The sequence below is a fragment of the Streptomyces sp. S07_1.15 genome (assembly GCF_020739505.1).
Classification (GTDB): Bacteria; Actinomycetota; Actinomycetes; order Streptomycetales; family Streptomycetaceae; genus Streptomyces; species Streptomyces xinghaiensis.
In genome coordinates, this window is sequence record NZ_JAJBZK010000001.1 from 4,423,112 (window position 1) to 4,479,726 (window position 56,615).

Genomic DNA, 56,615 nt, shown 5'->3' on the forward strand with positions numbered 1-56,615 from the left:
AGGCCCAGCTCGCGCGCCTTGGTGTCGGACATGATCACCAGGGCGGCGGCGCCGTCGTTCAGCGGGCAGCAGTTGCCGGCCGTCACCAGTCCGTCGGGGCGGAAGACGGGCTTGAGGCCCGAGACGCCCTCCAGGGTGACGCCCGCGCGGGGGCCGTCGTCCTTGGCCACGACGGTGCCGTCCGGGGTGGTGACCGGAGTGATCTCCCGCTCCCAGAAGCCGTTCTTGATGGCCTCCTCGGCGAGGTTCTGCGAGCGCACGCCGAACTCGTCCATCTCCTGGCGGGTGACGCCCTTGAGGCGCGCCAGGTTCTCGGCGGTCTGGCCCATCGAGATGTACGCGTCGGGGATCAGGCCGTCCTCGCGCGGGTCGTGCCAGTCGGTGCCCTCCTGCTCGGCGCGCGCGGCGGTGCGGGCCTGCGCCTCGTCGAACAGCGGGTTCTGGGTGCCGGGCATCCCGTCCGAGGTGCCGTTGACCTGGCGCGAGACCGTCTCGACGCCCGCCGAGATGAAGACGTCGCCCTCGCCGGCCTTGATGGCGTGCAGGGCCATCCGGGAGGTCTGGAGGGAGGAGGAGCAGTAGCGGGTGACGGTGCAGCCCGGCAGGTGGTCCATGCCCATCTGCACGGCGACGATCCGGCCCAGGTTGTGGCCCTGCTCGCCGCCGGGGAGGCCGCAGCCGAGCATCAGGTCGTCGATGTCGTGCGGGTCGAGCTCCGGGACCTTGGCGAGCGCGGCCTGAATGATCGTGGCGGTCAGGTCGTCCGGGCGGACGTCCTTGAGCGAGCCCTTGAAGGCCCGGCCGATCGGGGAGCGGGCGGCTGAGACGATCACGGCTTCGGGCATCACGGCTCCAAGAGGGGGCGAGAAGGCAGGACTGAGTGGGAAGTTACCTCCACGTACAGCCCGGGTCACGGTCTGAGGTGTGTGACACCGGCCTCTTTTCTAAGCGCTTGCTCAGCTCTTGCGGAAGGCCCGGACCAGCGCTTGTGCGGCTGCCCCGCCCGGCCCGCGATCCCTTGGTACGGGGGCACAGGCGGCCCGTTCGGGGCAGGGCCCCGCCGTCCCCGCGGCTCCCCGGGACCCCGCCGGCTCGGTGCCCGCACCGGGCGCGCGGGGCGCTCGTCCGCCCCGCCGGGCGGCCGGCCGCCGCTCCCGGCATCGCTCGGACGAGCGACCCGGCGACCGCCGGGCGGCGGTCAGCCGGCCACCCGTCCGGTCGCCCGGCCGGACGACCGCTCCGGCCCGCGCCCCGGCTTCCGGTCCGGCGCCCGCCCGGGCCCGTGCTCCGGCGTGCGTTCCGTCCCGTGCTCCGGCTCTCGCTCCGGTTCCCGCTCCGTCCCCGGGCCGGGCTGCCGTCCCCCGTCCGCCGCAGGGGTGTCGTCCTTCGGGAGCTGGCGCCGCCTCCGGTGCTTGAGCAGCGCCCACGGGCCGCGCGCCGGCCCCGCGCCCGCCGCCGCGGTGCCCCCGGCCGCGGCCACCTCCGTACCGCCCTCGGAAGCCGCCTGCGCCGCCGCCTGGGCGACCGGCAGGATGCCCTCGGCCCGCGAGACGTCCAGCCGCTCCTCCGGCCACAGCCCCAGCGCCGCGCACAGGGTCGGCAGCACGGCCATCGCGGCCGTGGCGTACCCCTCCGCCGAGGGGTGGTAGTTGTCCGGTCCGAACAGCTCGCGCGGGTTGGCCTCGAACTCCGGGCCCAGCAGGGAGCCGAGGGAGACCGTGCGGCCGCCCTGTTCGACCACGCCGATCGTCTGCGCCGCCGCCAGCTGCCGGCTGAGCCGGCGCGCCACCCAGCGCAGCGGCTGGTACACGGGTTCGATCGTGCCCAGGTCCGGGCAGGTGCCCACCACCACCTGGCAGCCTGCCTCCCGCAGCCGGCGCACGGCGTCCGAGAGCAGCCGTACGGACTGGGCGGCCGGCACCCGGTTGGTGACGTCGTTCGCGCCGATCATGATCACGCAGGTGTGCGGGACCTGCCGCCGGTCCGCCAGCAGCAGCGACACCTGCCGGTCCAGATCCCCGGACATCGCCCCCGACAGCGCCACATTGCGCAGCAGCACCGGCCGCTCGGCCACCGCCGCCAGCCCCGACGCGAGCAGCGCGCCCGGCGTCTCGCGCGCCCGGTGCACGCCCTGCCCGGCCGCCGTGGAGTCGCCGAGGAAGCCCAGCCGCAGCGGTTCCAGGTCCGACAGCAGGGCGAACGAGGCTCCGTAGCAGCCGTCCGCCCGCGGCGGCTCACCGTCCGGGACGCCCACCAGGCGCCGCGCCCACCGCATCTCCGCCAGCAGCAGCCCGACGGCGGCGCCGCCCAGGAGCCCCGCGCCACCACCGCCGTAGGCCGCCGCGGCGGCGATGCGCCGCGCCACCCTCGCCCTGGACACCGACATCTCCGCCCCGCTTCCCGGCCGCCAGCCGCTGGCACGCCTACCGGTTCCTTGCCCCGCCGCGCCCCCTTCGCAACGCCCGCGCACGGCGGGCACACCACCCGGAGCGCGCAATAGGCTGGTGGGACGGGCACCCGAACAGCGACCGCCCCCGATTGCGGAGACCCCGCCGAACCTGGAGACGTCGTGCAGTATCACGATTCGATGATCGAGCTTGTCGGCAACACCCCGCTGGTGAAGCTCAACCACGTGACCGAAGGGCTGTCGGCGACGGTCCTGGCCAAGGTCGAGTACTTCAATCCCGGCGGGTCGGTGAAGGACCGGATCGCCCTGCGGATGATCGAGGCGGCCGAGGAGTCCGGCGAACTCCGCCCCGGCGGCACGATCGTCGAGCCGACCTCCGGCAACACCGGGGTGGGGCTGGCCATCGTGGCCCAGCAGAAGGGCTACAAGTGCGTCTTCGTCTGCCCGGACAAGGTCTCCACCGACAAGATCAACGTGCTGCGGGCGTACGGCGCCGAGGTCGTGGTCTGCCCCACCGCCGTGGACCCCGCGCACCCGGACTCGTACTACAACGTCTCCGACCGGCTCGTCCGTGAGATCCCGGACGCCTGGAAGCCCGACCAGTACAGCAACCCCCACAATCCGCTCTCGCACTACCACTCGACCGGCCCGGAGCTCTGGGAGCAGACGGAGGGGAGGATCACCCACTTCGTCACGGGCGTCGGCACCGGCGGCACCATCAGCGGCACCGGCCGCTATCTGAAGGAGGTCTCCGGCGGGAAGGTCCGGGTCATCGGCGCGGACCCGGAGGGCTCGGTCTACTCCGGCGGCTCCGGCCGGCCGTATCTCGTCGAGGGTGTGGGCGAGGACTTCTGGCCGGACGCCTACGACCGCGGGGTGGCCGACGAGATCGTCGCCGTCTCGGACAAGGACTCCTTCCGGATGACCCGGCGGCTCGCCCGCGAGGAGGGCCTGCTGGTCGGCGGTTCCTGCGGGATGGCCGTGGTGGGCGCACTGGAGGTGGCCAAGCGGCTCGGGCCGGACGACGTGGTCGTCGTCCTGCTGCCGGACAGCGGCCGCGGCTACCTCAGCAAGATCTTCAACGACGAGTGGATGGCCGACTACGGCTTCCTGGAGGAGGGCGGCGGCGCCGCGCGCGTCGGCGACGTCCTGCGCGACAAGGACGGCGGGCTGCCCTCGCTGGTGCACATGCACCCGGAGGAGACGGTCGGCGAGGCCATCGAGGTGCTGCGCGAGTACGGCGTCTCGCAGATGCCGATCGTGAAGCCGGGCGCCGGCCACCCGGACGTGATGGCGGCCGAAGTCATCGGCTCCGTCGTCGAACGGGACCTGCTCGACGCGCTGTTCACCCGGAGCGCCGACCTCAAGGACCCGCTGGAGAAGCACATGAGCGCGCCGCTGCCCCAGGTCGGGTCGGGCGAGCCGGTGGCGGACCTGATGGCGGTGCTGGAGAGCGCCGACGCGGCGGTGGTGCTGGTGGACGGCAAGCCGACCGGTGTCGTCAGCCGCCAGGACCTGCTGGCGTATCTGGCGAAGAGCGCCAAGTAGCCTTCCCCATAAGGGAATTCGGGTGTTCCGGCAGACGGTACGCGGACGACACGCACCCGCATCACGGCCTTAACAGTCGCGGGGCACAGTGGTGGATGTCGGCAGGTACACCGCACAGGTGAACGAGCCGGCACCCGAACGGCGCCAGGACATCCGGAGCGGCTCCCGGACCTCCATGGTCGCCCGGACGCGGCCTCCCGGTCAGGCTTCGGTCGCGTCCCACGCGGGGACCGCCGTCGTCCCGCCCCTGGCGCTCGCGCCGGGGTGCGGCGGTCCCCGCCTATCGCTTTCCGCGCGCTGTGCGCCCGGCCGCCCGGCACCGCCGCGGCGCCGGGCGGCCGCCGACGGTTCCGAGGCCGCGCCGGCCGGGGGTTCCGTCCCGGGCTCGTGGTCCCGCGCCCCGCTCCTCATTCCCCAAGGGGCGGGGCGTGCCGGGCCGCTGCGCCGTCGCGGTGGTCCGGCCGCGGAGCGGTGACCGGTCCGGGCGTCAGTCCCACTCGGAGGTCTGCCGGGGCTTCTCGCGTCGCTGGGAGCTGGACCAGGGGGCACGGCCGCTGCCGTGGACGGCGTTCACGCCGACGATGCCGATCCAGGAGACGATCAGGCCGGGCAGCCCCGCCACCCCGGCACCGATCGCCGACAGCGGTACGGCCAGCACCAGCGAGATGATGCCGAAGCCGTACCGGTCGCCGAAGCTGTCACCGCAGCCCTCGCGGGCCCCCGGCGGACGGGAGCCGCGGGCGACGACCATCTGGCTCTCGGCGAGCTGCCGCCGCACCCGGCGGTCGACGGCGCCGTCCAGCTTCTCCAGAAACGAGTCGACGAGCTCCGACTCGTACTCCGGTCCCAGTTCCCCGCGCGCGTGCAGGGTGGCGTTGAGATCCTTCTTGAGCTCAGGGTCACGGGCTTCCATGGTGGCCACGCTAGAGACGACGGGCCCCCGGCACAGTGGGGACAACCCCCCAATCCGGGGCGGTGCCACCACCGGGCACCATGCTGGGGTGCGGTGGCCGTCGTCACCGCCGTCGTCGCTGCCGTCGTCGGCCGGCGATGCCCGGCCCGCCGCCGTCCCGCGGAAAGGAACCCTCCCGTGCCCGAACCCGTCGCCGACCGCCCCGCGGCTTCCCTCCCGAGCGGACCGGAGGCCGGTGCCGGGCCCGGTCCCGCCGCCGGTCCGCTGCTGCCCGCCCTGTCGCCGTCCGGCGGCCCGTCCGGCGAGGACGGTCCGGACGCGCTGGCCGTCGCCGGACGGTCCTGCTCGCGGGAGCGGCTGCTGGCCGCGGCGGGCGCGGTGGCCTCGCGGATCGCCGGGGCCCGGGCCGTCGCCGTGCACGCGGACGCGTCCCTGGAGACGGTCGCCGCGGTGGCCGGCGGGCTGCTGGCCGGGGTGCCCGTGGTCCCCGTGCCGCCGGACGCCGGCCCCGCCGAACGCGGGCACATCCTGCGGGACTCGGGTGCCGAACTGATGCTCGGGCGGCAGGGAACGGAAGAGGCCGCGGGCGCGGCGGCGTACAGCGGGCCGCAGGGCCCGGAACGGGGCCCCGGAGCGGGCAGCGGGCCGTCCGGGCCGGCGGTGGCAGCCCCGCCGTCCGTGCCGTTCCTGCCCGTCGGTCTCGCCGAGCGCTCGGACTGGAACGCTCCCGAACCCGGCGCGGACACCACCGGGATGATCCTCTACACCTCCGGCACCACCGGCGCCCCCAAGGGCGCGCTCATCCCGCGCCGCGCCATGGCGGCCGGTCTGGACGGGCTCGCCGAGGCCTGGCAGTGGACGGCGGACGACACCCTGGTGCACGGGCTGCCGCTGTTCCATGTGCACGGCCTGGTGCTCGGCGTGCTGGGGGCGCTGCGCACCGGCTGCCGGCTGGTGCACACGGGACGGCCGCTTCCGGCGGCGTACGCGGCGGCGGGCGGCAGCCTGTACTTCGGGGTGCCCACCGTCTGGTCCCGGATCGCCGCCGACCCGGACGCGGCCAGCGCGCTGAGCGGCGCCCGGCTGCTGGTGTCGGGCAGCGCACCACTGCCCACCCCGGTCTTCCGGGACCTCGAACGGCTCACCGGGCAGCGGCCGGTGGAGCGCTACGGGATGACGGAGACGCTGATCACCGTGTCCACCCGCGCCGGCGGCGAACGGCGCCCCGGTTCGGTCGGGCTGCCGCTGCCCGGTGTGCGCACCCGGCTGGCCGCGGAGCCCGGGGCGGAGATCGGCGAACTGCAGCTGACCGGGCCGACGCTTTTCTCCGGCTATCTGAACCGCCCGGAGGCGACGGCCGCCTCGTACACCGCCGACGGCTGGTTCCGCACCGGTGACATCGCCGCCATCGGCGAGGACGGCCACCACCGCATCGTCGGCCGGGCCTCCACCGACCTCATCAAGTCCGGGGGGTACCGGATCGGTGCCGGGGAGGTGGAGAGCGCCCTGCTGGACCACCCCGCGGTGCGGGAGGCGGCCGTCGTCGGGGCGCCGCACCCGGACCTCGGGCAGCAGGTCGTCGCCTATGTCGTGGCCGGGGGCCCGGTCACCGAGCGGGAGCTCACCGACTTCGTGGCCGGCCATCTCTCCGTCCACAAGCGCCCTCGCGCGGTCCGCTTCCTGGACGCGCTGCCGCGCAACGCCATGGGCAAGCCGCAGAAGCGGCTGCTGCCGCCGCTTTGAGGCGGACGGCGGGGCGGGGGACGGCAGGGCGGGCAGGGCGGCCGGAGGCCTGCATAGACTCATACAGATTCGTGATGGGTGAATGGCTCACGCAGAGGCGCGGGCCCGACGGCGGGAGGCCGGATGTCCGGGACCGGCACGGGGAGGACGGCCGGCGGCGGGAACGCGGCCGGCGCCGCGGCCCGGCTGCAGAAGCTGTTCGAAGGACACCGGCTGACGCCCACGCAGCGCCGGATCGCGCACTGCATGGTGCGGCGGGCGGCCGACGCGCCGTTCCTGTCCAGCGTGGAGCTGGCCGAGCTCGCCGGGGTGAGCCAGCCGTCCGTGACGCGCTTCGCGGTCGCCCTGGGCTTCGACGGCTATCCGGCGCTCCGCCGGCACCTGCGGGACGTACCGGCCGCCGAGCGCGGTCCCGCCTCGGGCGCGTACAACGCCTACCAGCAGGCCGTGTACGCGGAGATGGAGAATCTGCGCCATCTGGCGTCGCTGCTCGCCGACCCGAAGCCGGTGGAGCACGCGGGGCGGCTGCTGGCCGCGTCGTGCCCGCTGCCGGTGCTCGGGCTGCGCGCGGCCTCCGCGCAGGCGCGCGGTTTCGCCTACTTCGCGGCCAAGGTGCACCCCGACGTCCGGCTGTTCGACGAGGGCGGCACGATGCTCGCCGACCGCGTCGACGCGGCCCGGCGCGCGGGCGCGAGCGCGTTGCTCTGCTTCGCGCTGCCGCGCCATCCGCGCGAGGTGACCGAGGCGCTCGACCACGCGCGCTCGGCCGGACTGACCGTCGTGACCGTCGCCGACAGCGCCTTCGCGCCCGTCGCCCGCCACTCGGACCTGCTGCTGCCCGCGGCCGTCGGCACCGGGCTGGCGTTCGACACCGCCTGCGCGCCGATGATGCTCGGCCGCGTGCTGCTGGAGGCGATGTGCGACGGGCTGCCGGACGCGCAGGCCCGGCTGGAGGAGTTCGACGCCCGGGCCGCCGCCCGCGGGCTCTTCGTCGACTAGCGCTGTTCTGTCCGGCGGGCACGCGCCGGGCGCCCGTCCGCCACGGGAGGACGGGTGCCGGGGCCGGAGAGGACGCGGCTTTCCTTATCCGTTTCTCATATGTCCTTACTACAATGCGCCCCTACCGAGACCGCATTCGAGGTGACATCGAGCGACAAGGAGGCCCGCTGTGGGGCGCGAGGCGGCGACGACGCTGGCACGGGTGGCGGTGATGGTGCGTGTGCCCGCGGTGTGGATGGGGTGGACCGGACTGGTGACCGCGGCGCTGGGCGCCGCCGTTCCCGTGAGCCTGCTGGGACGGCGGACCGGGCTGGCCGCGGGGGCCGCGCTGCTGCTGCTCGCGGCGGTGGCCGCGTTCGCCGCGCGGCGCGGACGGTACCGGGAGCTGGCGGACGGCGCCGCGCGGGCCGGGAGACGGGACTTCCTGCAGGACCGCGCGGTGACCGCCCGGGTCTGGCGGCGCGGGCACCGCTGGTGGCTGTGGGCGGCGGCCGCGGCGGCCCTCGGCTCCTCCTTCGCGGTGCCGGCGGCGGGCGGGATGCTGCTCGCCGGGGCCGGTGCCGGACTGTGGGCCAAGGCCCTGTGGCTCGGCCGCTGGGAGCGGAGGCACGAGGCGCTGCTGTGGGTCCGTCCGGAGTGGGCCCGGCGCGGCCCGGCGGGCAAGGACACCCGGGGCTACCGGACGACGGGGATCGCCGCGGGCGACGCCGCGCCGGGCGGCGGGAAGCGCAAGGCGCTCCCGGCAGCGGAGCGTCCGGCGCCGGGAGCCGGCACCCGGAAGCGCACCGCGGCGGCGGTCTGACGGCGGTCCGCCGCCGGCCGCCCTGCGGTGGCCGGGAAGCCTGTGGGCGCCGGGAGCGCGCGGGCCCGGGGCAGCCCCTCCGCGTATCGCCCGTACGGCGGTTCGGTCCGTACGGGCGTTCGCGTACGCCGCCCGGCCCGCACGGATGCCTCGCATGGACGACTGGCGTTGATGCCTCGCGGGGTCGTCCGCGCGGACGGCACGGCGCGGTGGCGCCCGTGCCGTCCGCCGTCATTCCGAACGAGCCCGCAGTGCCAGCCTGTTGACGGCCCACAGCGCGACCCCGATCAGCAGCAGCACGCCGGCGCGGATGTAGACGTCGGCGGCCCGGTCGGCCAGCGGACTGGCCAGCAGCAGCGCGGTGACGGCGCCCAGGAGCGGCAGCGCCGTCGGCGTACGGAAGTGCCGGTGCTCCACCCGGTCCCGGCGGAGCACCAGCACCGAGACGTTGACCAGGGCGAAGACGCACAGCAGCAGGAACGCGGTGGTGTCGCCCAGCCCTTCGATCTCGCCCGTGGACACCAGTCCGAGCGTGAGCAGGGTGGTGAAGGCGATCCCCGTGACGGGAGTCCGGCGGATCGGCAGCACCCGCCCCATGGCCCGCGGCAGGATGCGTTCGTTGGCCATGCCGTAGACCAGCCGGGAGGCCATCATCATGTTGATGAGCGCCGAGTTGGTGACGGCGAACAGGGCGATCAGCGCGAAGAGTTCCGGAGGGAAGTCGACGCCGCCCGCCTTCACGACCTCCAGCAGCGGCCCCGAGGAACCCTCCAGGACGCGGTAGTCGACGAGGAGCGAGGAGATCAGGGCCACGAGCACGTAGATGGTGCCGGTGACGGCGACGCCGACGAAGAGCGCCCGGGGGAAGGTGCGGACCGGGTTCCTGGTCTCCTCGGCCATGTTCACCGAATCCTCGAATCCGACGAAGGCGAAGAAGCCGAGCGCGGTCGCCCCCAGCACGCTGGTCATCAGCGCGAACCCGGTGCCCCCGGCCTCGAACTCGCCCAGCCGGGACGGCTCCCCGCCGCCCGACAGCACGGCGTACGCCCCGATCCCGATGATCACCAGCAGGCCGCTCAGCTCCACCAGCGTCAGGACGACGTTGGCCTTCACCGACTCCGAGACGCCGCGCAGGTTCAGCGCCGCGAGCGCCAGGACGAAGGCCACCGCGACCAGCGGCGGCGGCACGTCGGCGAACTCGGCCATGTAGTCGCCGCTGAAGGCCCGGGCCGCCGCACTCGCCGAGGAGAGGCCCGAGGACATCACCATGAAGGCGACGATGAAGGTCAGGAACGGGACCTTGAACGCCTTCTGGGTGTAGAGCGCGGCCCCGGCCGCCTTCGGGTACTTGCCGACCAGTTCGGCGTAGGAGGCCGCCGTCAGCAGGGCGAGCACGAAGCCGATGACGAACGGCAGCCACAGCGCGCCGCCGATCTTGCCCGCCACCTTGCCGGTGGTGGCGTAGATGCCGGTGCCCAGGATGTCGCCGACCACGAACAGGATCAGCAGCTTGGGTCCGAGCACCCGTTTGAGCGGTGCGGTGTCGTCCGCCGGCGCGGGCGGAGGCGGGGCGGGCTGTCCTGCGGGCGGGCCGGGGTTCTGCATGGGAGAGGGACTACCCGGCCGGCGGCCGTTCGCATCCGTCAGATCGACCTCAGTGCGCCGGGCCGGTCGCCGCCGCTCTCGGCCACAATCTCGTCGAGCGTCTGTGCGGGCCGTACGAGGGCGAAGCGCATGCCCCGGGAGGTGCGGACGAAGCCGTGGACGGCGGGCCGGGGCAGGCTGTTGTACGCGAAGTGGTTGGAGAAGTAGTACGCGCCGGTGTCGAGCAGCGCGGCCAGATCCCCGCTCTCCAGCCGCGGGAGCGGACGCCCGCGCGCCACCAGGTCGCCCGCGAAGCAGCACGGGCCCGCGATGTCCTGTTCGACCACCGGCCCGGTCTTCGGCCGCCCCTCCGCGTCGAACGCCGCCACCCGCAGGGGCCAGGAGTCGGGTGCGAAGACCGTGCGGGTGGCGAGCTGGGCGCCCGCGTGGGTGACGGCGATCGGCCGGCTCCCCGCCGTCTTGGCGTACTCCACCCGGGCCAGGACGGTGCCGTGCCTGGCGAGCAGGGACCGGCCGAACTCGGTGACCAGCCCGTACCGCCCGTCGAACAAGCCGGGTACGGCGTGCCGCAGCGTCCTCGCGTACTCCCGGTGGGTCGGGCGCTCGCTGTCGGAGGCGAAGTTGACGGAGAGGCCGCCGCCGATGTCCAGGGTGGTGATCCGCCGCTGCCCGGCGGCGTCGTTGATCTCCTCCGCCAGCTCGTAGGTCTCCCGCACCCCCCGGGCCATCAGCTCCGGCGGGATGCCCTGGGAGCCGACGTGGGCGTGCAGCCGGGTGAGCCACGGCCGGTCGAGGAACGCGCGGACGAGCCAGGCACGCGCCCCTTCGTCACGGAGCGGGACCCCGAACTTGGAGGTCTCCGTGGCGGTGGACAGCGCGTCGATGGTGCCGCCGCCGACCTGCGGGTTCACCCGCAGCCCGAGCGGTGAGGCGACCGGGGCCGCGTGGACGAGGGCGTCGATGCGGGCCAGTTCCTCCGCGTTGTCGGCGTTGACGGCGACCCCGAGCGCCAGCGCCTCGCGCAGCTCCGCGACCGACTTGGCGGGCGAGTCCAGGACGATCCGGGAGGGCGGCACCCCGGCGGCGCGGGCCAGCGCCAGCTCACCGGGGCTCGCCACCTCGCAGCCCAGGCCCTCGTCGGCGAGCAGCGCCAGCACGGGCACCAGGGAGGCGGCCTTGACCGCGAAGGCGTGCAGTACGGGGGTGCCCGGCGCGGTGACCTCCTCGAAGGCGGCGCGCAGCCCGGCGGCGGAGGCCCGGATGCCGGCCACGTCCAGCAGCCCGATCACGGGGTCGGCCGGCCCGACCAGCCCTTGCCGTACGGCGGCGCGCACGGCCTGCTCCCGGCGGGCGGCGGTCTCCGCGGGCCCGTGCGGCTCCCTGTCCGCCGCCCCGGTGGTGTCGCTGGAGGTCATGGCACCACTCCACCACTCGCGGCGGCTCCGTGCCCAGTACCGGCCGGGCCCGGAGGCGGGACGCGCCGGGGCGTGCGCGGGAGCGCGTGTCCGGTCACCGGCCCGGTGCCTGCTCCGTCCGTGGCCGGCGGTCGCCCGTCGGCACCGCCGCCGGCCGCACGCCGCTGTTGACTACTTATATTCATGCCGTGAGTATGTGAATGAATCAATCCAGTCGGGGCGGAAGCCCAGCAGGGAGGCAGGCCCATGGCGGGACCGCGACCCGTGCGCGCACCGCGCGGTACGGAGCTGAGCGCCCGGGGATGGCCGCAGGAGGCCGCCCTGCGGATGCTGCAGAACAACCTCGACCCGGAGGTCGCCGAGCATCCGGACCGGCTCGTGGTCTACGGCGGCACGGGCAAGGCGGCCCGCGACTGGGGTTCGTTCGACGCCATGATCCGCACGCTGCGCACCCTGGCACCGGACGAGACGATGCTCGTCCAGTCCGGCCGCCCCGTCGGGGTGATGCGCACCCACGAGTGGGCCCCGCGGGTGCTGATCGCCAACAGCAACCTCGTCGGCGACTGGGCCACCTGGGAGGAGTTCCGCCGCCTGGAGGCCCTCGGCCTCACCATGTACGGCCAGATGACGGCCGGTTCCTGGATCTACATCGGCACCCAGGGCATCCTCCAGGGCACCTACGAGACCTTCGCCGCCGTCGCCGCGAAGCTGGCCGCCCGGGGCCGGGGCGACGGCAGCCTCGCCGGCACCATCACCCTGACCGCCGGGCTCGGCGGGATGGGCGGCGCCCAGCCCCTCGCCGTCACCATGAACGGCGGTGTCGCGATCTGCGTCGACTGCGACCCCCGCGCCATCGAACGCCGGATCGAGCACCGCTATCTCGACGTCCGGGCCGACAGTCTCGAACACGCCCTCCGGCTCGCCGTCGACGCCCGCGACCGGCGCGAACCGCTCTCCGTCGGACTGCTCGGCAACGCCGCCGAGGTGCTGCCGCGGATGCTCGCCGAGAGCGCGCCCGTCGACATCGTCACCGACCAGACCAGCGCCCACGACCCGCTCAGCTACCTCCCGCTCGGGGTCGACTTCGACGGCATGGCCGCGTATGCCGCCGAGAAGCCGGCCGACTTCACCCTCCGCGCCCGCGAGTCCATGGCCCGGCATGTCGAGGCCATGGTCGGCTTCCAGGACGCGGGCGCCGAGGTGTTCGACTACGGCAACTCCATCCGCGGCGAGGCCCAACTCGCCGGATACGAACGGGCGTTCGACTTCCCCGGCTTCGTCCCCGCGTACATCCGCCCGCTCTTCGCCGAGGGGAAGGGGCCCTTCCGCTGGGCCGCCCTCTCCGGCGACCCCCGCGACATCGCGGCCACCGACCGCGCCGTCCTCGACCTCTTCCCGGAGAACGAGTCCCTCGCCCGCTGGATCCGCCTCGCCGGGGAGCGCGTGCGCTTCCAGGGCCTGCCCGCCCGGATCTGCTGGCTCGGCTACGGAGAGCGCGACAAGGCGGGGGAGCGCTTCAACGACATGGTGGCCTCCGGCGAGCTGGCGGCCCCGATCGTCATCGGCCGCGACCACCTCGACTGCGGCTCGGTCGCCTCCCCGTACCGCGAGACCGAGGCCATGCGCGACGGCTCCGACGCCATCGCCGACTGGCCGCTGCTCAACGCCATGGTGAACGTCGCCTCCGGCGCCTCGTGGGTCTCCGTCCACCACGGCGGCGGCGTCGGCATGGGCCGCTCCCTCCACGCCGGGCAGGTCACCGTCGCCGACGGCACCCCGCTCGCCGGGGAGAAGATCCGCCGGGTGCTCACCAACGACCCCGGCACGGGCGTCATCCGCCACGTCGACGCGGGGTACGAGCGCGCGGAGGAGGTCGCCGCGGAGCGCGGCGTCCGCATCCCGATGCGGGAGGGTGGGGAGCAGCGATGACCGCCGCCACCGGCACCGCCCGCTGGACCCGCGGCGCGTCCTTCCGGGAGATGTGGCGGGACCTCGCGCCCGTCGGCCGCCACTCCGGCACCGGCGGCTACCGCCGTTACGCCTGGACGGAAGCCGACGCGGACTGCCGCGCCTGGTTCGCCGGCCAGGCACGCGCCCGGGGGCTCGTCTGCGAGACCGACCGCAACGGCAACCAGTGGGCCTGGCTCGGCGCCGCCCCGCCCGCCGGCACCGGGCCGGGGAGCGCCGTGGTCACCGGCTCCCACCTGGACTCCGTGCCGGACGGCGGGGCGTTCGACGGGCCGCTCGGCATCGTCTCCGCCTTCGCCGCCCTGGACGAACTCCTCGCCCGCGGCGCCCGCCCCGCCAGGCCGCTCGCGGTCGCCAACTTCGCCGACGAGGAGGGCGCCCGCTTCGGCCTGGCCTGCGCCGGTTCCCGCCTCGCCACCGGCGGGCTCACCCCCTCGGCGGCCCGCGAACTCCGCGATGCCGACGGCACCACCCTGGCCCGGGCCATGGAACGGGCCGGCCACGATCCGGAAGGCATCGGCCCGGACCCCGAACGCCTGTCCCGTATCGGCGCGTTCGTGGAACTCCACATCGAACAGGGCCGCACCCTGGCCCGCACCGGCGACGCCGTGGGCGTGGCCTCCGCCATCTGGCCGCACGGCCGCTGGCGCTTCGACTTCCGCGGCGAGGCCAACCACGCGGGCACCACGCTCCTCGCCGACCGGCGCGACCCGATGCTCACCTTCGCGCACACGGTCCTCGCCGCCCGCGAACAGGCCGCGCGCGCCGGGGCGCTGGCCACCTTCGGCAAGACCGCCGTCGAACCGAACGGCGTCAACGCCATCGCCTCCCTGGTGCGCGGCTGGCTCGACTCCCGTGCCGCCGACGAGGAGACCCTCGCCGCCGTCGTCACCGCGATCGAACGCGCGGCCGAGGAGCGCGGGGAGCGGGACGGCGTGACGGTCGGCGTCACCCGTGAATCGTTCACGCCCGTCGTCGAGTTCGAACACGCGCTGCGCGACCGGATCACGGCGCTCCTCGGCGGCGCCCGCGTGCTGCCCACCGGCGCGGGACACGACGCGGGCATCCTGTCCGCCGAGGTCCCGGCCGCCATGCTGTTCGTACGGAACCCCACCGGCGTCTCCCACTCGCCGGCCGAGACGGCGGTCGAGGACGACTGCCTCGCCGGAGTCACCGCGCTCGCCGACGTACTGGAAGGACTGGCGTGCCCCTGACCTACTGGGCGGAGTACGCCTGGCTCGACGGCACCGTGGCGGCGGGCGTCACCATCACGGCCGGCGCGGACGGCCGCATCGCCGGGGTCGGCACCACCGGAACCACCGGAAGCAGCAGCAACGGCAACGGCACCACCGGTACTCCGCAGCCGCCGCCCGGCGCCGTCGTCCTGCGCGGCCTGACCCTCCCCGGCCTGGCCAACGCCCACTCGCACGCCTTCCACCGGGCCCTGCGCGGCCGCGCCCAGACCGGCCACGGCACCGGCCACGGCACCGGGGGCGGCTCCGGGGAGGGCGGGGCGCCGCGCTCCTTCTGGGCCTGGCGCGACGTCATGTACCGGGCCGCCGCCCGTCTCACGCCGGACGGCTACCACGCCCTCGCCCGCGCCGTATACGCCGAGATGGCCCTGGCCGGCATCACCTGCGCCGGGGAGTTCCACTATCTCCACCACGCCCCCGGCGGCACCCGCTACGCCGAGCCCAACGTCATGGGCGAGGCCCTGATCGCCGCCGCGGCCGAGGCGGGCATCCGCCTCACCCTCCTCGACACCGCCTATCTGGCCGCGGGCTTCCCCGAGGGCACCGGTGGCGCCGGCCGCACCGGGAGGCCTCTCGAAGGGCCCCAGCTGCGCTTCGGCGACGGCACGGCGGAGGCGTGGGCGGAGCGCGCCGCGGCTCTGAAGCCCGCGGGCCACGCGCGGATCGGGGCCGCGGTGCACTCCGTACGCGCCGTCCCGGCGGCGGGGCTGCCCGTGGTGGCCGCCTGGGCCCGGGAGCGCGGGGCGCCGCTCCACGTCCATCTCTCCGAACAGACGGCCGAGAACGACGCCTGCCGCCGCGCCCACGGCTGCACCCCCGCCCGGCTCCTCGCCGACCACGGAGTCCTCGGCCCGGACACCACCGCCGTCCACGCCACCCATCTCACCGCCGGCGACATCGGCCTGCTCGGCGGCAGCCGCACAGGTGTGTGCATGTGCCCCACCACGGAGCGCGATCTGGCCGACGGCATCGGCCCGGCGGTACGGCTGCGGGACGCGGGCAGCCGGCTCTCCCTCGGCAGCGACAGCCACGCGGTCATCGACCTGCTGGAAGAGGCCCGGGCGATGGAGCTCGACGAACGCCTCAGCTCGCGCACCCGCGGCCACTGGACGGCCGCGCAACTGCTGCGCGCCGCCGGCGCCGACGGCCACGCCGCACTCGGCTGGCCCGAGGCGGGCCGCATCGCACCGGGAGCGTTCGCCGATCTCACCACCGTCGCCCTGGACACCGTCCGCACGGCCGGCCCGCCGCCGCGGCTGGCCGCGGAGGCGGCGGTCTTCGCCGCGACGGCCGCGGACGTCCGGCACACCGTGGTCGGCGGCCGTGAGATCGTCCGGGACGGCGCCCATCTGCTCGTGGACGACGTACCGCGGGCCCTGGCGGAGTCCGTCGCCGCGCTGCTGGACGCGGACGGCGGGTGACGGCCGTTCCGGCGAGCGGCGGTACCGGGCCGCCCGGCCGCGTCGGCCACCGGCGCCACCCCGGCGGTTTCTTCGCATGACGCGGCATCAGCCCCGCGGCGCACGGACAGAGGAGAGAGAGCATGAGCGGGACGGAGACCGGAAGCGGAACCGCCGGACCGGGCGGATCGCCGGGACGGCGACGGCCGCTGGGCGCCGGGACGGGGGCCGCGGGCCCGGGTGACCCGGCGCCGCCCGCCGCCCGGAACGGCCCGGCCGCGGCGGCCAGTGCCGGTGCCGGTGCCGGTGCCGGTGCGACGAGTACCGCCGTCACCGGTATCGCCGTGCTCGTCACCAACGACCCCGCCCTCGGCGAGGGCCCGCTCGGACTGCTGCGGGACGCCGCCGTCGTCCTCGACGGCGAACGCGTCGCCTGGGCCGGGCCGTCCCGCCGGGTACCGGCCGCGGACACCCGCGTGGACGCCGCGGGCCGCGCCGCCGTCCCCGGCTTCGTCGACTCCCACTCCCATCTGGTGTTCGACGGAGACCGCACCGAGGAGTTCAACGCCCGCATGTCCGGCCGCCCCTACGCCGCCGGAGGCATCCGCACCACCGTCGCCGCCACCCGTGCCGCGACCGACGAACGCCTGCACGCCAACGTCGCCCGCTACGTCGCCGAAGCCCTCCGCCAGGGCACCACCGTCATCGAGACCAAGTCCGGCTACGGGCTGACCACCGGCCAGGAGGCCCGCGCCCTGCGGATCGCCGCCGCCCACACCGACGAGGTCACCTTCCTCGGCGCGCACATCGTGCCCCCGGAGTACGCGGACGATCCCGCCGGTTACGTCGGCCTCGTCACCGGGCCGATGCTCGACGCCTGCGCGCCGCACGCCCGCTGGATCGACGTCTTCTGCGAACGGGGTGCCTTCGACGGCGACCAGGCCCGCGCGATTCTCACCGCCGGGGCCGCCCGCGGCCTCGTCCCGCGCGTCCACGCCAACCAGCTCTCGTACGGCCCCGGGGTGCGCCTCGCCGTCGAACTGGGGGCCGCCTCCGCCGACCACTGCACCCACCTCACCGACGAGGACGTCGACGCCCTCGCGCAGGGGGAGACGGTGGCGACCCTGCTGCCCGGCGCGGAGTTCTCCACCCGCGCCGCCTGGCCGGACGCGCGCCGGCTGCTGGACGCGGGTGTCACCGTCGCGCTCTCCACGGACTGCAACCCCGGCTCCTCCTTCACCAGTTCGATGCCGTTCTGCATCGCCCTGGCCGTACGGGACATGGGGATGACCCCGGACGAGGCGCTGTGGGCGGCGACGGCCGGCGGCGCCGCGGCGCTGCGCCGCACCGACACCGGCCGGATCACCCCGGGCGCGCGGGGCGATCTGGTGCTGCTGGACGCGCCGTCGCCGGTGCATCTTGCCTACCGGCCGGGCGTTCCGCTGGTCTCCGCGGTCTGGCGGCGCGGGGAGCGCGTCCACTGATCCGTGACCGCCGACGGTGTGGACCCCTGAAGCCGTGAACCGCGGACTCCGTGAGCAGCTGAACCGTGCCCCGCTGACCCGGGCCGTGCCGTCCGGGCGGTGCCCCGGGCATGCCGAAGGGCCCGGCCCCGGACGGGGCGAGCCCTTCACGATGAGGACCGCGCGGCCGGAGTGCCCGCGCGCGGCCGGATCACTCCTCGATCATCAGTCCCTTGCGGAGCCGGCCCAGGGTGCGGGAGAGCAGCCGGGAGACGTGCATCTGCGAGATGCCCAGCTCCTCGCCGATCTCGGACTGCGTCATATTGGCCGTGAAGCGCAGGGAGAGGATCTGCCGGTCGCGCGCCGGGAGCTCGGCGATCAGCGGCTTGAGCGACTCGATGTACTCGATGCCCTCGATGCCGTGGTCCTCGTAGCCGATGCGATCGGCCAGGGTGCCCTCGGTGTCGTCCTCCTCGGGCTGGGCGTCCAGCGAGCTGGCGGTGTACGCGTTGCTCGCGGCCATGCCCTCGACGACTTCGTCGTTGCTGATGTCCAGCCGCTCGGCGAGCTCGCCCACCGTGGGGGCCCGGTCGAGCTGCTGCGCCAGCTCGTCGCCCGCCTTGGCCAGGTCCAGCCGCAGCTCCTGCAGCCGTCTCGGCACCCGCACGGACCAGCTGGTGTCCCGGAAGAAGCGCTTGATCTCGCCGATGATCGTCGGCATCGCGAACGTGGGGAACTCCACACCGCGGCTGAGCTCGAACCGGTCGATCGCCTTGATCAGGCCGATGGTGCCGACCTGGACGATGTCCTCCATCGGCTCGCTGCGGGTGCGGAACCGCCCGGCGGCGAACTTCACGAGGGCCAGATTGAGCTCGACGAGGGTGTTCCGTACGTACGCGTGCTCGTGGGTGCCCTCCTCCAGTCCCTCCAGCCGCGCGAAGAGCGTCTTCGACAGGGTGCGCGCGTCCAGCGGCCCCAGCGTCTCGTACGACGAGGACGGGAGCGCGGGGAATCCGGACTCTCCCGGGATCCCCGACAGGGCGGCGGGGACGGACGGAGCGGCGGAGGGGAGGGACTCCGCGCCGGTCACCGCGCCGGTGACCGCGCCGGTCACCGCCGACGTCACGAACGCCGCGATCCCGGGGGTCTCGTACACGGAGCCGTACGCCGGGGACTCGTACTCGGTGTGCGCTTCGTCGAGCTGGGGTGACATGGTTCCTCCGTCATTTCTCGGCATACGGCTGCCGAAGCCGATCTCTTCCTGCGGTGTGCGGCGCCTCCGAGCCGACCGTGGGCCTACCTGACTCTTCTAGCCCTACCCGCTTCCATGGGACCAAAGCAAGGACATATTGTCCGTATTTGGGCTTTTCGTGGGGAAGTTCGACTACCAGTCGATGTATCGAAGGCGTAGTCTTCGCTCTGCCGTCGCCATTAACCGGAAGGGGTGCGCATGGACCGCGGGATGGTCGGCAGTACCAGTAAGGGCCGGCTGCATGTCGAGGTTCGCCACCACGGCCCCACTGCTGTCGTGACGCCGGCGGGTGAGCTCGATCACCACACCGCCGAAGTGCTGCGGGAGCCGCTGGACGAATGCGTCGACCAGGGGCGGGTGCGCCTGGTGGTCGACTGCTCCCAGCTGGAGTTCTGCGACTCGACGGGGCTGAACGTCCTGCTCGGTGCGCGGCTCAGGGCGGAGGAGGCCGGAGGCTCCGTGCATCTGGCCGGAATGCTCCCGGTCGTGGCGAGGGTGTTCGAGATCACGGGTGCGGAGGCCGTCTTCACCGTGCACGACACCGTGGAGGAGGCGCTCGCCGACTCACCCACCGACTGAGCCGTCCCTTCTACCACCGGCCACTCCGCAGATGAAATGTTACGCGCGTCACACCACGCGACTCGAATATCTCGAATATGTGGGTGTTCCCCAGGAGAGGTCGGGCAGGAGACAGCTGAATCTGATGAATACGTCGGGTATCCGTAACCTGTCTATCGGCGAACCGGTGAGGTGAAGCGCTGATGAGCACCACTCGCCCGTATTCGCCGGGCGATCGCGGCCCGGATCCGGGCGATGCGGCCTCCACCCCCCTATCCGGCTTCGGACAGGTCCGCACGCTGCGCCTGGAAGGTGCCAGCGGCATCGTTCCGACGGCGCGTGACTTCACACGCCAGGCCCTCCACGACTGGGGCTGGCTGCCGGCCGGGTCTCCCGAGCAGCGGGCGGCCGCCGAGGATGTCCTGCTGGTCGTCTCGGAGCTCGTGACCAACGCCTGCCTGCACGCCGAGGGCCCGGAGGAACTCCGGCTCGGCAGCGCGGGCAACGTCCTCCGGCTGGAGATCGACGACCACGGCGAGGGCTCTCCCGAGCCCCGCACCCCGCACCGCGCGGGCCGTCCCGGCGGGCACGGCATGTTCATCGTCCAGCGGCTCTGCAAGCACTGGGGAGTCGTACGGAGCGCCGACGGCGCGGGCAAGACCGTCTGGGCGGAGCTGACCACTCCGGAGTGAGGCGGGCCGCTCCCCGCCCCCCGGCCCACCGTAAGCCGCCGGGTCCGCGCGCCGCGCCCCCCGCGGTCAGGGGGTTCCGCCCGGGCATCTGCCGGGCGCGGGCTCCGTCCCGTATCACGCGGGCGGAGTGTTCGACGGTCTCCGCGCCCCTCCGGGCGCTCCGGGGGTCCCGTGGCCGCTGCCCGGCCCCCTCCGTCCCCGTGCGGGGCGGCCGCCGTCACCCTTGTCTCCCGTCCGCGGAGACCCCGCCCGCGGAGTTCCCGTACGCAGAGCGAGGCCCGGTCCCCTGGTCTTGGCTTCCAGGGGACCGGGCCTCTCTTCGCGTCCTCGTCTCCCGGCCTCCGGGCGGGGAGCCCGGGTGCCGTGAGTGCGGTCCGGGCTCAGGCGACCGGCCGCGCCGAACCGCCCGCACCGCCGCGGCCGGAGTGCCGTCGCCGGCTCCGGCCCTCACCGCTGCGGGTGCGGTGCGGGGCGCCACCGGTGCCGCCCTCTCCGCCCGCTCCGCCGGCCCGGCCGGAGCCGCCGGAACGCGGCCCGCGCTTGCGCGCCGGGGCCGCCGGCTGGGCGGGTGCCTGGATGACGATGGCCCGGCCGGACGGCGGGCGCGCTCCGGTGATCCGCACCAGCTCCGGGTCGCCGGGCCGCACCCGCGCCGTGCCGGGGGAGATCCGGGCCTCCGCCATCAGTTTGCTCATGTCCCGCCGCTGGTCGGGGGTGACCAGGGTGACGACGGTGCCCGCCTCGCCGGCCCGTGCCGTGCGGCCGCCGCGGTGCAGATAGTCCTTCGCCTCGGTCGGCGGATCGACGTTGACCACGAGGTCGAGGCCGTCGATGTGGATGCCGCGCGCGGCGACGTTCGTGGCGATCAGCGTGGTGGCCTCGCCGGTCCGGAACTGCTCCAGCGTCCGGGTGCGCTGCGGCTGCGACTTGCCGCCGTGCAGTGCCACGGCCCGGACCCCGGCGGCCAGCAGCTGCTTGGTGAGCCGGTCGGCGCCGCGCTTGGTGTGCACGAACATGATCGTGCGGCCCTCGCGTGCGGCGATCTCCGCCACCGTGGCCTTCTTGTCCGTGTCCTGGACGTGCAGGACGTGGTGCTCCATGGCCGTGACGGTGGCCGCGGACGGGTCCACGGAGTGGGTCACCGGATCGACCAGGAAGCGGCGCACCAGTTTGTCGACGTTGCGGTCCAGGGTCGCCGAGAACAGCATCCGCTGCCCGTCCGGCGCCACCTGCTCCATGAGCCGGGTGACCTGCGGCAGGAAGCCCATATCGGTCATCTGGTCGGCCTCGTCGAGCACGGTCACGGCGACATCGCCGAGCGAGCACGAGCGGCGGTCGATCAGATCGGCGAGCCGCCCGGGTGTGGCGACGAGCACCTCGGGCCCCTTGCGCAACGCCTCGACCTGCCGGTTGATCGACATGCCGCCGACGACGGTGGCGATACGCAGCCGCAGCGCCGTCGCGTAGGGGGTGAGGGCCTCGGTGACCTGGGTCGCCAGTTCCCGGGTGGGGACGAGGACGAGCGCCAGGGGCCGCTTGCCCTCGGCCCGGCGGCCGGCGGTGCGGCTGAGCATCGCCAGGCCGAAGGCGAGCGTCTTGCCGGAGCCGGTCCGGCCGCGGCCGAGGACGTCCCGGCCGGCGAGCGAGTCGGGCAGCGTCGCGGACTGGATGGGGAACGGGTCGGTGACGCCGTTCTCCGTCAGCGCGGTGAGCAGCGCCGGGTTCAGCGGCAGCTCCGCGAAGGTCGCGGCGGGCGGCCGCGGGGGAGTGCCGGGGGAAGCGGGGGCCGCGGGCTCGGTGGTGACGGCCGGGGCGGTCGTCTTCCGGGCGCCGTTCCGCGCGCCGTTCCCGGGGGCGTTCGCCGGCCTGCGGCCGCGGGAGCGCGGGCCGCGGCGGCCGGAGCCGTCGCCGGAACCGTTGCCGGAGGCGGTGGAGCCGCTGGTGGTGGGGCGGGGCATAAGGAGCCTTCCTGCTGCGGGTGAGCTCGACGGCGTACGGAACGGGCGGCGCCGGACGGCGCGGCCCCCGCGGCAGGGAGCTCGGTGGGGCACGGGAAGGGGCCCGCACCGGTAGTGCGGGCCCCTGCCGTGAGTTACGCGGTGGTCCTCAGCGCATCAGAGAGCGCGGATGTTCTCCGCCTGCGGGCCCTTGGGGCCCTGCGTGACGTCGAACTCGACCTTCTGGCCCTCGAGGAGCTCACGGAACCCCTGGGCGTTGATGTTGGAGTAGTGGGCGAAGACGTCGGGGCCGCCGCCGTCCTGCTCCAGGAAGCCGAAGCCCTTCTCCGAGTTGAACCACTTCACGGTGCCGGTAGCCATAATGCTCTCCTTCATGGGGGGACGTGCGGAACGGCACTGCGCCGCTCCGAGTCGCTGAGATGTTCGCCCCAGTCCGGAAATGCTTCCGGCAAAACAAAGAGCGCCCGGGATCACAATTTCCCAGGCGCGCACGTTCTTGGGTACCACAACTGCAACTCCGCCAACTTAGCACACAAAGGGCGGAGGCATCGCTGTGTTCCCCGGCACAGCGGGGCCCGCCGGTCCCGGTCGCGCGGTCTCCCCGGACCGCCCCGGCCTCCCGGAACCGCGGACTACCATCAGTCCATGACCCGTGTACTGCTCGCCGAGGATGACGCGTCCATCTCGGAGCCGCTCGCGCGCGCCCTGCGCCGCGAGGGATACGAGGTCGAGGTGCGGGAGGACGGGCCCGCCGCGCTCGACGCCGGGCTGCGGGACGCCGTCGACCTCCTCGTCCTCGACCTGGGCCTGCCGGGCATGGACGGGCTCGAGGTGGCCCGCCGTCTCCGCACCGACGGCCACACCTTCCCGATCCTGGTGCTCACCGCGCGCGCCGACGAGGTGGACACCGTGGTCGGCCTCGACGCGGGCGCCGACGACTACGTCACCAAGCCCTTCCGGCTGGCCGAGCTCCTCGCCCGGGTGCGGGCCCTGCTGCGCCGCGGCGTGGCCGAGGCCCCCCACCATCCGCCGGCCACCCACGGCGTCCGGATCGACGTCGAGTCGCACCGCGCCTGGATGGGCGAGGAGGAACTCCAGCTCACCGCCAAGGAGTTCGACCTGCTGCGGGTGCTGGTACGGGACGCCGGCCGGGTCGTCACCCGCGACCAGCTGATGCGCGAGGTCTGGGACACCACCTGGTGGTCCTCCACCAAGACCCTGGACATGCACATCTCCTGGCTCCGCAAGAAGCTGGGGGACGACGCCGCCAACCCCCGCTACATCGCGACCGTCCGCGGCGTCGGATTCCGTTTCGAGAAGAGCTGACCGGGGCCGCGCGGCCGTCCCCGGGACCGTGCGAGACCCCTGCCCGCCCCGGAGTGCACCGTGCGCCGTCGTCTGATCAACTCCACGCTCGCCGTGGTCCTCGTCGTCATCGCCGTCTTCGGGATCTCGCTCGTCCTCGTCGAGGCCCGCACCATCAAGGAGGCCGCGCGGGAGAGCGTGGAGTCCGACGCCGTCCGGCTGATGAGCGTGGTGGACGGGCGGCTGGCCGGCGGTGACCGGGTCGGCCCCGAGATCCTGCGCGAGCAGGTGGCCGCCGGGCGCTACGCCCGGGTCGAGCTGGACGGCGCCCCCGACCTGGAGATCGGTGAGCGGCCGGCCGGCGAGGTCATCGAGGCCGAGGTCACCGGCGACATGGGCGAGCGGATCACCGTACGGGAGTCGGCCGCGGTGGTCGGGGACCAGATCGGCCGCGCCGTGCTGATCATCCTCGGCGTCTCCCTGCTCGCCGTCCTGGCGGCCCTGCTGCTGGCCCTGTGGCAGGCCCGCCGGCTGACGGCCCCGCTCACCGACCTCGCCGACACCGCCGAACGGCTCGGTTCCGGCGACCCCCGGCCGCGCCACCGGCGCTACGGGGTGCCGGAGCTCGACCGGGTCGCGGACGTCCTCGACGCCAGCGCCGAGCGCATCGGCCGGATGCTCACCGCGGAGCGGCGCCTGGCGGCCGACGCCTCGCACCAGCTCCGCACGCCGCTGACCGCGCTCTCCATGCGGCTGGAGGAGATCTCGGGCACCGACGACCCCGAGACGGTCAAGGAGGAGGCGGCGATAGCGCTGGGGCAGGTGGAGCGGCTGACCGACGTCGTGCAGCGGCTGCTCACCAACTCCCGTGACCCGCGCACCGGGTCGGCCGTCTCGTTCGATCTGGACGAGGTGGTCAAACAGCAAGTGGAGGAGTGGCGCCCGGCCTACCGCAGCGCGGGACGGGCGGTGGTCTGCTCGGGCAAGAAGGGGCTGCGGGCGGTCGGCACCCCCGGCGCGGTCTCCCAGGTCCTCGCCACCCTGGTGGAGAACTCCCTGATGCACGGGGCGGGAACGGTCGCCCTGCGCACCCGGGTCACCGGCAATCAGGTCGTCGTCGAGGTCGCGGACGAGGGACCGGGCGTCTCCCCGGCCCTCGGGGCCAGGGTCTTCGAGCGGACGGTCAGCGGCCGCAACTCCACGGGCATCGGCCTGGCCGTCGCCCGCGACCTGGCGGAGGCGGACGGCGGCCGGCTGGAACTGCTGCAGCAGCGGCCGCCGGTGTTCGCGTTGTTCCTGAGCCGCGAAGCGGACGGGACGTAGGAAGGGGTCTGAGCCGCGAAGCGGACGGGACGTAGGAAGGGGTCTGAGCCGCGAAGCGGACGGGACGTAGGAAGGGGTCTGAGCCGCGAAGCGGACGGGACGTAGGGAGGGGTCTGAGCCGCGAAGCGGACGGGGCACGGGGAGAAGCCTCAGCCGCCGGACGGCGGTTCCCCCGGGGACGGCGTCTGCTCCGCCGGGAAGGACCCTGCCGCGACGGGCTCCCGTACGGGCCGCCTCCGGAACACCCAGGTCCGGTACGCCCAGAAGCGGAAGACGGAGGCGATGCCGACCCCGACGATGTTCTTCGCGATGTTGTCCGCGAGGGTCGAGGTGTAGCCGAGCCCGTAGTGGGAGAGGGCCAGGATGCCGTTCTCGATCACCAGTCCGATGCCGCTGAAGAACACGAAGCGGCCCAGCTCCCGGCTCTGCCCGTCCTTGTCGCTGGCGCGGTACGTCCAGTGCCGGTTGCCGAGGTAGTTGGTGCCGATGGCGGCGACGGTGGCGATGACCCCGGAGCGGACGACGGCCAGTCCGAAGCCGTGCACGCAGAGGTTGAAGACCAGGAAGTTGACGAGGGTGCCGACGGCTCCGACGGTCCCGAACTTGGCCGCTTCCCGGCTCACGCGCCGCACGCGGCTGCGCAGTGTCGGCCTTCCGGTCATGGGAATGGTCTGACTCCGTCGTTCGGCGGCCTGGGAGCGTCTGCGCCGGCCTGGGGGCGTCCGTGGTGTGTCCGTGGTGTGTCCGTGGGGCGGTCGTACCGGCCGCGGACCGGGTCGCGGTGGGCTCGCCGGCGGCCGGGCCACCACATGCTAACCACGCGCTCCCGCATCCCGCGCGCGGATCCGGCCCCGCAGGCCCGGCCCCGGGCGCGGCCGGGCTGGAGGATCCTCCGAGAGACCGGGCGGCGGGAACGCCGCGGCGGCCGGATACCCTGGTTCATGTGACATTCCCGGTAGTCGGCATGGTCGGCGGCGGACAGCTCGCCCGTATGACCCATGAGGCGGGCATCCCCCTCGGCATCAGGTTCAAGCTGCTCAGCGACACCCCGCAGGACTCCGCGGCCCAGGTCGTGAGCGATGTGGTCGTGGGCGATTACCGCGATCTCGGCACCCTTCGTGCTTTCGCACAGGGCTGTGACGTGATCACCTTCGACCACGAACACGTCCCGACCGAACACCTGCGGGCGCTGGAAGCGGACGGCATCCCCGTGCGCCCCGGGCCCGAGGCCCTGGTCCACGCCCAGGACAAGGGCGTGATGCGGGCCGCGCTGGACCGGATCGGGATCGCCTGCCCGCGCCACCGGATCGTCACCGATCCCGCCGACGTCGGCCGCTTCGCCGCCGAGGGCGACGGCTTCCCGGTGGTCCTCAAGACCGTCCGCGGCGGCTATGACGGCAAGGGCGTGTGGGTGGTCCGGGACGAGGCCGGGGCCGCCGACCCGTTCAAGGCGGGCGTCCCGGTGCTCGCCGAGGAGAAGGTGGACTTCGCCCGGGAGCTCGCGGCCAACGTGGTCCGCTCCCCGCACGGCCAGGCCGTCGCCTATCCCGTCGTCGAGTCGTGGCAGGTGAACGGGGTCTGCGACACCGTGATCGCGCCCGCGCCCGGACTCTCCGGGGAGCTGTCCGCCGAGGCCCAGGGGATGGCGCTGACCATCGCCGAGCAGCTGGACGTCACCGGCCATCTCGCCGTCGAGCTGTTCGAGACCCGGGACGGCCGGCTGCTGGTCAACGAGCTCGCCATGCGGCCGCACAACTCCGGCCACTGGACCCAGGACGGCGCGGTCACCTCGCAGTTCGCCAACCATCTCCGCGCGGTGCTCGACCTGCCGCTGGGCGACCCGCGGCCCCGCGCACCGTGGACGGTCATGGTCAACGTCCTCGGAGGCGACTACCCCGACATGTACTCCGCGTATCTGCACTGCATGGCCCGGGACCCGCAGCTCAAGATCCACATGTACGGCAAGGACGTGAAGCCCGGCCGCAAGGTCGGCCACGTCACCACGTACGGCGACGACCTGGCCGAGGTGCTCGACCGCGCCCGGCACGCCGCCGGCTACCTCCGAGGGACGATCACCGAATGAGCGCCACCGCCCCCGCCGTCGGCATCGTGATGGGCTCCGACTCCGACTGGCCGGTGATGGAGGCCGCCGCCGAGGCCCTCGCCGAGTTCGGGATCGCCCACGAGGCCGACGTCGTCTCCGCCCACCGGATGCCGCACGAGATGATCGCGTACGGCGAGCGGGCCGCGGACCGGGGCCTCAAAGTGATCATCGCGGGCGCGGGCGGAGCCGCCCACCTCCCCGGGATGCTCGCCTCCGTCACCCCGCTCCCGGTCATCGGCGTCCCCGTCCCGCTGAAGCACCTCGACGGCATGGACAGCCTGCTCTCCATCGTGCAGATGCCGGCCGGGGTCCCCGTCGCCACCGTCTCCGTGGCCGGCGCCCGCAACGCGGGCCTGCTGGCCGTACGGATGCTCGCCGCCCACGACCCGGAACTGCTGGAGCGGATGCGGGAGTTCCAGCAGAAGCTCAGGGAGCAGGCCACCGAGAAGGGCAAGCGGCTGCGGGCCAGGACCGGAGGCGCGGGCGGATTCGGCTTCGGAGGCTGATGCGCGGCCCGGGGCGGCGGGCAAGGATGGGGTCATGACCGATCATGACCAGGCCCCTGACCGCCACCTCGCCGAAGCCCGCGCGCTCCTCGCGGAGCACCCCGTCGCCGACGGCCACAACGACCTCCCCTGGGCCCTGCGCGAACAGGTCTTCTACGACCTGGACCGCCGCGACATCGCCGCCGACCAGAGCGAGCATCTGCACACCGACCTCGCCCGGCTGCGGGCGGGCGGCGTCGGCGCGCAGTTCTGGTCGGTCTACGTCCGCTCCGACTACGACGGCGACCGCGCGGTCAGCGCCACCCTCGAACAGATCGACGTGGTCGGCCGGCTCATCGACCGCCACCCCGGCGACCTCCGCCGCGCCCTGACCGCCGACGACATGGAGGCCGCCCGCGCCGGGGGCCGGATCGCGTCCCTCATGGGCGCCGAGGGCGGCCACAGCATCAACTGCTCCCTGGGAACGCTCCGTTCCCTGCACGCCCTGGGCGTGCGCTATATGACGCTCACCCACAACGACAACATCGCCTGGGCCGACTCGGCCACCGACGAGAAGCGGATCGGCGGACTGAGCCGCTTCGGCGAGGAGGTCGTCCGGGAGATGAACCGCTGCGGGATGCTGGTGGACCTCTCCCATGTCTCCACCGGCACGATGCGCGACGCGCTGCGCGTCACCGAGGCGCCCGTCCTCTTCTCGCACTCCTCCGCACGCGCCGTCTGCGACCACCCGCGCAACATCCCCGACGACGTGCTGGAGGCGCTGCCGGCCAACGGCGGCACCGCGATGGTCACCTTCGTACCGAAGTTCGTCCTGCCCGAGGCCATCGCGTGGACGCAGGCCGCCGACCTCAACATGAAGGCCCACGGCCTGCATCCGCTCGACACCACCGAGGCCGCCATGCGGGTGCAGCGGATGTACGAGGAACGGCATCCGCGGCCGGTCGCCACCGCCGCGGACGTCGCCGACCACCTCGACCACATGCGCGAGGCGGCCGGCGTCGACCACATCGGCATCGGCGGCGACTACGACGGCACCGCCTTCACCCCGGCCGGCCTGGAGGACGTCGCCGGCTACCCGAACCTGATCGCGGAACTGCTGCGGCGCGGCTGGTCGAAGACCGACCTGGCGAAGCTCACCTGGCGGAACGCCGTCCGTACGCTGCGCGCCGCCGAGGACGTCGCCCGCGACCTCCGCTCCCGGCGCGGCCCGTCGAACGCCACCATCGGGGAGCTCGACGGCGGAGACGGCGGGGACGGCGTGGACGGCTGAACACCCCCGGGCCGGGGCCGGCCGGTGTCGGCCCGTGCCGGCCCGTGCCGGGTGGTGTCAGGTGGCGAACGAGGCCTGGATGAGGCAGAAGGGGTGGCCGGCCGGATCGGCGTACACGCGGAAGCCGCGCTTGCCGCCCTGGTCGTCGGTGTCCAGGGCCGTGGCGCCCAGGTCCAGGGTCCGCCGTTCGGCCTCCTCCATCTCGTCGACGTACACATCCAGATGGAGCTGCTGCGAGTGCTCCGCCGAGGGCCACCGCGGCGGCCGGAATCCCTCGGCTCGCTGGAACGCGAGCTTCCAGCCGTCCTCGGTGATGAGCTGCACCCAGCGGTCGTTGTCCTGCTCGACATCCGGCTCGCCGCCCAGCAGCCCGGCGTAGAAGCGGGCGAGCGCGAGGGGGTCGGGGCAGTCGACGACGACCCAGCCCTTGCGTGCGATGGCCATACTGCCTCCCGGTGTTCGATCGGTACCCCAAGGTTGACCGGAAGGCGCCGGGCGAAACCCGCGGGTGTGCGCCACCGGCGGGCCGGTCTTCTCACCCCTCCCCGGTCCCGGGCCGGCCGTCCGAGGGGCGGCCGGGTCTCCCGGCGAGGGCCAGGAACTCCGCGAGATGGATCGCCCGGGCCCGGGAGCGGCGGCGCCGCAGCCCCTGCTGGACCTGGCGGAGACAGCCCGGGTTGACGGTGACGACGTAGTCGACGTCGAGCCGCCCGATGTCGTCCAGCTTCGGGTCCAGGACGGCCCTGCTGTCCTCCGGCCGGAGCATGGCGTAGGTGCCGGCCGCCCCGCAGCACCGGTCCGCGCCCGGCAGTTCGACGTAGTCGGCGACGGCGGCGATGAGCTCGCGGGGCGGGCGGGTGACCCCCAGTCCGTTGCGCAGATGGCAGGAGTCCTGGAGCGTGGCCCGGGCCCGGCGGCCGTCGACCGTCACCTGTCCGGCGGGCGCGTACCCCGCCTCGCCGAGGTACTCGCTCAGCTCCCGCACCCGGTCCCGGCCCAGATGGTGGGCGAGGTGGGCGGCGCAGCCGCCGGCGGTGGTCAGAACGGTGCCGGGCAGCTTGTCGCCGAGGGCACGGGCCATCGCTGCGCCGGTGACGGAAGCGCCGTTGTGGGCGTGGAGCGCGCCGCAGCAGCCCTGCCCGGAGGGGACGGAGACCTCGGGGCACAGCTCGCGGACGGCGCGGGAGACCTTCGGGTAGAGGCCCCGTTCGACGCAGCCGAGCATCAGCGAGACCGGCTGATCCGGCGCCGTGGCCGGTTCCGTGGGCGCTTCCGTGGCCGGCTCCGCGGCGGGCCGGCCGGGCCGGTCCGCCCGGCCCCCGGGTGCGCCGCGCGCGTGGCGGCGTACCAGCCCCTGGAGCCGCAGCAGCGCGGGGCGCGACACCAGGAGCATCAGGAGGCGGGCGATCCACGGCCGGTCGCGGCCGCTCCACTGGTGGTCGCGCCACTGCTCCAGCAGCGAGCCGTACTCCACCCCGGCCGGGCAGACGGTCTCACAGGCGCGGCAGCCCAGGCAGAACGAGGACTCCTCGGCCAGGGTCGGGTCGTCGGGCGGAAGCTGCCCCGTCTCCAGGGCCCGCATCAGGGTGATGCGGCCGCGCGGGGACGAGGTCTCCTCGCCGGTGAGGGCGTAGGTGGGGCAGGCGGGCAGGCAGAAACCGCAGGAGATGCAGCGGTCGAGCAGGCTCTTGTCGAAGATGCCGGGGCCGCCCCCCGGCCCGGGGGAGCGGGGGGCGACGGCGGCGGGCGGTGCGGGGTCGTGGCCGGAGGCGGCGTCGGCCCCGGCACCGCGGGAGCCGTCACCGCAGCCGGGGCCGCAGGGGCCCGCTCCACCGTGACCGGGGTCCGGCTGCTCGGGGGGTACGGCGTGCTCGCCGTTCGTACGGTCGTTCACGAGCCCAGCTTTCCGGGGTTGAGGATGCCGGCCGGGTCGAAGGCCGTCTTGACGCGGCGCAGCAGGGCCATCTGGTCGGCGCCGATCTTGTCCGCGAGATACGGCAGCTTGGCCGCGCCCACGCCGTGCTCTCCGGTGATGGTGCCGTCCATGGCGATGGCGGCGGCGAAGATCTCCGCGAACGCCCGGTGCGCGCGGTCGGCGCCCTCGGTGTCCTCCGGGTCCAGGACGCAGGTCGGGTGGAGATTGCCGTCCCCGGCGTGGCCGAAGGTGGCGATCAGCAGATCGTGCCGCGCGGCGATCTCGTCGATGCGGTCCACCATCTCGGCCTGCCGGTGCCGCGGCACGGTGGCGTCCTCCAGGATCGTCAGCGAGCCGAGGCGGGAGAGGGCCGGGAGCGAGCAGCGGCGGGCCGCGAGCAGGGCGTCGGCGCGGGCGACGTTCTCGGCGAGGGTGGTCTCCAGCGCCCCGGCGTCCGCGCAGACCTCCTGGATGCGGGCCAGGTTGGCGGCCACGGTGGGCGGCGCGCCGTCGTCGCCGAAGAGCAGCAGCGCGCCCGCGTCCTGCCGCAGTCCGAGTCCGGCGAACTCCTCGACCGCCGCGATGCACTTGCGGTCGAGGAATTCCAGTGTGGCGGGGACGATCCCGGCGGAGATGACGTCCGCGACCGCCCGGGAGGCGTCGGCGAGGGAGTCGAAGTAGGCGACGCCGGTGCCGCTCTCCTCGGGGGCGGGCAGCAGCGCCACGGTGGCCTCGGTGATCACCGCGAGGGTGCCCTCGGAGCCGGTGAGGAGCCGGGTCAGGTCGTAGCCGGCGACGTCCTTCCACAGCCGGCCGCCGGTCCGGATGATCTCGCCGGTGGGCAGGACGGCCTCCAGGCCGAGGACGTAGTTGCGGGTGACGCCGTACTTCAGGCCGCGCAGCCCGCCGGCGCAGGTGGCCACGTTGCCGCCGACCGTGGAGACGGTGCGGCTTCCCGGGTCCGGGGCGTAGAGCAGGCCCCGTGCCGCGGCCGCGTCGGCGAGGGCGGCGGTGCTCACTCCGGTCTGCACCCGGGCCAGCAGCTCCTCGGGGCTGACCTCCAGGATCTTGTTCAGCCGGGTGAGGACGAGCACGATGCCTCCGGTCAGCGGCACGGTGGCGGCGCAGAGGTTGGAGCCGGCGCCGCGCGGCACGACGGGGACGCGGTGCTCGGTGGCGTACCGCAGGACCGCGGCGACCTCCTCGGTGCTGCCGGGCAGCACCACGGCCTGCGGCAGGGCGTGGAAGAGCGGGGTGGCGTCGCGGCCGTAGGCGGTCAGCGCGCCGGCGTCCGTCCGGACGTGGCCGGGGCCGACGAGGGCCGCCAGATCGCGGGCGAGATCGGTGTCCGTGGCCATCAGCGCGCCACCCTTCGGTCCGGTACGGGCGCCGGCCGCGCGGTATCCGGCGGGCGGACGGCGGCGGGGGTCCTCCGCGTGAGGACCATCGTGCCCAGGACACCCGCGAACGGGGGGACGACCCGGTGATCGGCAGCCATGAGGTGCCCTTGCCTCTCTGTATGCCGGCGGCACACGCCGTTCCGGCCCATGGGGACCTGGCGATTGTCAGACAATGACTCATGGCTGTCAATGAATCGCGTCCGTCAATCAGGCGTGACTGTCAATCGCCGCACCGGCTCATGGGAGAATGAGGGCCGTTCCTCACGGAGGTGTTCATGGCTCCGGACGCCGCCCTTCGGCTGTCCACCGTCTCGGTCGTCGAGGCGCTCGCCGCGTCCCTGCGGGACCGCGTGCTCGACGGGCGGATCGCGCCCGGCACCGCTCTCGCCGAGACGGAGATCGCGGCGGAGTACGCGGTCTCCCGGCCCACCGCCCGCAGCGCCGTCACCGCCCTGGTGCACGAGGGCCTGCTGCACCGCGAGGCCAACAAGGCCGCGTACGTACCCCAGTTGACCCGGGCCGATGTCGAGGACCTCTTCCTGGTCCGCACCCCCCTGGAGACCGCGGTCGTCCGCCTGCTCGTCGAGCGCGGCACCGTGCCGCCGGCCGCCGCCGGGCGCGCCATCGCGGACCTCGGGCAGCTGGAGGACGACGCCCCGCACAGCGCCTTCGTCGAGAGCGACCTGCGGTTCCACCAGTCGCTGGTGGAGGCGGTCGGCAGCCCCCGGCTCAGCCGGCTCTACCGGGGCATCCAGGGCGAGGTCCATCTGTCGATGGTGCAGACGCGGCACGCCCTGGGACGCGAGCGCATCATCGCGGAGCACACCGCGGTCCTGGACGCCCTGCGCGCCGGGGACGCCGACGAGGCGGTCCGCACCATGCGGGCCCATCTGGAGGGCGCCTGCCACGCCCTGCGCGCGGTGGCCGGCGGCAGCGCCCGCTGACGGGCCGCGCCCCGGCCGGGGTCCGTGCCCGTCCGGGGATCAGCGGACGGAACGCCTAGGCGCGCGGCCGCCCCAGGGCCCGGTACGTCCAGCCGGCCTCGCGCCAGGTGTCCGGGTCGAGGGCGTTCCGCCCGTCCAGGAGACGGCGCTCGGCGACCACCTCGCCCAGCGCCACCGGGTCGAGCTCCCGGAACTCGCGCCACTCCGTCAGGTGCAGCACCACATCGGCGCCGCGCGCCGCCTCCAGCGCGCTCGGGGCGTACCCGAGGGTGGGGAAGACCCGGCGGGCGTTCTCCATGGCCTTCGGGTCGTAGACGGTGACCTGGCCGCCCTGGAGGTGGATCTGCCCGGCCACGTTGAGCGCGGGGGAGTCCCGTACGTCGTCCGAATCCGGTTTGAAGGCGGCGCCGAGCACGGCGACCCGCACCCCGAGGAAGCCGCCGCCCACGGCCTCGCGGGCCAGTTCGACCATGTGACCGCGGCGGCGCATGTTGACGGAGTCGACCTCGCGGAGGAAGGCCAGCGCCTGCGGGGAGCCCAGCTCGCCCGCGCGGGCCATGAAGGCCCGGATGTCCTTGGGCAGGCAGCCGCCGCCGAAGCCGATCCCGGCCCGCAGGAACTTGCTGCCGATCCGTTCGTCGTGCCCGATGGCCTCGGCGAGCTTGGCCACATCGCCGTCGGCGGCCTCGCAGACCTCGGCCATGGCGTTGATGAAGGAGATCTTGGTGGCGAGGAAGGAGTTGGCGGCGACCTTCACCAGCTCGGCGGTCGGGAAGTCGGTGACGACCAGCGGCGAGCCCTCCGCGATCGGGGTCGCGTAGACCTCGCGCAGCTGCTTCTCGGCCCGCTCGCTCGTGACGCCGATGACGATGCGGTCCGGGTGGAGGGTGTCCTTGACGGCGAAGCCCTCGCGCAGGAACTCCGGGTTCCAGGCGAGCTCGGCGTCCTCGCCCGCCGGGGCCTGCTCGGCCAGCAGGGCCGCCAGCCGGGCGGCGCTGCCCACCGGCACCGTGGACTTGCCGACGACGAGCGCGGGCCGGCGCAGATGCGGTGCCAGTGCGGCGAACGCGCTGTCGACATAGCTCATGTCGCAGGCGTACTCGCCGTGCTTCTGCGGGGTGTTGACGCAGACGAAGTGGATGTCGCCGAACTCGCCCACCTCCTCGTAGGAGGTGGTGAAGCGGAGCCGGCCGCTGGATCCGGGGCGGCCCGCGACGTGCCGGCGGAGCAGCTCCTCCAGCCCGGGCTCGTACATGGGGACGTCGCCGGCCGAGAGCATCTCGATCTTCTCGGGGGAGATGTCGAGCCCCAGGACCTCGAAGCCGAGTTCGGCCATGGCCGCGGCGTGCGTGGCGCCGAGGTAGCCGGTGCCGATCACAGTGATCTTGGGTGCCATCGCTACTCCGTATGCGCGTGCGAGCGGACTGCGGCGAGCATATCGGCCCGCCGTGGAGCCCGCTGTCCACCCGCCGCACGTCCCGCCGTCCCGCTGTCGCCAAACTCACCTATACCCGGCGGGCCCGCGCGACTAGAATCAAGTTACTTAACGGTAGTTAGCAGCAGCTGGGAGTGAGGGCACCTTGTCGTCCACCGAATTCGACCTCTACCGGCCGTCCGAGGAGCACGACATGCTCCGCGACTCGGTCCGTGCGCTCGCCGAGGCGAAGATCGCGCCCTTCGCCGCCGAGGTGGACGAGGAGGGCCGCTTCCCGCAGGAGGCGCTGGACGCCCTGACCGCCAACGACCTGCACGCCGTCCACGTCCCCGAGTCCTTCGGCGGCGCGGGCGCCGACGCGCTCGCCACGGTCATCGTCATCGAGGAGGTGGCCCGCGTCTGCGCCTCCTCCTCCCTGATCCCCGCGGTCAACAAGCTCGGCTCGCTGCCGGTGGTGCTCTCCGGCTCCGAGGAGCTGAAGAAGAAGTACCTGACCCCGCTCGCCAAGGGCCAGGGCATGTTCTCGTACTGCCTCTCCGAGCCGGACGCCGGTTCCGACGCCGCGGGCATGAAGACCCGCGCCGTCCGCGACGGCGACTTCTGGGTGCTCAACGGCGTGAAGCGCTGGATCACCAACGCCGGCGTCAGCGAGTACTACACGGTCATGGCCGTCACCGACCCGGAGAAGCGCAGCAAGGGCATCTCCGCCTTCGTCGTCGAGAAGTCCGACGAGGGCGTCTCCTTCGGCGCCCCGGAGCGGAAGCTCGGCATCAAGGGCTCCCCGACCCGCGAGGTCTACTTCGACAACGTCCGCATCCCCGCCGACCGCATGATCGGCGAGGAGGGCACCGGCTTCGCCACCGCGATGAAGACCCTCGACCACACCCGCATCACCATCGCCGCCCAGGCGCTCGGCATCGCCCAGGGCGCCCTCGACTACGCCAAGGGCTACGTCCAGGAGCGCAAGCAGTTCGGCAAGCCGATCGCCGACTTCCAGGGCGTCCAGTTCATGCTGGCCGACATGGCGATGAAGATCGAGGCCGCCCGCCAGCTCACCTACGCGGCCGCCGCCAAGTCCGAGCGGGTCGACGCCGACCTCACCTTCTTCGGCGCCGCCGCCAAGTGCTACGCCTCGGACGCCGCCATGGAGGTCACCACCGACGCGGTCCAGCTCCTCGGCGGCTACGGCTACACCCGGGACTACCCGGTGGAGCGCATGATGCGCGACGCCAAGATCACCCAGATCTACGAGGGCACCAACCAGGTCCAGCGCATCGTCATGGCCCGCAACCTGCCCAAGTAACCCGGGCGCGGCCCCCGTTGCCGCCCCGCCCCTGGCACGCATGCCCCCCGGCCGGTCAGCGGGGGGCATGCGGCGTTCACGGGCCGGCGGACCGGCCGCCGCCCTGCCGCGCGGCCCGGTGGGCGGCCATGCGCACCGGGGCGTTGACGGCACCGTGGCCGGTGTAGCCGCCCACGCGCTGCACCGCCTCGAAGAAGACCCGGGAGCCGAACACCTCGGTGTACACGTGGAAGAACTCGCCCCGCCCGTCGCGGTCGTAGAGCACCCGGCACGCGCGCATGGCGGCCAGCAGCTCCGGATCGAGGCCGAGCCGGGCGTCGAGATCCTGGTAGTAGTTGTCCGAGACGGCCAGCAGCGGTGCCCCGCGCTCGCGCATGGTGCGCGCGCAGGTGAAGATGTCGTCCGTGGCGAAGGCGATGTGCTGCGGATCGGGGACGCCGGGCACCCACGCGCCCCGGCGCAGCACGGTCCCGTCCAGCACGATGCGGACCCGGCGGCCGGGATCGGAGACGGCGCGGCTGCGCACCAGCCCGTACGGAGCCGCGTACTCGGTGTCGTCCTGCGGGTCGAGACCGAGCACCGAGCGGTAGAACAGCGTGGCCTCGTCGAAGGAGTCGAAGGGCTGCGCCAGCGCGACGTGGTCGATCCGGTCCAGGCCGGTCGGCGCGCTGTGCCCGGTGCCGGTGAGGATGAAGTCGGACAGCCAGCTGGTGCCGTCGCCGGCGCCCGTGCGGCAGAAGAACACCGATGTCCCGTCCGGGGCGGCGACCGCCGTCAGATCCGCCTCGGACGGCCCCCGGGTCCGGGACAGCGCCGGCGCGAGCAGCATCTCGGCGCGCCGCGCCGAGCGCACCGGGTCGGCGGTCTCGACGGCCAGTGCGCTGACCGCGGTGCGCTCCCCGGCGCCGCCGTTGAGCAGGACCCGGGCCGTGCCCTGCTGCCACAGCTGGACCGGCTTCGAGCGGTGCTGCCCCAGGTGGGCGAAGCCCATGGCAGCCAGCGCCCGGGAGACCTGCGGCGCGGAGTCGTCGTCGACCGCGAGTTCGACGAAGGAGTATCCGGCCGGCTCCGGAGCGGACGGCAGGCGGGCCGGGCCGGGCCGGCCGCCCGTCACCGCGGTACGGCGCTGCCCGAGCTGCTCCTCCAGCGCGATCAGCGAGCGCATCGCGTCGACCGCCGCCCGGCCCGGGGCCGACTGGCGGAACACGTCGTTGAAGACCTCCAGCGACAGCGGGCCGGTGTAGCCGGCGCGCAGGACGTGCTCGACGAACGCGGGCAGGTCGAAGGCGCCCTGGCCGGGGAAGAGCCGGTGGTGCCGGCTCCACTGCAGCACGTTCATGTCCAGCCGGGGGGCGTCGGCCAGTTGCAGGAAGAACAGCTTCTCGGCGGGGACGTCGCGGATGCCGGCGATGTCACCGCCGCGGGACAGCACGTGGAAGCTGTCCAGGCACAGGCCCAGCGCAGCGTGGCCGGCCCGTTCGACGATCCTGGCCGAGTGCTCCCAGGTGCTGACGTGACGCCCCCAGGCGAGCGCCTCGTAGGCGACCCTGAGCCCGTGCTCGTGCGCACGCCGGGCGAGGAGGTGCAGCTGCTCGGCGGCGAGGTCGTCGTCGTCGACCGCGTCCGGCGAGACGGAGGAGCAGACGAGCACGGTGTCCGTTCCCAGCCGCCGCATGAGGTCGAACTTGTGCTCGGCGCGCCGCAGGTTGCGCCGGAGGACTTCCGGGCCGACGGCCTCGAAGTCCCGGAACGGCTGGTACAGGTCGACGGACAGGCCCAGCTCCTCGCAGTGCCGCCGGACCTGTTCGGGGGTCCGGGGTGAGGCGATGAGGTCGTTCTCGAAGATCTCCACGCCGTCGAATCCGGCGGCGGCCGCCGCCTCCAGCTTGTCCTCCAGCGTGCCGGACAGGCACACCGTGGCGATGGACCTGCGCATGTTCCTCACCTCTCCCGGGTGGTGGCCAGCCAGCGCAGCGCGAGCGCGTAGCCGGAGGTTCCGAAACCGGCCAGTACCGCGTCGGCGACCGGTGAGACATGGGAGTGGCGCCGGAACGGCTCCCGGGCGTGCACGTTGGTGAGATGCACCTCCACGAGGGGCGCGGTCAGCATCGCGCAGGCGTCCCGGAGCGCGACGGAGGTGTGCGTCCAGGCAGCCGGGTTGAGGACGACGGCCGCGCCGTCGTCGGCCGCCTCGTGGATCCAGCGGAGCATCTCGTGCTCGGCGTCGGTCTGGCGCACCTCCACGGTGAGGCCCAGCTCGCCGGCGGTCCGCCGGCAGTCGTCGGCGAGCTGGGCGTGGCTGGTCCTGCCGTATGTGCCGGGCTCGCGGACCCCGAGTCTGCCGAGGTTGGGGCCGTTGAGAACTCGAACCTGCACTTTCCGTTGCCTCCTTGCCGGGTTTCCTGCCGCTCCGTGCTGCTCCGTGCTGCTCCGTGCCGCTCCGCGCCATTCCGGGACGTCCGCCCGCCGTGGCTCCGCCCCCCCCGCCCCCCGGCGCTATCCGGCGGAGGCGCGCACGGCGTCGTAGAGCTTGCGCTGTTCGCCGCTGAGGCTGCCGGTGAAGTACTTCTCGGCCTTCTCGGAGAACGCGTCGCGGTCCACGTCGTCGACGACGGTCACCGAGCCCTCGTCCGCCCACTCGCGGAGGATCCCGGCCTCGTCCTTCTCGATGCACTCGCGGTTCTCGGGCCGGGCGTCCGACACCGCCTTCTGCAGCGCCTTCCGCTGTTCGCCGGAGAGCTTCTGCCAGCGCTCCTCGTTGATCACGATCAGCTGGGAGCCGGTCTGGTGGCCGGAGAGGCTGACGTGGCTCTGCACCTCGTCGAAGCTCTTCTCCGCGATGGTCGGGATGGGGTTCTCCTGGCCGTCGACCACGCCCTGCTGGAGGCTCAGATAGACCTCCTCGAAGGCGACCGCGGTGGCGTCGGCCCCGAGCGCCTTCGCGTTCTCCAGGTAGATCTTGGAGTCCGGGAAGCGGATGCGCTGGCCGGCGAGGTCCGCAGGCTTCCTGATCGCCTTGTTGGCCGAGAAGTGCCGCATGCCGAAGTACCAGACGTCGAGGATCCGGGCCCCGGTCTCCGCGGTGAAGTCCTCCTTCAGCTTGTCGCCGGTGGGGCTGTCGAAGAACTCGAAGAGGTGGTCGGGCCCGTCGAAGGCGTACGCCATGTCCAGGACGCCGACGGGCGCGTACGTCTCGGCGAGGGCCGACGAGCCCTGGACGTCCATGTCGATGTCGCCCGCCGTCAGGGAGGTGAAGCGGGAGGAGTCGTCTCCCAGTTCGCTGTTGGGGAAGGTCTCCACCTCGACGCCGATGTCCTGGCCGTTGACGTCGTCGGCCACGGCCCGGATGCCGCACCGGGTGTGCGGGTGGCCGGTGGCGTAGCTGTTGGCGAAGGACAGCGTGACGGTGTCCCCGCCGCCGCCGCCGTCGCCGCTGCCGCCGACCGCCGTGCAGCCCGTGGCCAGCACGGCCGCGGCGGACAGGACCGCCAGCGTTCTGGTGCGGTGTGTGGTGTTCGGCATGGCTTCTCCTCGACACTCGACACTGAAACCGAAAGGGAAAACGGATGGTGCGTGGGTGTTCCCGCCCTAGAAACCGAGCAGGCGGGGCAGGAACATGACGACGGACGGCACGAAGGTCACCAGCAGGAGCACCGCGGCCAGCGGGATCAGGAAGGGAGCCGTGCCGCGGAACACCTCGTGCACCGGCATGCCGGTCACGGGGCTCATGACGTAGAGCACCGCGCCGATGGGCGGTGTCAGCAGGCCGATCATCAGATTGATGATCGTGATGACGCCGAAGTGCAGCGGATCGACGCCGAACTCCGTCGCGACGGGCAGCAGGATCGGCACCGTGATCACCAGGATGGAGATCCCCTCGAGGATCGCCCCGAGGAAGATCAGCAGCAGGTTGACCAGCAGAAGGAAGACGACCGGGTCGTCGGTGACGCCGCGCAGGGCCTCGGCCACCATGCGGGGGACCCGCTCGCGGGCGAGGATCCATCCCAGCAGCCCGGAGGCTCCGATGACGAGCATGATCGAAGCCGTCGTCGACGCGGCCTCGCGGGCGATCGGGCCCAGGTCGCGCCACCGCACCGTGCGGTAGGCGAAGCCGAGGGCCAGGACGTACGCGGCGCCGACCGCGGCGGCCTCGGTGGGGGTGAAGAGACCGCCCAGGATGCCGCCGAGAATGATCACCGGTGCGCCCAGCGGCCCGATCACCCCGGCCGCGGTCCGCCGCAGCCGCCGCCAGGCGAACGGCTCGTCCCGCAGGTCCGGCCGGCGCCGGGCCCAGACGAAGACCGCGACGGCCAGCCCGGCGGCCATGAGGAAGGCCGGGACCACGGAGGCGGCGAACAGCGCGCCGGTGGACACGGCGGCGATACCGGCGTAGACGACCGCCGGAATGCTCGGCGGCATGACCGGGCCGATCAGGCTGGACGCCGAGGAGATGCCGACCGCGAACCGCTTGGGGTAGCCCCTGCGGACCATCGCCGGTACCTCGACCTTGCCCAGCCCCGCGGCGTCGGCGAGCGCGGACCCGCTCATCCAGGAGAAGCCCACGCTGACACCGATGTTGATGTACCCGAGGCTCCCCCTGACCCGTCCGATCAGCGCCAGCGCGAAGGCGAAGAGCCGGTCGGCGATGCGGGCGTGGTTCGCGATCACCCCGATCAGGATGAACAGGGGCACCGCGAGCAGCGGGAAGCTGTCGATCGCACCGGTGACCTGACGGGTGGTCAGGCCCGGCGCCGCGCCGTTGAGGGCCAGATAGGTGAGTGACGGGCCCAGGATGGCGAAGGCCACGGGCACGCGCAGCACGAGAAGCGCGAGGATGGCCAGGGCCAGCAGCAGCATGGTCATGCGCGGGGCTCCTCACCCTTGGTTCGCCCGGACCCGCCGGACTCCTCCGGTTCCGGCCCGGAAGCGTGGACCGGTGGGCCGTCCGGCTCCGGCTCCGGCAGGAAGACCGCCACCACCGAGCGCACGGCGGTCAGCACCAGCCCGGCCAGGGGAATGACGTAGAACCACCGGAGCGGCATCTCCATGGCGGGGGACACCTGCGGCGAGTCGCTCGTCACCAGGGCGTACGCCTCGTAGGCGAGGTTCAGGCAGACGACGGCCACCATGGCGTTGGCGAAGATGCCCACCAGCCGCAGCAGCCTGCCGCGGGCGACGGTGTCGATCAGCTTCAGCGTGACGTGCCCGTCGCGGGCCGTCAGATGACCGCACATCGCGAAGGTCAGCCACACCAGGCCGTACCGGGCCAGTTCGCCCGTCCAGACCCAGCCGCCGCCCGGCAGATACCGCTGGAGGGCCTGGGTGAGCACCAGGACGAAGATCAGAGCGAGCAGCAGTCCGCCGGCGACGGCCTCGGCGGCCGACAGCATGCGGAGTGCCGCGGGCCGCCTCCCGGCGGACGGGGCGACGTGCTCAGCCATCCCAGACCCCCTGCCGGCCGGTGAGGTTGATCCAGGACTTCCCCGGTGCCGTGCGCGCCCGTGCGAAGGCCCCCACGGCACCGGCCGGAGTGGCTTCGGTGTGCAGGACCCGGGTGGGAGCGAGGGCGCCGCCGGCGAGGGGGCCGTCGGCCAGGGCGGCGACCGCCTCGGCGAAGTCGTGCGGGTGGTCGTAGATGAGCGAGCCGCGGACCACGAGGTGCCGCTTGGTGAGATCCATGGTGGACATGGGCACCGGTTCGGCGCCCATGCCGATCATCACGATGGTGCCACCCGTGGCGACCGCGCGCACCGAGGTCTCCCACGCGGCCGGGATGCCGACCGTGTCGAACACCACGGGGAAGTCCCGCACGTCCTCCGGGGCGATCCGCCGGGCCCCGAGCCGCTCGGCGAGGGCCGCCCTGCCCTCGTGCGGCTCGGTGACGTGGGCGCGCGCGCCGGCCGCGAGCAGGGACTGGCAGACGAACAGGCCCTGCGATCCCGCGCCGACGACGAGGCACGCGTCGCCGGCGCCGACCCCCGACCGGCGCACGGCGGCGCGCGCCACCGTCAGTGGCTCGACACACGCGAACGCCTCGTCGGAGACGGCCGGGGGCACCGGCCACGCGTAACGGGCGGGAACCGCCACCCGTTCCGCGAGCAGCCCGGGAATGTTCATCCCCACGCTGAGCCGCCGCGTGCACGCGGAGGTGAAGCCGTCCCGGCAGGCCGCGCAGTCGAAGCAGCCGTAGTTCGGCTCGATCACCACCCGCTGACCGGGCCGGCGGTCCGTGACGTCCGGGCCCACGGCCACGATCTCTCCGCCGCCCTCGTGTCCCATGACCCACGGAAGGCGCGGCGTCGTCCGGTGCCCGTCGTAGACACTCAGGTCCGAACCGCACAGTCCCACGGCCCGCATGGCGACCAGGACCTCACCCGGCCCGAGGTCGGGTTCCGGCCAGTCGCGCACCACCTCGACTTCGCGAGGTCGTGTCAGGACGATAGCCCTCATCAGGCCTTCCTTCCTCAGTTCCGTTCGCGGCGGCGGCCACCCGCGGAGCTGATGCCCGGGAGATGGCTGAGACGTTTCGCAGAACGTAGAGGGGTGGCAACCATGGGGCAAGCGGTTGCCAAAAGTTGCCATCCACGGGAGGATCCTCGCGATGCGACAGACGACCCGGGGGGCGGCAGTGGGGCGGCAAGGCGACAGGCACCCGACGATCTACGACGTGGCCCGGGAGGCCGGCGTCGCCGCGTCGACGGTCTCCCGGGCCCTCTCCACGCCCGGCCGGGTGAGCGCCACGACCCGCGAGCACATCCTGGAGACGGCCGAACGGCTCGGCTACCGCACGAACCCTCTGGCGCGGGCGCTGCCCTCCGGCCGCACCGACACGGTGGCGCTGTGCGTCTCCGACATCACCAACCCGCACTTCTTCGGCATCATCCGGGGCGCGGAACAGCAGACGCGCGCGGCGGGATGCACCCTGATCGTGGGGGACGCCGAGGAGTCACCCGACCTGGAGGTGCGGCACGTCCAGCGGCTCGGCCCCTCGGTGGACGGCTTCGTCATCGCCGCGAGCCGGATGCCGGACGACCGCATCCGGGATCTGGCGGCCAACCACCGGCTGACCCTGGTCAACCGCCAGGTCGACGGCGTGAACAGCACGATCATCGACCACGAGGACGGCACCCGGCAGATCGTGGAGCATCTGAGCTCCCTCGGCCACCCCTCCGTCGTCTACCTCGCCGGCCCGCGCCAGTCGTGGCTGGCCGCGCAGCGCTGGCGGGTGGTGGAGTCCGCCGCCCGGGAGCTCGGCATGTCCGCGGCCAGGCTCGGACCCTTCCCGCCGGCGGTGCTCGGCGGCGCCGCGGCGGCCGACGCCGCCCTGGCCTCCGGGGCCACCGCGGCCATCGCCCACAACGACCTGCTCGCCATCGGTATGCTCCGCCGCCTCGCCGAGCGGCGCGTCCGGGTTCCGGAGGACATGAGCGTGGTGGGCTACGACGACATCTTCGGCGCGGACTTCTGCTCACCCCCGCTGACCACCCTCGGGGGATCGTTCACCGAGGCCGGCCGGCTCGCCGTCGACCTGCTCCTCGGCATGCGCGACGCGGCCTGGCGCTCGGAGACGGCGTCCCAGGTCGTGCTGCCCTCGCACCTGATCGTCCGGGAATCCACCGGCCCCGCGCCCCGGCGGCCACGCTAGAACGGCCGGTGCCGGGGCGGGGCACGGTGGTGGACGGAAGGCGAGCCGCTACTCGGAGACGGTGACCGGCTCGTCGTTCTTCAGCTCGGAGACCAACTGCTTGACCTTGGGCATGTCCCACCTGAGGGAGCCGCCGGGGGCCGAGCCCGCGATCGGCATGTTCATCTGCTTGCCGCCGCCGCCCGTGATGTCCTTCATGGCCCAGAACATCGAGGCCAGGTCGAACAGGCTCATGTCCTCGTCGACGATCAGGGTGTCGAGCCCGGCGCCCATCACCGGGTAGAGCTTGAAGGGGTTCAGGACCGTCGAGGGGCTCGCGGTCTGGGAGGCCAGGGCCGCGAGGAACTTCTGCTGGTTCTTGGTGCGGTCCAGGTCGCCGCCGGCCAGGCCGTAGCGCTGCCGGACGAAGGCCAGCGCCTGCTCGCCGTCGAGCGTCTGGCGGCCCTTCTTCAGGTCGATGCCGGAGTTCTTCTCCTTGAGGTCGCGCGGGATGTCCATCTCGACACCACCCACCGCGTCCACGATCTCCGCGAAGCCCCCGAAGCCGATCTCGGCGTAGTGGTCGATCTTCAGCCCGGTGTTGAACTCGACGGTGCGGACCAGCAGCGGCGCGCCGTCCTTGGAGTACGAGGCGTTGAGCTTGGCGGGGCCGGAGGCGGGGAAGTCCTTGCCGCTCTCCGAGCCGGTGAAGTCGGGGATGGTGACATACGAGTCGCGCGGCAGGGAGACCATGGTGTTCCCGTTGTCGCCGACGTGCAGGATCATCATCGAGTCGGTGCGCTTGCCCTCGACCCGGCCGGTGTGCAGCCGCTTCTGGTCCTCGGCGGAGAGACCCTCGCGGCTGTCGGAGCCCACGATCAGGTAGTTGGTGCCCTCGCCCGCCTCGGGGCGGTCCTTGACGATGCTGAGATCCACCTCACGGCGCAGCTTGGAGTCGGCCCAGAAGTAGGTGCCGACGCTCACCACCAGCGCGACGAGGACCAGCGTCACCAGACCGCGCTTGATGCGGCGGCCCCAGTCCGGGGCCGGGCGGCCGTACGGGTCGCCGCCGTGCCCGCCGCCACCGCCGTAGACCTGGCCGGTGTTGTACCCGTCACCGCCGGCGTACGGGTCGTCGTAGCCCTGCGACTGCTGGGCGGGCACGCGGCCGTACGGTGGTGCGGGAGGAGGCGGCGGTGTCGGTCCGGCCGGCTGCGCGCCGCGCCGCATGTGGGGCATCCGCCGCGTCGGCTCCGGTCCGGGCATCGCGCCGCCGCGTCCGTAGCCGTCACCGTCCGCGGTCCGCCCCTGGGGCCAGTCAGTCATAGGGGGAAGTCTGCACGCCGGAGGGGGCCCGGTCCCAGGGCGGGTGGCGGATACACACAATGCTGTAGCAGAGCTGATGCACAAAGGGGCCCGGTCGGCCGGGAAAGGCCGGGAAAGATCGGGCGCATACAGTTGAAGACATGACCGATCAGGCCCTCTCCGCGCACCAGACCGTTCCGAGCAAGCCCACCAGCGCCTCGCGTACCACCCTGTCCCACATCATGACCGCACATGACACCAATCTTCTGGGCACGGTGCACGGCGGCGTGATCATGAAGCTGGTGGACGACGCGGCGGGCGCGGTCGCGGGGCGGCACTCGGGCGGTCCGGCCGTCACGGCCTCGATGGACGAGATGGTCTTCCTGGAGCCGGTCCGCGTCGGTGACCTGGTGCATGTGCGGGCCCAGGTCAACTGGACCGGCCGGTCCTCGATGGAGGTCGGTGTGCGGGTGATGGCGGAGCGCTGGAACGAGTCGACGCCCGCCACCCAGGTCGGCAGCGCCTACCTCGTCTTCGCGGCGGTCGACGCCGAGGGCAAGCCCCGGCCGGTGCCGCAGGTGGTACCCGAGACCGAGCGGGACAAGCGCCGCTACCAGGAGGCGCAGATCCGCCGGACGCACCGGCTGGCGCGCCGCCGGGCCATCAAGGAGCTGCGGGAGAAGCGCGCCGCCGAGGGCATCGGGGGCTGACCCGGTCGTGCCGGGGGACGGAGCGGGGCACGGCGGATCGCCGCAGCGGTCGCGGAAGGGACCGGGCCGGGCCGGCGCGGGGTTTCACGGGCAGACGACCTCGTCGCCCCGCACCGGGCCCGGCGTCTCACCGCCCGGGCCCGGCGTCTCACCGCGCGGTCGCGGCGGCTCCTCGCCGGCCGGCTCCCCGGTGAGCTCCCCGGAGGACTCCCCGGCCGTTCCCTCCGCCGGTTGCCCCGAGGGCGCGGCCGGGCCCGGTCCCCCGGGGCGGCCGGAGTCGTCGTGGCGGCCGGAGTGCCCGCCGGCGCCGGTCAGCGGCCGGTCCTCGCGCAGCGCCTCGAACAGCGCCTCCGCCTTCGGCTGGTCCCAGAGAACGGTCGAGCCGATGCCGGGGACCCGGTGGTCCGGGTCGGCCACCGGCACCGAGACGAACTCCGAGGACGCGGCGGTGAAGCCGCGCATGGCCCGGCCCAGGCCGATCAGTTCCTCCGGGCCGAGGCCGGGGTCGGCCCGGACGGAGCGGAGCAGTTGCCCGGCCGCCCGGTCCAGTGCCACCGGGTTCAGCAGCAGGCCGCTCTCCGCCGCCCGGTCCATGAGCGCGGCCAGGAACAGCTGCTGGCGCCGCATCCGTCCCAGGTCGCCCTCGGCGTCGAGATGGCGGGCCCGGACGTAGGCCAGCGCCTCGCCGCCGTCCAGCCTGCTGGTGCCGGCCGGCAGGTCCAGGCCGCTCCGCGGATCCCGGAGCGGCCGGGTGGTGCAGATGTCGACGCCGCCGAGAAGGTCGACGGTGCGGATGAAGCTGCTGAAGTCGACCTCCAGGTAGTGGTCGATACGGACCCGGGTGAGGTTCTCCACCGTCCGCACGGTGAGCCGCGGGCCCCCCTCGGCGTAGACCGAGTTGATCTTGACGGGGCGGCCGCCGCCCGTGCCCTCCGCACCGCTCCCGGACCCGTCCCCCGTACCGCCCCCGGCCCCGTCCTCCCCGCCGCTCTCCGCGTCCGCCGGCAGTTCCGCGTACGAGTCACGGGGGATGCTCACCACGCCGGCCCGCCTCCGGTCCGCGGAGAGGTGCACCAGCAGGATGGCGTCGGTGCAGTGGCAGGGCTCACCGCCCAGCCGGTACTTCCGCCGCTGCTCGGCCGTGATCCGGTCGCGGCCGTCCGTGCCGACGAGGAGGAAGGTGAGCCCGTCGCCGCCGTCCGCCCTCGCGGGCCGGTCGGGCAGCCCGGCGAAGGGGTCCACCCGTTCGATGGCGGTGCCCAGACCGCCCACCACCGCGTGCCCCGCTCCGGCGGCCGACAGCACGACCGCGGAGACGCAGAGCGCGAGCCGCAGGCCCCACCGCGACCGGCGGGAGCGCCGGCCCCCGGTCCGGCCGGAGGGGTCGGGGCGCGGACCGGGGGCGGCGGGCGTGGTCATCGGCGGTACCTCCGCGGGGCCGGGACGGGGCGGGGAAGGTGTCACCGTAGATCCGTACGATCAGCGGACCGCGCCCCCACGCCGCCCGGCGGGCCCGGTCGTACCCGGGCGGCTACGGCGCCGTCCCCCGTTCGCGGTAACGTGAGAAACGATGAACGCCTCCCCTGAACAGCCGCCGCCGGCCGTCTCCGTGATCATGCCGGTGCTCAACGAAGAGCGGCATCTGCGCGCCTCCGTCCGGCACATCCTGCAGCAGGAGTACGCGGGCGAGCTCGAAGTGGTGATCGCCCTCGGCCCGTCCGCGGACCGTACGGACGAGATCGCCGCCGAGCTGGTCCGCGAGGACCCGCGCGTGCGCACGGTGCCCAACCCCACCGGCCGCACCCCGGCCGCCCTCAACGCCGCCATCAAGGCGTCCCGGCACCCGGTCGTGGTGCGCGTCGACGGCCACGGCATGCTCTCCCCGGACTACATCGCCACCGCCGTCCGGCTGCTGGCGGAGACCGGCGCGCAGAACGTCGGCGGCATCATGCACGCCGAGGGGGAGAACGCCTGGGAGCAGGCCGTCGCCGCGGCGATGACCTCCCGGATCGGGGTCGGCAACGCCGCCTTCCACACCGGCGGCGCGGCGGCCCCGGCCGAGACGGTCTACCTGGGCGTCTTCCGCCGGGAGGCGCTGGAGCAGCAGGGCGGCTACAACGAGGAGTTCATCCGCGCCCAGGACTGGGAGCTGAACTTCCGCATCCGCGAGGCCGGCGGGCTGATCTGGTTCTCGCCGGAGCTCAGGGTCTCGTACCGGCCCCGGCCGACGGTCCGGGCGCTCGCCAAGCAGTACAAGGACTACGGCCGCTGGCGCCATGTGGTGGCCCGCTACCACAAGGGCTCCATCAATCTGCGCTATCTCGCCCCGCCGGCCGCGCTGCTCGCCATCGCGGCGGGCACGGTCGTGGGTGCGGCCCTCACCCCCTGGGGCCTCGTCGTCCCCGCCGGGTATCTCGCGGCCGTCACCGCGGGCTCGCTGCCGGCCGGCCGGGGGCTCCCGCTCGCGGCGCGGCTGCGCATCCCGGTGGCGCTGGCGACCATGCACATGTCGTGGGGCTTCGGATTCCTCACCAGCCCGCGCTCCCTGGCGCGCCGGGTGATCGCGAGCCGCCGCCCGGCGGTCACGGCGGGGCCCGCCTCGTCCCCGGCGGGGGGGCCGGCGGAGAAGGCCGGGTCGGCGGAGACCGCCGGCTGACCGGCACGCGGTACCGCGGCCGCGGTTCCGCGCGGGGCCGGCGGCACGTACGGAACGCAGGGCACGTACGGCACCTGCGGAGAGGGCCGGACCCCGGTGGTCCGGCCCTCTCCCGTGCTCCCGCGCCGCGGCGCACCGGGCCGGCCGCCGCCCCCGGGTCCGGAACCCCGGGCCTAGAAGCTGTACCGCGGGTTGACGTCCATGCAGGACTTGTCGTTGCCGTTCAGCGCGTCCGCGCTCTCCGGGGCCTTGTCGTCCGCCGGGTTCTTCGACGGCTCCGGGTAGGCGCCCGCCGTACGCCAGTCCGCGCCGACGACCACGGTGATCTGCTGGACGTCCTGCGCGATCCGCACCGCGCCGGCGGGCAGGCCGAGCGACTTCGCCACGAGCTCGGCGTCCCCGCGCAGGTCCTTCGAGGGGTACGAGACGGTGGTGTCCGCCTGTGACTTGGGCGTCGCGTCCGCGACGGCCCGCGCGTAGCCCTCCCGGGCCAGCACTCCGGCGATGCCGGCGGCGCGTCCCTGGACCGGGGCCTGCGCGGCGGTACCGGTGCCGTTCTGCACGATCACCGGGATCTCCGCCTTGGGCGCGGCCGGGTCGCTCGGCTCGGGGCTCTTCTCCTTGGCCTTCTTCTTGTCCTTGCCGTCCAGCGCCACGTCGTTGCGGACCAGGGAGAACAACCGGTCGGCGTCGCCGGGCTTCGGCACGAGGTGCGCCAGCGGGTTCTGCGGATCCTCGACCCACGGCATGGTCGCCATGGTGATCCGCTCGGTCGGCACCCGCTGGAGGTCGCTGCCCAGGTCGTACAGTTTGCCGACGCTGCCCAGGCCCTGGTCGACGGTGAGCGCCTTGGTGGCGGCCTCGGCGAGCTTGCGCAGCTTGTTGGGGTTGGTCAGCTTGGTGCCGGCCTTGAGCTGGCGGACCATCGAGTTCATGTACAGGTGCTGCGCCTTGGCGCGGCCGATGTCGCTGCCGTTCTCGAAGCCGTGCCGGGTGCGCAGCCACTGCAGGGCCTGTTCGCCCTTGATGACCGTCTCGCCCTTCTCCAGCCGCAGCCCGGACTTGGGGTCCTTGATGTTGGCGTTGACGCAGACGGGCACACCGCCGACCGCGTCGGCCATGTCCACCACACCGGCGAAGTCGATCATCATGAAGTGGTCGACGGGCACACCGGTGAGCTCCTCCCAGGTGGCGACGGTGCAGCCCGGGCCGCCGTGCTGGAGGCTGGAGTTGATGGTGGTGCTCGTCTCCTGGTAGACGGTGCCGTCCTCGGGATCGGTGCACTTGGGAACCGTGACCCGGGTGTCGCGCGGGACGCTGATCACCGACATGTTGCTGCGGTCCGCCGAGACGTGCAGCAGCATCTGGACGTCGGCGAGGGGCTTGCGGCCCGCGTCGGCGCGGGCGCCGCCCAGCCGGACGTTCTCCTCGGAGTTACGGCTGTCCGAGCCGAGCAGCAGGATGTTGAGCGGGGTGTTGCCGTCGGCGTTCGGCGCGGTCTTGTCGAGCCGTTTGTCGCCGAGGTTGAGCTCGTCCTTCTCCAGGTTGCCGTTGAGGTGCTCGTAGTAGAGGTACCCGGCGCCGGCCGTGCCGAGTATCAGCAGCGACAGCGTGACGGCCGACCAGCGGAGCACCCGGCGGCCGCCGCGCCGGCGGGGCGGCGCGGACCTGCCGTGCCCGCCGCCGGAGGAACCGGACGTGCCGGACGCGCCGGGCGTGCCGGACCGCCGCGGCGCCCGGCCCTCGGTGGAGGCGCGGGCGAGCGGCACGGTGTCCATGCCGCCCCGCTCGTCGTACAGGCTGTCGTCCCAGCCGAGATCGGCCGGCTCGGGTTCCTTCTCCGTACCGCCCCTGCGGGCACTCGGCTGCCGCATCGGGCCTCCCCGTTAGTCAGTCGTCGTCAGGGCCCTCAGGGCCGGCGGATCACTCGGCGCACACCTGCTGGTCGGCCTCGACCCGCTGGATGTTCTCCGGAGCCTTGGACGGGGCGCTCAGGGGCTGCCCCGGCTCGTCGAAGTCCTCGCCGAGCGTGAGCGTCATGGTGTCCGTCTCGGCGGCGTCCTCCGTGCCGGGCTTGAGGGCGGAGGGGGCCAGGCCCATCATCTCCGCCAGCGCCCGGGCCTGGTCGGCCTGGTTCGGCGCGTACTCCAGGATGGTCTTCTTCAGCTTCTCGCCGCCCTCGGCGTTGCCGCCGTTGGCGGAACGGGTGACGCCCTCGCTGTTCTGCAGCCAGTCGACGGTCGTCTGGGCGGCCCCGATCGGGGCGCCGCCGTTGAGGACCTCGACCCGGACCTCCGAGGGGTCCGCCTTGGGGCCCTCGGTCTTGGCCTTGTCCGCGGCTTCCTTCTTGGCCTTCTCCTTCTTCTTGACCTCGGTGAGGGAGACGTCCTCCCGCACCATCGCGAAGAGCTGGTCGGCCGGCCCCTCGTTGAGGACGACCGACGCCTTGTCCTCGGAGTCGAGAACGGGAACGGTCACGAAGGAGATGTTCTTGATGTTGATCTTCTTCAGGTTGTTGGCCAGCGTTATCAGCTTGTTGACGGAGCCGATGCCGGTGTCGACGGTGAGCGCCTTGGTGGCGGCGGTGGCCAGGTCCCACAGCTTCGCGGGATCGGTCAGGGTGTCACCGGACTTCATCTTGCGGATCATCGAACTCAGGAACTGCTGCTGGAGCTGGATCCGGTCCAGGTCGCTGCCGAACTTCAGTCCGTAGCGGGTGCGGACGAAGGCCAGGGCCTGGTCGCCCTCGACGACGTGCTTGCCCGCGCTCAGTTTGAGATGGGACTTCGGGTCGTCGATGGGCTTGGCGAGACAGACCTCGACGCCGCCGACCGCCGAGGACAGCGTCTTGACCGCGTTGAAGTCGGCCATCATGAAATGGTCGACCTTCAGGCCGGTTATCTCCTCGATGGTGCGCATCGTGCAGCCGGGGTCGCGCCCGTTCTGGCCGAGGCTGGTGTTGAAGCGGACGTTCTGCTGACCGGGGATGACCTCGGTCGAGCCGTCCGGCTGTTTGGTCGGGCAGTCCGGGATGTCCGTCAGCATGTCACGCGGGAAGCTGAGCGCGGTGGCGTTGGAGCGGTCCTCGGAGACGTGGAAGAGGATCGTGGTGTCGGCGTGGCCGACGCTGCCCTTGTCACCGTAGCCCTCGTTGCCCTTGCCGGTACGGATGTCCGTGCCCAGGACCAGGATGTTCATCGGGCCGTCGGTGATGGTGTCGCTGCCCGCGCCGCCGACGTCGACGGTGCTGATGTTGCCGTTGAAGTGTTCGAGCAGGGCATAGGCCGTCGCACCGCCCGCGAGGAGGACGAACGCCATCACGCCGCCGGTCCAGTACAGCGCCTTCTTCTTCCGGGCGGCCTGCTGCTTGCGCTTGCGGCGGCTGCTGCCGCCACCCGCCTTGGGCGCGGCCCGGCGGCCGCGCTGCGGCGGCATGCCGGGCTGGGCGTCCTCGCGGGCCGGGGCGGCTCGGCGGGAGGCGGAGCGCGGCGGGGCGGGGCGTCCCGGCGCGGACCGGGGCGCGGGCGCCTGGGGGGTCCCTCTGCGCGGGGCGGGGGAGGCCGGTCGCTCTGCGGGGGCCTGCAGTCGCAGTACGTAGTTACCGGTATTCGGGTCGAGCACCCACTGGTCTGCGGGGTCGATGTCGTCCGCCCGCCCACGGCCTTGCGCGTCCACGGTTCCCTGAATCCTCCGTCGGTGCCACGCGGCGCCCTCCCCCTCAGGCGCTCGTTCAGTCCTTGTGCCGGTGTCCATCCGCGCAGGTGGTGCGCGCCGGGTCGCTCACACTAGCCGCCCGATTCGCCGGGGGGCGACGCCGGTGACGAATTCAACGTCCTGATAACCGGGTAAAGCTCGCATTTCGCTTTACGTTGTTCGGGATCTCATGGATTCCTCATCCGCAGAGGGGGCCTTTTTCGGCCGGTGGGGTGGGGGAGGCCGGATCGGCCGGGGCGGAGGCGGCCGGGGTCGAGAGTCCGGCGAGCGGGGTGGCGCCGGAGCCGCCCGCGGGGGACCCGGTGGGTTCCGGGGCTCCCGGGCTCTCCGCGGCCCCGGACTCCTCGTCCCCTCCGCCGCCGGCCGTCACGGGCCGGTCGTTCTTCAGTTCCTCGAACAGCAGTGACGCATCGGGCTGTACGAGTTCATCGCGGTTGGCGTTCAACCGGTAGGGCTGCCGGGGCACGGTGAGGAAGCGCATTCCGTCCTCCGGCATGCCCCGCAGACTGTCCGCGAGGTCATAGAGGCTCTTCAGCGAGGCGAGCCCGGGATCCGTGGTCAGCGAGGAGGTCGCGGCGTCCAGCAGGGAGAACAGCTCGGACGGGTTCCGGAGCGTGCCGTCCTCCCGGATCTGCCGCAGCATCGTCGCGAGGAACTGCTGCTGCCGGACCATCCGCTCGGTGTCGGTCCCGTCGCCGAGGCTGTAGCGGGCGCGGACGTAGCCCAGCGCCTCCTCGCCGTTCAGCGTCTGCCGTCCGGCGGGCAGCTCCACATGTGCCTCGGAGTCGTCGACGGGCTCCGCCAGGCAGACCTCCACACCGCCGATCGCGTCCACCATCTCCGTGAAGCCGCTGAAGTCGACGATCGCGTGGTGGTCCATGCGGATCCCGGTCATCTGCTCCACCGTGCGGATGGTGCAGCCCGCGCCGGCGAACTGGAACGCCCAGTTGAACTGGGCGAACCGGGGAGCGATGGTGGTGCCGTCGGACGTGGTGCACTCCGGGATCTCCACCATCAGATCGCGCGGGATGCTGACGGCGGTGCCGCTCTTCCGGTCGGCGGCGAGATGCAGGAGGATCGTGGTGTCGGAGCGCTGGGTGCCGCTGTCCCGGCCGTACCTGCCGTTGCCGTCGCCCCGGTTGTCGGAGCCGATGACCAGGATGTTCACCGCCTCGCGGACCACGGAGGCGGGCCGGTCGGCGGCATGCTCCTCCAGTTCGCGGGAGGTGTCCGCGTCGGTGCGGATGTTGCCGTCGAGCCGCTGGTAGAGGGACCAGGCGGTACCGGCCGCGGCCAGCACGGCCGCGGCCGCTCCCAGCGCGGTCCAGCGGAGCCAGCGCCGGCGCTTGGGTATGTCCGCGCCCGGCTCCCCGTCCTCGGTTCTGTCCTGCTCGGAGTGGCCGCTGTCGGCGGGGCCGTCCTCCGGGCCCGCTGGGGTCGCGGCGGTGTCGGTCACTGTGGAGTCCATCCCTCACGGATTCCGGCGGTGTCTTACCGTGCGGGGGACCGCCGGTCACTGGGGTAGACGGGAATGCTGACCGCATGGTTGTACGAGTGGCGTGGCGGCTTTCGGCCACCGCCGGGGGCCCGAGTGCCGGACGGGACGTCCGTCAGCCGGCCGTCGCGGTGACGCGTTCGCTCTCCCGCCGCTGCTCCAGGGCCTCCGGCTCGAGCCGGTCGAGATGGCGGCAGAGGACGACGGAGCCGCCCGCGGCAAGCGGGGCGAGCAACCCCGCCGAGAGCCCGTCCCAGGAGTCGAACGGCAGACCGGACAGCACCCGGGAGACCGGGGTGTACTCCCGGGTGGCGGCATCGGCCCGGGCCCGTTCGACCACCTGTGCGGCCGTCAGCTCCCCCGCACCCGCGAACGCCAGCGCGGGCCCGTCCGGGTCCACCGGCGCGAACGGCGCGAAGCGGTCGCCCTGCCCCGGCACCTCGACGGCGTAGTCCGCGAAGCCGGACGGCGGTTCGGGGAAGCGCGCGCCGAGCGGACGCAGGCTCAGCGCCACCCGCTCGCCCCGGCAGGCCCGGGCCTCCTCCAGGGTGTCCGGGCCGGTGACGACCAGGTCGGCCGCCGCCGGGTCGCCGCCCAGGTCCGCGAGGACGCCCACCGAGGAGCAGGCCAGCAGCCAGACCGCCGTCTGCCAGTGCGCCGGCAGCAGCAGCGCGGCCCGGTCACCCGGCTGGACCGCCAGGTCGCCCTGGAGGAGGTTCGCGGTCTTGGCCACCCAATTGGCGAGGGTCGCGACGGACAACTCCACCCGTTCACCGGTGGCGTCGTCGTAGAAGGTGACGAGGGGGCGGGACGGATCCGCGGCGAGCGCGGATCGCAGCAGGTCGGCCGGGGTGCGATCGGTGGCGTTCACCCGGACAAGCGTACGCGGCCGTCACTGCGCCCGAGTGAACCGGGCAGCCGGGACGGTGGCCGCATTGCGCCGACTGGGCGTCATCTTACGAATAGACAGATTTACTGGCCTATGTCCAACATGCCGGTATGCGTGCATTCCTTGCTTCCACGATCGGTGTGGCCTGCGCGGCCGCTCTCTCCCTCCCCCTGGCCCTGCCCGCCGGCGCCGCCCCACCCTCCGCGTCCCGGCAGCCGGCGGGCACGGTGGCCGGGGCCGGACAACCCGCCGGCGGCACCCAGTCGCTGCCGCTGACCGCACCCGCCGGCGCGGACCGGTCGGCGGGCGCCGCCGCCCGTGTCCTGCCGCCCCGCACGGTGCGCCCCTACTCCATGCTCGGCATCGTCTGGGACGACGCCGGCGAGGAACTGCACGGCCGGGCCCAGGTCCGTACCCGTTCCACCGCCTCCGGGCAGTGGAGCGGCTGGCGGGACCTCTCGGCACACCACGACGACGCACCGGACCCCGTCCCCGGCGAACGCCGCCGCGGCGGCACCGCGCCGCTCTGGGTCGGCGCATCCGACGGCGTCCAGGTCCGGGTGGTGCCGGAGCGGACCGCGGACCGCGCCCCGGCCGCCTTCCCGGCCGGCCTCCGGATCGAACTCGTCGACCCCGGCGGCGATCCCGGCACCGGCAACGCCGGCAACGCCGCCGACACCGCCGACCCTGCCGACAACGAGGACGACGCCCCCGGCAGCGGACCCCGGGACCGGGCCGGCGGACTGACCGCCGCCGAACGCCAGAGCGCCGCCGCCAACGCGGAACTCGCCCCCATCGGCGCCACGGAGATCGCCCCGCTCGGCCGGACCGCCACCGAGGAGGCCGCGCAGCGCTCGGCGGAGCCCCGCGCGGCGAGCCGCTACATCGGCCCCCGGCCCGGCATCGTCATCCGCCGGGGCTGGGGCGCGAACGAGAGCTGGCGCGAACGGCGGTTCCCGTACACGAAGACCGTGCGGACCGCCTTCGTCCACCACAGCGGCACCGGTAACGGATACAGCTGCGCGCAGGCCCCCTCCGTCCTGCGCGGTATCTACCGCTACCACGTCCACAGCATGAAGTGGCGCGACATCGGCTACAACTTCGCCGTCGACAAGTGCGGAACCATCTACGAAGGCCGCGCCGGGGGAGTGGCCCGGGCCGTCCAGGGCGCCCACACCCTCGGTTTCAACCACAACAGCATGGGCATCGCCGTCCTCGGGACGTACGACGCGGCCCGGCCCTCGCGGCAGGCCGTGGAGGCCGTGGCCAAGCTCACGGCCTGGAAACTCGGCCTGTTCGGCCGGAACCCGGCGGGCTCCGGCACCCGCGTCTCGCTGGGGAACACCAAGTATCCGAAGGGAACCAGAGTCACCCTCAGAGTCATCTCGGGACACCGGGACGGGTTCTACACCGACTGCCCCGGAGCCCGCCTCTACGACAGGCTCGGCGGCATCCGCGGTCTGGCCGCCCGGCTCCAGGGCCGCTGACGCCGCATACCGGCGCCGGGCGGTCTGCATAGACTGACCGCCGACCCCACGGCCGGCCCTGGCAGGAAGCAGAGAAGACAAAGGTGACTGAAGCGATCCTCCTGGTCGGTGGCAAGGGCACCCGGCTGCGCCCGCTGACGGTGCACACGCCGAAGCCCATGATCCCGGCGGCCGGCGTCCCGTTCCTCAGCCACCAGCTCGCCAGGGCCCGCGCGGCCGGCGTCGAGCACGTCGTGCTCGCCACGTCCTATCTGGCCGAGGTGTTCGAGCCGTACTTCGGTGACGGCTCGGACTTCGGCCTCCACCTGGAGTACGTCACCGAGACCGAACCCCTGGGCACCGGAGGCGCGATACGCAATGTCGCCCCGCGCCTCCGTTCGGGGCCGGACGAGCCGGTGCTCATCTTCAACGGCGACATCCTCACCGGCCTCGACATCCGCGCCCTGGTGGAGACCCACACCACCTCGGGCGCGGATGTCTCGCTCCACCTCACCCGGGTCGAGGACCCGCGGGCCTTCGGCCTCGTCCCCACCGACGGCAGCGGACGGGTGACGGCGTTCCTGGAGAAGCCGCAGACGCCCGAGGAGATCGTCACCGACCAGATCAACGCGGGCGCCTATGTGTTCGACCGCTCCGTGATCGACTCGATACCCGAGGGCCGTCCCGTCTCCGTCGAACGCGAGACCTTCCCCGGCCTGCTCGAAGCCGGCGCCCATCTGCACGGCATGGTCGACTCCACCTACTGGCTCGACCTGGGCACCCCGCAGGCCTTCGTCCGCGGCTCCGCCGACCTCGTGCTCGGCCGCGCGCCCTCCCCGGCCGTGCCCGGCGGCTGCGGCGACCGGCTGGTGCTGGACGGGGCCGACGTGGCCCCGGACGCCAAGCTCACCGGCGGCACCGTCATCGGCGCGGGCGCCCGGGTCGGCGCCGGGGCGAGCGTCGACGGCAGCACCGTCCTGGACGGCGCGGTCATCGGCGACGGGGCCCGGATCACCGACTCCCTGATCGGCGCCGGGGCCGTCATCGGCGCCCGTACCGTGCTGCACGGGGCGGTCATCGGCGACGGCGCGACGGTGGGCGCCGACAACGAACTCCGCGAGGGCGTCCGCGTCTGGTGCGGCGCCCGCATCCCCGAGGCCGGGATCCGCTTCTCCTCCGATCAGTAGCCGTCGATCAGTAGCCGTCCTCGCCGGCCCGGTGGCCGTGCTCCCCGGCCGGGAGCCCGAACTCCCGGACAGCGCACCGGAGGAGAGG

47 protein-coding genes (1 of these 47 cut by a window edge) are annotated in these 56,615 nt (G+C 73.5%); 22 read left to right on the forward strand and 25 right to left on the reverse strand.

The window, feature by feature from the left end:
* Positions 1–845, reverse strand: partial view of an acetyl-CoA C-acetyltransferase gene (locus LIX60_RS19105; protein ID WP_227959543.1) — the 5' portion only. Its footprint begins 376 nt before the window's first position; only the first 845 of its 1,221 coding nucleotides appear in the window; the start codon lies at positions 843–845; its stop codon lies off the left edge, out of view.
* A 353-nt stretch (positions 846–1,198) separates the two neighbouring features.
* A complete protein-coding gene (locus LIX60_RS19110) occupies positions 1,199–2,386 on the reverse strand; it encodes an SGNH/GDSL hydrolase family protein (RefSeq protein WP_227959545.1) in 1,188 nt (395 codons plus the stop codon).
* 183 nt (positions 2,387–2,569) lie between these two features.
* On the opposite strand from LIX60_RS19110, the gene LIX60_RS19115 reads away from it, so the two are divergent.
* Complete coding sequence (locus LIX60_RS19115) at positions 2,570–3,955, forward strand: cystathionine beta-synthase (protein WP_227959547.1); 1,386 nt, start codon at positions 2,570–2,572, stop codon at positions 3,953–3,955.
* Between the two features lie 487 nt (positions 3,956–4,442).
* Here the strand turns inward: LIX60_RS19115 and LIX60_RS19120 are convergent, their stop codons facing one another.
* Positions 4,443–4,868, reverse strand: a complete 426-nt coding sequence (locus tag LIX60_RS19120; protein WP_227959548.1) for a hypothetical protein — start codon at positions 4,866–4,868, stop codon at positions 4,443–4,445.
* Positions 4,869–5,132: 264 nt separating this feature from the next.
* Between LIX60_RS19120 and LIX60_RS19125 the strand changes: the two genes are divergently transcribed.
* The 3 genes from LIX60_RS19125 to LIX60_RS19135 all read left to right on the forward strand — a co-directional run bounded on the left by LIX60_RS19125 (position 5,133) and on the right by LIX60_RS19135 (position 8,412).
* On the forward strand, positions 5,133–6,611 hold the full coding sequence (locus tag LIX60_RS19125; protein WP_374117983.1) for an acyl-CoA synthetase: 1,479 nt from the start codon (positions 5,133–5,135) through the stop codon (positions 6,609–6,611).
* A 123-nt stretch (positions 6,612–6,734) separates the two neighbouring features.
* Entirely contained in the window at positions 6,735–7,610 is an 876-nt protein-coding gene (locus LIX60_RS19130) for a MurR/RpiR family transcriptional regulator (RefSeq protein WP_227959549.1), read from the forward strand.
* Between the two features lie 169 nt (positions 7,611–7,779).
* Entirely contained in the window at positions 7,780–8,412 is a 633-nt protein-coding gene (locus LIX60_RS19135) for a hypothetical protein (protein ID WP_227959550.1), read from the forward strand.
* A 231-nt stretch (positions 8,413–8,643) separates the two neighbouring features.
* Here the strand turns inward: LIX60_RS19135 and LIX60_RS19140 are convergent, their stop codons facing one another.
* On the reverse strand, positions 8,644–10,017 hold the full coding sequence (locus tag LIX60_RS19140) for an APC family permease (RefSeq protein ID WP_227959551.1): 1,374 nt from the start codon (positions 10,015–10,017) through the stop codon (positions 8,644–8,646).
* 38 nt (positions 10,018–10,055) lie between these two features.
* On the reverse strand, positions 10,056–11,432 hold the full coding sequence (locus LIX60_RS19145) for a diaminopimelate decarboxylase (protein ID WP_227959552.1): 1,377 nt from the start codon (positions 11,430–11,432) through the stop codon (positions 10,056–10,058).
* A 246-nt stretch (positions 11,433–11,678) separates the two neighbouring features.
* Between LIX60_RS19145 and hutU the strand changes: the two genes are divergently transcribed.
* From hutU to hutI, 4 genes are all read left to right on the forward strand, one after another.
* Positions 11,679–13,361 (forward strand): urocanate hydratase, encoded by a 1,683-nt coding sequence (gene hutU, locus LIX60_RS19150; protein WP_227959554.1) that lies wholly within the window; start codon positions 11,679–11,681, stop codon positions 13,359–13,361.
* Positions 13,358–14,614, forward strand: coding sequence for an allantoate amidohydrolase (locus LIX60_RS19155; RefSeq protein ID WP_227959555.1), 1,257 nt, complete (start codon positions 13,358–13,360; stop codon positions 14,612–14,614). Before hutU ends, LIX60_RS19155 begins: the two co-directional genes overlap by 4 nt.
* Positions 14,605–16,074, forward strand: a complete 1,470-nt coding sequence (locus LIX60_RS19160; protein ID WP_227959557.1) for a formimidoylglutamate deiminase — start codon at positions 14,605–14,607, stop codon at positions 16,072–16,074. The genes LIX60_RS19155 and LIX60_RS19160 overlap by 10 nt, the downstream gene beginning before the upstream one ends.
* A 122-nt stretch (positions 16,075–16,196) precedes the next feature.
* Entirely contained in the window at positions 16,197–17,537 is a 1,341-nt protein-coding gene (hutI, locus tag LIX60_RS19165) for an imidazolonepropionase (RefSeq protein ID WP_227959559.1), read from the forward strand.
* Positions 17,538–17,727: 190 nt separating this feature from the next.
* Here the strand turns inward: hutI and LIX60_RS19170 are convergent, their stop codons facing one another.
* Positions 17,728–18,729: an RNA polymerase sigma factor SigF gene (locus LIX60_RS19170; RefSeq protein ID WP_227959560.1), complete on the reverse strand. Its 1,002-nt coding sequence runs from the start codon at positions 18,727–18,729 to the stop codon at positions 17,728–17,730.
* A gap of 237 nt (positions 18,730–18,966) precedes the next feature.
* On the opposite strand from LIX60_RS19170, the gene LIX60_RS19175 reads away from it, so the two are divergent.
* On the forward strand, positions 18,967–19,347 hold the full coding sequence (locus LIX60_RS19175) for an STAS domain-containing protein (RefSeq protein WP_227959561.1): 381 nt from the start codon (positions 18,967–18,969) through the stop codon (positions 19,345–19,347).
* Positions 19,348–19,529: 182 nt separating this feature from the next.
* Entirely contained in the window at positions 19,530–20,018 is a 489-nt protein-coding gene (locus tag LIX60_RS19180; RefSeq protein WP_227959563.1) for an ATP-binding protein, read from the forward strand.
* A 380-nt stretch (positions 20,019–20,398) separates the two neighbouring features.
* Here the strand turns inward: LIX60_RS19180 and LIX60_RS19185 are convergent, their stop codons facing one another.
* On the reverse strand, positions 20,399–21,976 hold the full coding sequence (locus LIX60_RS19185) for a DEAD/DEAH box helicase (protein ID WP_227959564.1): 1,578 nt from the start codon (positions 21,974–21,976) through the stop codon (positions 20,399–20,401).
* A 156-nt stretch (positions 21,977–22,132) separates the two neighbouring features.
* On the reverse strand, positions 22,133–22,336 hold the full coding sequence (locus tag LIX60_RS19190) for a cold-shock protein (protein ID WP_019711691.1): 204 nt from the start codon (positions 22,334–22,336) through the stop codon (positions 22,133–22,135).
* A gap of 285 nt (positions 22,337–22,621) precedes the next feature.
* Between LIX60_RS19190 and LIX60_RS19195 the strand changes: the two genes are divergently transcribed.
* Together LIX60_RS19195 and LIX60_RS19200 are read left to right on the forward strand one after the other, a co-directional pair.
* Positions 22,622–23,302 (forward strand): response regulator transcription factor, encoded by a 681-nt coding sequence (locus LIX60_RS19195; RefSeq protein WP_227959566.1) that lies wholly within the window; start codon positions 22,622–22,624, stop codon positions 23,300–23,302.
* Positions 23,303–23,362: 60 nt separating this feature from the next.
* Positions 23,363–24,604, forward strand: coding sequence for an ATP-binding protein (locus LIX60_RS19200; protein WP_227959568.1), 1,242 nt, complete (start codon positions 23,363–23,365; stop codon positions 24,602–24,604).
* Between the two features lie 149 nt (positions 24,605–24,753).
* Here the strand turns inward: LIX60_RS19200 and LIX60_RS19205 are convergent, their stop codons facing one another.
* Positions 24,754–25,266 carry a GtrA family protein gene (locus LIX60_RS19205; protein ID WP_227959569.1) on the reverse strand — a complete coding sequence of 171 codons (513 nt, stop codon included), beginning with the start codon at positions 25,264–25,266 and terminating at the stop codon, positions 24,754–24,756.
* Between the two features lie 281 nt (positions 25,267–25,547).
* Between LIX60_RS19205 and LIX60_RS19210 the strand changes: the two genes are divergently transcribed.
* Genes LIX60_RS19210 through LIX60_RS19220 form a run of 3 tightly spaced genes read left to right on the forward strand, consistent with a single transcriptional unit; the run spans position 25,548 to position 28,484 of the window.
* Positions 25,548–26,687 carry a 5-(carboxyamino)imidazole ribonucleotide synthase gene (locus LIX60_RS19210; RefSeq protein ID WP_227959571.1) on the forward strand — a complete coding sequence of 380 codons (1,140 nt, stop codon included), beginning with the start codon at positions 25,548–25,550 and terminating at the stop codon, positions 26,685–26,687.
* On the forward strand, positions 26,684–27,214 hold the full coding sequence (purE, locus tag LIX60_RS19215) for a 5-(carboxyamino)imidazole ribonucleotide mutase (RefSeq protein ID WP_227959572.1): 531 nt from the start codon (positions 26,684–26,686) through the stop codon (positions 27,212–27,214). The genes LIX60_RS19210 and purE overlap by 4 nt, the downstream gene beginning before the upstream one ends.
* Before the next feature lie 34 nt (positions 27,215–27,248).
* Complete coding sequence (locus LIX60_RS19220; RefSeq protein ID WP_227959573.1) at positions 27,249–28,484, forward strand: dipeptidase; 1,236 nt, start codon at positions 27,249–27,251, stop codon at positions 28,482–28,484.
* 57 nt (positions 28,485–28,541) lie between these two features.
* Here the strand turns inward: LIX60_RS19220 and LIX60_RS19225 are convergent, their stop codons facing one another.
* The 3 genes from LIX60_RS19225 to LIX60_RS19235 form a co-directional block, all read right to left on the reverse strand.
* Positions 28,542–28,928 carry a VOC family protein gene (locus LIX60_RS19225; protein WP_227959574.1) on the reverse strand — a complete coding sequence of 129 codons (387 nt, stop codon included), beginning with the start codon at positions 28,926–28,928 and terminating at the stop codon, positions 28,542–28,544.
* A 91-nt stretch (positions 28,929–29,019) separates the two neighbouring features.
* The gene (locus tag LIX60_RS19230; RefSeq protein WP_227959575.1) at positions 29,020–30,378 is read right to left on the reverse strand and encodes a (Fe-S)-binding protein; all 1,359 of its coding nucleotides are present in this window, start codon (positions 30,376–30,378) and stop codon (positions 29,020–29,022) included.
* Positions 30,375–31,757: an FAD-binding oxidoreductase gene (locus tag LIX60_RS19235; protein WP_227959576.1), complete on the reverse strand. Its 1,383-nt coding sequence runs from the start codon at positions 31,755–31,757 to the stop codon at positions 30,375–30,377. The genes LIX60_RS19230 and LIX60_RS19235 overlap by 4 nt, the downstream gene beginning before the upstream one ends.
* Positions 31,758–32,074: 317 nt before the next feature.
* Here LIX60_RS19235 and LIX60_RS19240 point away from each other — a divergent pair, with 317 nt between their 5' ends.
* Positions 32,075–32,743 carry a GntR family transcriptional regulator gene (locus tag LIX60_RS19240; RefSeq protein WP_019711683.1) on the forward strand — a complete coding sequence of 223 codons (669 nt, stop codon included), beginning with the start codon at positions 32,075–32,077 and terminating at the stop codon, positions 32,741–32,743.
* Between the two features lie 55 nt (positions 32,744–32,798).
* Here the strand turns inward: LIX60_RS19240 and LIX60_RS19245 are convergent, their stop codons facing one another.
* Positions 32,799–34,139 carry a UDP-glucose/GDP-mannose dehydrogenase family protein gene (locus tag LIX60_RS19245; RefSeq protein ID WP_227959577.1) on the reverse strand — a complete coding sequence of 447 codons (1,341 nt, stop codon included), beginning with the start codon at positions 34,137–34,139 and terminating at the stop codon, positions 32,799–32,801.
* A 184-nt stretch (positions 34,140–34,323) separates the two neighbouring features.
* Between LIX60_RS19245 and LIX60_RS19250 the strand changes: the two genes are divergently transcribed.
* The gene (locus tag LIX60_RS19250) at positions 34,324–35,481 is read left to right on the forward strand and encodes an acyl-CoA dehydrogenase (RefSeq protein WP_019711681.1); all 1,158 of its coding nucleotides are present in this window, start codon (positions 34,324–34,326) and stop codon (positions 35,479–35,481) included.
* 76 nt (positions 35,482–35,557) lie between these two features.
* On the opposite strand, the gene LIX60_RS19255 is transcribed toward LIX60_RS19250, so the two are convergent.
* The 6 genes from LIX60_RS19255 to LIX60_RS19280 form a co-directional block, all read right to left on the reverse strand.
* Entirely contained in the window at positions 35,558–37,417 is a 1,860-nt protein-coding gene (locus tag LIX60_RS19255) for a bifunctional sugar phosphate isomerase/epimerase/4-hydroxyphenylpyruvate dioxygenase family protein (protein WP_227959578.1), read from the reverse strand.
* Positions 37,418–37,422: 5 nt separating this feature from the next.
* The gene (gene aroQ / locus LIX60_RS19260; RefSeq protein WP_227959579.1) at positions 37,423–37,857 is read right to left on the reverse strand and encodes a type II 3-dehydroquinate dehydratase; all 435 of its coding nucleotides are present in this window, start codon (positions 37,855–37,857) and stop codon (positions 37,423–37,425) included.
* Between the two features lie 120 nt (positions 37,858–37,977).
* Positions 37,978–39,003 (reverse strand): DctP family TRAP transporter solute-binding subunit, encoded by a 1,026-nt coding sequence (locus tag LIX60_RS19265; RefSeq protein ID WP_227959580.1) that lies wholly within the window; start codon positions 39,001–39,003, stop codon positions 37,978–37,980.
* A gap of 66 nt (positions 39,004–39,069) precedes the next feature.
* Positions 39,070–40,344, reverse strand: a complete 1,275-nt coding sequence (locus LIX60_RS19270; protein ID WP_227959581.1) for a TRAP transporter large permease — start codon at positions 40,342–40,344, stop codon at positions 39,070–39,072.
* A complete protein-coding gene (locus tag LIX60_RS19275; RefSeq protein WP_227959582.1) occupies positions 40,341–40,922 on the reverse strand; it encodes a TRAP transporter small permease in 582 nt (193 codons plus the stop codon). Before LIX60_RS19275 ends, LIX60_RS19270 begins: the two co-directional genes overlap by 4 nt.
* Positions 40,915–41,931: a zinc-binding dehydrogenase gene (locus tag LIX60_RS19280; RefSeq protein ID WP_227959583.1), complete on the reverse strand. Its 1,017-nt coding sequence runs from the start codon at positions 41,929–41,931 to the stop codon at positions 40,915–40,917. The genes LIX60_RS19275 and LIX60_RS19280 overlap by 8 nt, the downstream gene beginning before the upstream one ends.
* 151 nt (positions 41,932–42,082) lie before the next feature.
* Between LIX60_RS19280 and LIX60_RS19285 the strand changes: the two genes are divergently transcribed.
* Positions 42,083–43,126, forward strand: a complete 1,044-nt coding sequence (locus tag LIX60_RS19285) for a LacI family DNA-binding transcriptional regulator (protein WP_227959584.1) — start codon at positions 42,083–42,085, stop codon at positions 43,124–43,126.
* Positions 43,127–43,174: 48 nt separating this feature from the next.
* Here the strand turns inward: LIX60_RS19285 and LIX60_RS19290 are convergent, their stop codons facing one another.
* Positions 43,175–44,431: an LCP family protein gene (locus LIX60_RS19290; protein WP_227959585.1), complete on the reverse strand. Its 1,257-nt coding sequence runs from the start codon at positions 44,429–44,431 to the stop codon at positions 43,175–43,177.
* Positions 44,432–44,571: 140 nt separating this feature from the next.
* Between LIX60_RS19290 and LIX60_RS19295 the strand changes: the two genes are divergently transcribed.
* A complete protein-coding gene (locus LIX60_RS19295; protein WP_227959586.1) occupies positions 44,572–45,120 on the forward strand; it encodes an acyl-CoA thioesterase in 549 nt (182 codons plus the stop codon).
* A gap of 84 nt (positions 45,121–45,204) precedes the next feature.
* Here LIX60_RS19295 and LIX60_RS19300 read toward each other — a convergent pair whose 3' ends face one another.
* Positions 45,205–46,539, reverse strand: a complete 1,335-nt coding sequence (locus LIX60_RS19300; RefSeq protein WP_227959587.1) for an LCP family protein — start codon at positions 46,537–46,539, stop codon at positions 45,205–45,207.
* Positions 46,540–46,690: 151 nt separating this feature from the next.
* On the opposite strand from LIX60_RS19300, the gene LIX60_RS19305 reads away from it, so the two are divergent.
* Positions 46,691–47,776, forward strand: a complete 1,086-nt coding sequence (locus LIX60_RS19305) for a glycosyltransferase family 2 protein (protein WP_227959588.1) — start codon at positions 46,691–46,693, stop codon at positions 47,774–47,776.
* Positions 47,777–47,949: 173 nt separating this feature from the next.
* Here LIX60_RS19305 and LIX60_RS19310 read toward each other — a convergent pair whose 3' ends face one another.
* The 4 genes from LIX60_RS19310 to LIX60_RS19325 form a co-directional block, all read right to left on the reverse strand.
* Positions 47,950–49,650, reverse strand: coding sequence for an LCP family protein (locus LIX60_RS19310; protein WP_227959589.1), 1,701 nt, complete (start codon positions 49,648–49,650; stop codon positions 47,950–47,952).
* Between the two features lie 49 nt (positions 49,651–49,699).
* On the reverse strand, positions 49,700–51,451 hold the full coding sequence (locus LIX60_RS19315) for an LCP family protein (protein WP_227959590.1): 1,752 nt from the start codon (positions 51,449–51,451) through the stop codon (positions 49,700–49,702).
* 217 nt (positions 51,452–51,668) lie between these two features.
* Positions 51,669–52,958 carry an LCP family protein gene (locus LIX60_RS19320; RefSeq protein WP_227959591.1) on the reverse strand — a complete coding sequence of 430 codons (1,290 nt, stop codon included), beginning with the start codon at positions 52,956–52,958 and terminating at the stop codon, positions 51,669–51,671.
* A 142-nt stretch (positions 52,959–53,100) separates the two neighbouring features.
* Positions 53,101–53,856: a TIGR03089 family protein gene (locus tag LIX60_RS19325; RefSeq protein ID WP_227959592.1), complete on the reverse strand. Its 756-nt coding sequence runs from the start codon at positions 53,854–53,856 to the stop codon at positions 53,101–53,103.
* Positions 53,857–53,984: 128 nt separating this feature from the next.
* Between LIX60_RS19325 and LIX60_RS19330 the strand changes: the two genes are divergently transcribed.
* On the forward strand, positions 53,985–55,361 hold the full coding sequence (locus tag LIX60_RS19330; protein WP_227959593.1) for an N-acetylmuramoyl-L-alanine amidase: 1,377 nt from the start codon (positions 53,985–53,987) through the stop codon (positions 55,359–55,361).
* Positions 55,362–55,444: 83 nt separating this feature from the next.
* Positions 55,445–56,527, forward strand: coding sequence for an NDP-sugar synthase (locus LIX60_RS19335; protein ID WP_227959594.1), 1,083 nt, complete (start codon positions 55,445–55,447; stop codon positions 56,525–56,527).
* The last annotated feature ends 88 nt before the right edge of the window (positions 56,528–56,615 follow it).

What these genes read in the sequence shown, in the direction of transcription:
- LIX60_RS19110 (WP_227959545.1), bottom strand. Translation starts at nt 2,386, where the DNA reads ATGTCGGTGTCCAGGGCGAGGGTGGCGCGGCGCATCGCCGCCGCGGCG.
- LIX60_RS19120 (WP_227959548.1), bottom strand. Translation starts at nt 4,868, where the DNA reads ATGGAAGCCCGTGACCCTGAGCTCAAGAAGGATCTCAACGCCACCCTG.
- LIX60_RS19130 (WP_227959549.1), top strand. Translation starts at nt 6,735, where the DNA reads ATGTCCGGGACCGGCACGGGGAGGACGGCCGGCGGCGGGAACGCGGCC.
- LIX60_RS19140 (WP_227959551.1), bottom strand. Translation starts at nt 10,017, where the DNA reads ATGCAGAACCCCGGCCCGCCCGCAGGACAGCCCGCCCCGCCTCCGCCC.
- LIX60_RS19145 (WP_227959552.1), bottom strand. Translation starts at nt 11,432, where the DNA reads ATGACCTCCAGCGACACCACCGGGGCGGCGGACAGGGAGCCGCACGGG.
- hutU (WP_227959554.1), top strand. Translation starts at nt 11,679, where the DNA reads ATGGCGGGACCGCGACCCGTGCGCGCACCGCGCGGTACGGAGCTGAGC.
- LIX60_RS19155 (WP_227959555.1), top strand. Translation starts at nt 13,358, where the DNA reads ATGACCGCCGCCACCGGCACCGCCCGCTGGACCCGCGGCGCGTCCTTC.
- hutI (WP_227959559.1), top strand. Translation starts at nt 16,197, where the DNA reads ATGAGCGGGACGGAGACCGGAAGCGGAACCGCCGGACCGGGCGGATCG.
- LIX60_RS19170 (WP_227959560.1), bottom strand. Translation starts at nt 18,729, where the DNA reads ATGTCACCCCAGCTCGACGAAGCGCACACCGAGTACGAGTCCCCGGCG.
- LIX60_RS19175 (WP_227959561.1), top strand. Translation starts at nt 18,967, where the DNA reads ATGGACCGCGGGATGGTCGGCAGTACCAGTAAGGGCCGGCTGCATGTC.
- LIX60_RS19180 (WP_227959563.1), top strand. Translation starts at nt 19,530, where the DNA reads ATGAGCACCACTCGCCCGTATTCGCCGGGCGATCGCGGCCCGGATCCG.
- LIX60_RS19185 (WP_227959564.1), bottom strand. Translation starts at nt 21,976, where the DNA reads ATGCCCCGCCCCACCACCAGCGGCTCCACCGCCTCCGGCAACGGTTCC.
- LIX60_RS19190 (WP_019711691.1), bottom strand. Translation starts at nt 22,336, where the DNA reads ATGGCTACCGGCACCGTGAAGTGGTTCAACTCGGAGAAGGGCTTCGGC.
- LIX60_RS19195 (WP_227959566.1), top strand. Translation starts at nt 22,622, where the DNA reads ATGACCCGTGTACTGCTCGCCGAGGATGACGCGTCCATCTCGGAGCCG.
- LIX60_RS19205 (WP_227959569.1), bottom strand. Translation starts at nt 25,266, where the DNA reads ATGACCGGAAGGCCGACACTGCGCAGCCGCGTGCGGCGCGTGAGCCGG.
- purE (WP_227959572.1), top strand. Translation starts at nt 26,684, where the DNA reads ATGAGCGCCACCGCCCCCGCCGTCGGCATCGTGATGGGCTCCGACTCC.
- LIX60_RS19220 (WP_227959573.1), top strand. Translation starts at nt 27,249, where the DNA reads ATGACCGATCATGACCAGGCCCCTGACCGCCACCTCGCCGAAGCCCGC.
- LIX60_RS19225 (WP_227959574.1), bottom strand. Translation starts at nt 28,928, where the DNA reads ATGGCCATCGCACGCAAGGGCTGGGTCGTCGTCGACTGCCCCGACCCC.
- LIX60_RS19235 (WP_227959576.1), bottom strand. Translation starts at nt 31,757, where the DNA reads ATGGCCACGGACACCGATCTCGCCCGCGATCTGGCGGCCCTCGTCGGC.
- LIX60_RS19240 (WP_019711683.1), top strand. Translation starts at nt 32,075, where the DNA reads ATGGCTCCGGACGCCGCCCTTCGGCTGTCCACCGTCTCGGTCGTCGAG.
- LIX60_RS19245 (WP_227959577.1), bottom strand. Translation starts at nt 34,139, where the DNA reads ATGGCACCCAAGATCACTGTGATCGGCACCGGCTACCTCGGCGCCACG.
- LIX60_RS19255 (WP_227959578.1), bottom strand. Translation starts at nt 37,417, where the DNA reads ATGCGCAGGTCCATCGCCACGGTGTGCCTGTCCGGCACGCTGGAGGAC.
- LIX60_RS19265 (WP_227959580.1), bottom strand. Translation starts at nt 39,003, where the DNA reads ATGCCGAACACCACACACCGCACCAGAACGCTGGCGGTCCTGTCCGCC.
- LIX60_RS19270 (WP_227959581.1), bottom strand. Translation starts at nt 40,344, where the DNA reads ATGACCATGCTGCTGCTGGCCCTGGCCATCCTCGCGCTTCTCGTGCTG.
- LIX60_RS19275 (WP_227959582.1), bottom strand. Translation starts at nt 40,922, where the DNA reads ATGGCTGAGCACGTCGCCCCGTCCGCCGGGAGGCGGCCCGCGGCACTC.
- LIX60_RS19280 (WP_227959583.1), bottom strand. Translation starts at nt 41,931, where the DNA reads ATGAGGGCTATCGTCCTGACACGACCTCGCGAAGTCGAGGTGGTGCGC.
- LIX60_RS19285 (WP_227959584.1), top strand. Translation starts at nt 42,083, where the DNA reads ATGCGACAGACGACCCGGGGGGCGGCAGTGGGGCGGCAAGGCGACAGG.
- LIX60_RS19290 (WP_227959585.1), bottom strand. Translation starts at nt 44,431, where the DNA reads ATGACTGACTGGCCCCAGGGGCGGACCGCGGACGGTGACGGCTACGGA.
- LIX60_RS19295 (WP_227959586.1), top strand. Translation starts at nt 44,572, where the DNA reads ATGACCGATCAGGCCCTCTCCGCGCACCAGACCGTTCCGAGCAAGCCC.
- LIX60_RS19300 (WP_227959587.1), bottom strand. Translation starts at nt 46,539, where the DNA reads ATGACCACGCCCGCCGCCCCCGGTCCGCGCCCCGACCCCTCCGGCCGG.
- LIX60_RS19305 (WP_227959588.1), top strand. Translation starts at nt 46,691, where the DNA reads ATGAACGCCTCCCCTGAACAGCCGCCGCCGGCCGTCTCCGTGATCATG.
- LIX60_RS19310 (WP_227959589.1), bottom strand. Translation starts at nt 49,650, where the DNA reads ATGCGGCAGCCGAGTGCCCGCAGGGGCGGTACGGAGAAGGAACCCGAG.
- LIX60_RS19320 (WP_227959591.1), bottom strand. Translation starts at nt 52,958, where the DNA reads ATGGACTCCACAGTGACCGACACCGCCGCGACCCCAGCGGGCCCGGAG.
- LIX60_RS19330 (WP_227959593.1), top strand. Translation starts at nt 53,985, where the DNA reads ATGCGTGCATTCCTTGCTTCCACGATCGGTGTGGCCTGCGCGGCCGCT.